This window comes from Priestia koreensis, from assembly GCF_001274935.1.
GTDB lineage: Bacteria > Bacillota > Bacilli > Bacillales > Bacillaceae_H > Bacillus_AG > Bacillus_AG koreensis.
In genome coordinates this window covers 1-53,706 of record NZ_LILC01000035.1, presented here as the reverse complement: position 1 = coordinate 53,706, position 53,706 = coordinate 1, and the positions used below count along the sequence as shown (strand labels likewise).

The window sequence follows — 53,706 nt, the reverse complement described above, 5'->3', positions numbered from 1 at the left end:
CCCGTTGGTCAAGCGGTTAAGACACCGCCCTTTCACGGCGGTAACACGGGTTCGAATCCCGTACGGGTCACCATTTACATTATACATAGTTATTACGGAGGATTAGCTCAGCTGGGAGAGCACCTGCCTTACAAGCAGGGGGTCGGCGGTTCGATCCCGTCATCCTCCACCATTTTAGATTAGCCATCTAAACAGAGCCGGTGTAGCTCAACTGGTAGAGCAACTGACTTGTAATCAGTAGGTTGGGGGTTCAAGTCCTCTTGCCGGCACCACTTATATTGTGGAGGGGTAGCGAAGTGGCTAAACGCGGCGGACTGTAAATCCGCTCCCTCCGGGTTCGGCGGTTCGAATCCGTCCCCCTCCACCATTTATTTTATTCATAATGATTGGGCTATAGCCAAGCGGTAAGGCAACGGACTTTGACTCCGTCATTCGTTGGTTCGAATCCAGCTAGCCCAGCCATTAGAGCCATTAGCTCAGTTGGTAGAGCATCTGACTTTTAATCAGAGGGTCGAAGGTTCGAATCCTTCATGGCTCATTTTGCGGAAGTAGTTCAGTGGTAGAACACCACCTTGCCAAGGTGGGGGTCGCGGGTTCGAATCCCGTCTTCCGCTCCAATTTTATATGGGGCCTTAGCTCAGCTGGGAGAGCGCCTGCCTTGCACGCAGGAGGTCAGCGGTTCGATCCCGCTAGGCTCCACCATCAATCATACATATTACCTTAAGTCTGACTAGACTTAAGGTTTTTTTATATCCCTTTTTACGATCTATAAAATATGTATATTTTAAGTGGGAGATGCTGTAGTTTTCTAGTTTGAATTGCATATATATTCAAAAAAATGTCGAGTTGAGTTACTCCATATAAAATAGGTACAATACCATTATAGGAGATAGAGGAGGAACTCACATGATAAAGAACATTTCCGTAATTGGGGTACCTATGGACTTAGGACAAACACGAAGAGGCGTCGATATGGGGCCGAGTGCAATTCGCTATGCTGGAATTGTCGAACGCATTGAACGATTAGGTATTGCCGTACAAGATGAAGGCAATATTCAAATAGGTTTAGGTGAGCGTTATCATACAGATCCGGAAACAAACTTGAAAAATTTAAAAGCGGTTGCAAAAGGAAATGAATCCTTGGCTGCAAAGGTAGATGAAGTGATTGAAAATGGCAGGTTTCCTCTTGTTCTAGGTGGAGATCATAGTATTGCCATTGGAACTCTTGCAGGTGTCGCAAAGCATTATCAGAATCTTGGGGTAATTTGGTATGATGCACATGGTGACTTAAATACAGCAGATACTTCTCCATCGGGCAATATCCACGGAATGCCTTTAGCAGCTAGTTTGGGCCTTGGTCATGAAGTATTGACCTCTATTGGAGGATATTCACCTAAAATTAAGCCTGAAAACATCGTCATTATTGGTGCTAGATCATTAGACGAAGGTGAAAGAGAGCTTATTAAAGAAAAAGGGATCAAAGTGTATACGATGCATGAAATTGATCGTTTGGGAATGACGAAAGTAATGGAAGAGACAATTGAGTACTTAAAAAGTAAAACGGACGGTATTCATTTATCGCTTGACCTCGATGGTTTAGATCCTCATGATGCCCCAGGGGTTGGTACACCTGTAATTGGGGGAATTAGTTATAGAGAAAGTCATTTAGCGATGGAAATGCTCGCCGAGGCAGAAGTCATTACATCAGCTGAATTTGTAGAAGTCAATCCAATTTTAGATGAAAAAAATAAAACGGCTACCGTTGCGGTTGCTTTGATCGGATCTTTACTAGGAGACAAGCTCCTTTAAATAAAAAGAGAGGGCTTTGAGAAAATCTCAATAGCCCTCTTTTATATGACGGTCATATTGGTTCAATAGATGATCCAGCTGTGAACTAAGTGCTACTACGTTGTCAGCTGAAAAGGAAGTTGCAGCTGCTGATTGAATCATAGCCACTCGACATTTTTCAATTTCTGCTAAAAGCTTTTCCCCGATACCCATATTTCCCCACGCTCCTAAAGTAAGTTAGTAATGTAATATCCAAATTTAGGATTTTTAAACATCTTTTTTTATTTTTTGATAAAATAAAAATAAAGAATCATGAAACTTTATTGAAGCTGTTACGTAAAAACGCATATACCCGCAATGGGCGGAGGTAAAAAATTAATGGAGTTAGTCATAAAGAGAAAAATAAAACAAGTTAAAAAAGGGGATCAAGACGCGTTTGCTGACATAGTGGAATATTATAAAGATAAGATATTTCAACTATGTTATCGCATGCTCGGAAATCGGCACGAGGCGGAGGATTCTGCTCAGGAGGCTTTTATTAGGGCCTACATCAATATCCATAGTTATGATACATCAAAGAAGTTTTCGACGTGGTTATATCGTATTGCAACAAATCTGTGCATTGATCGCATCCGAAAAAAGAAGCCAGATTACTATTTAGATGCTGAAGTACCAGGAACAGAAGGTCTAGATATGTATTCACAATTGGCGGCAGATCAGGCTCTTCCAGAAGAAGAGGTTGAGAATCATGAATTGAACGAAAAGATTGACCAAGAAATTCTGAATCTACCCGAGAAATATCGATCTGCTATTGTATTGAAATATATTGAGGAACTATCGCTAAAAGAAATTAGTGATGTATTAGACTTGCCGATAGGTACTGTAAAGACGAGAATACACAGAGGACGAGAAGCGTTGAGAAATCGACTTCGTGATTTATAAGAGGTGAATAAATAATGAAAAATTGCTCAGGCAATTACACTGAAATGATGCACGATTATCTAGATGGTGACATCACAAAAGAAAATGAGCAGATATTACGAGAACATCTCAAAAGCTGTGAAGAGTGTCAATTGCATATGAAGGAATTAAAACGGACGATTGCTTTTGTACAAAGTGCTTCTCATGTAGCAGCACCAAGTGATTTCACGCTAAATGTGATGAACAGCCTTCCAAAGCAAACGCAAAAAGCAAAGGTAAACAAGTGGTTTAGATCACACCCACTCCTTACAGCATCGTCACTTTTTGTGATGCTCATGGTAGGAAGTCTTTTTTCTACGTGGAAAAATGATCATGATTTTTCAGTTTCCAAGCAGCCTAACCTGGTCATTAATGGGCAAACGGTTACGGTACCAAAGGGTGAGACGATTAAAGGAAATGTCATTGTGAGAAACGGTGATATAAAAATAGAAGGAAAAGTAGACGGTGACGTTACGGTAGTGAATGGACATCGCTATATGGCATCTGCCGGTGAAGTAACAGGGAAAATTACCGTGCTAGATGAGCTCTTTGAATGGGTTTGGTATAACCTAAAATCCAACGTCCATAGCGCAGTTAAGCTAGTGGAAAGTAAATAAGAAATAGGGGTATCTCTTGCAAATAAATGACTAAGAGATATCCTTTTTGTTTATAACAATAAAGAGATTGTAGTGGTCACTTAGAGTCTAAGGGCTAGTTCTTCTGTGGCAAATTAGTGCTTATGTCTTAAGGGGAAGTATTACCGCATCTACCAAGGTTTTGTGCTATAATAAAACAGTTATCTTTATTGCTTTATGTAGTTATTACATACAAAGAGGAAGTGAGAGAATGCCATCGTTTGGAGAGCTACCAATCCTTAGTTATCTAGGAAAAGTAGTTGATATTCTCCTTGTTTGGTTTGTTATATATAAGCTGATTATGGTTATACGTGGTACCAAGGCTGTACAGCTTTTAAAAGGTATCGTTGTAATCGTAGTGGTTCGATTCCTCAGTAGTTTCTTAGGATTACAAACCCTAGGATGGCTTATGGACAAAGCGTTAACATGGGGATTTTTAGCCGTAATTATTATTTTCCAGCCGGAACTTCGTCGTGCTCTAGAACAGTTAGGGCGAGGACGCTTGTTTTCACGAGGTAATGGAAGTGAAGAGGATGAAAGTACGAGAACCGTCGAGGCCATTGTGAAAGCGACAGATTATATGGCTAAGAGGCGTATAGGAGCCCTTATTTCTATTGAGCGGGAGACAGGTATGGAAGATTATATTGAGACTGGTATCCCGATGAATGCAAACATAACGTCTGAGCTATTAATTAATATATTCATTCCAAATACACCTCTTCATGATGGAGCTGTTATTTTACAACGAAATCAAGTCGCGGCGGCAGCCTGTTATCTGCCTCTTTCAGAGAGTCCTTTTATTTCAAAGGAACTGGGAACGAGACATCGTGCCGCAGTTGGTATTAGTGAGGTAACAGATAGTATTACAGTTGTTGTATCTGAGGAAACAGGCAATATTTCAGTTACAAAGAATGGTGATCTCCATCGAGAATTAAGTGTCGATAAGTTAAGAGACTTATTAACGAGCGAGTGGCTAAAATCAACCCGTGTTTCTTCCTCAACTCGTTGGCAGTGGAGGGGGAAAAAAGATGGATAAATTCATGAATAGTCCTTGGGTTATGAAGATTGTTGCTCTTTTACTCGCCTTACTACTATATATGTCTGTAAATTTGGAAGAGCCAGATAAGCCAAGTGCTAGTCAAACTGAATCGAACATTAACTACCAAACCGAAACAATCACCAATGTTCCGGTGAGAGCTTATTATAATGACAAAAACAAGATTGTGACAGGAGTTCCTGAATACGCTACGTTAACGATACAGGGTCCTGTAGGAGACGTGACGTCGACTAAATTTAAAAAAGATTATGAAGTCTATGTGGACTTAAATAAATACGTAGGTGGAACTCACAAGGTTGAAATGCAGTATAAAAATATTCCAAACACTGTGAGTGTTCAAATTAAACCGAAATATGCGAACGTTACGATTGAAGAAAAAGTAACGAAGAAGTTTTCTGTAGAAGCGAGCTTTGATACATCGAAATTTAAGGAACGCTACGTACCAAGCCAGGCTATTGTAGAGCCTCGTAGAGTACAAATTTCAGGTGCGCAAAGTCAAATTAACCGTATTGCTTATGTAAAAGCTGTTGTAGAGCTAGATGATTCTGATGATACGTCTGAAACAATTGAGAAGAAAGCACAGGTTATTGCATTAGATCGAAATTTAAATAAGGTTAACGTGCAAATTAATCCGTCCAATGTGGATGTTACGATACCAGTATCTACTCACAGCAAAGAAGTTCCTGTTAAAATTCAAACGACGGGAAATCTACCTGATGGAGTAGTGTTAGAGGATTTAAAAGTCACTCCTGGTACGGTTAAACTTTATGGATCGGAAGAAGCGCTCTCGAAAATTGATTTTATTGATGACATAGAAGTAGACATAAGTGAGCTGCAAAAATCAAAAACGTTTGTTGTTGATGTGCCTCTTCCTGAAGGGGTAACAAGCATAGCACCTTCTAAAGTCACGATAAAAGCAGAAGTTAAGAAAAAAGAAGAAACAGCAACAGATGAACAAGCTGATAAAACAGAACAGGATAATCAGAAGAAAGATGATGAGCCATCCTCAGAGTCACCAAGTGATGATGAACAGGGCGATCAAACAGAACAGTCAACACCTTCTCCTGATAAACCAACGACCGGTTCAGAGGAACCAAAAGATAAAACAATCACAAAGACGTTAAAAGGTGTAAGTGTGTCGTTAGCTAATACATCTTCTGATTTTAATTACGATCTGTTGACACCTTCTGATGGAAAAGTAGATGTGGAAGTGACAGGGAGCGAAAAAATAATTAACGCACTGCAGGCTGGAGATATTCAGCTCTCTATTGATATGGGTGGTGTCCAGAGCGGTGAAACGACCGTTCCGATCTCAGTCAAGGTCCCTGATGGTGTAAAAGCAACGCCAACACCTCAGCAAGCAAAGGTGAAAGTTACGGAGCCTGACACACCAACAACTACGCCTCCAGCTGGAGGAGATAAGGGCGATAAGCCAAGTGATTCTAATTCGGTAAAACCTGATGAGTCCACTTCAGATCAGCAAGAAAAACAATAATTGTTACACATGGTGACAAAGGAGCGAATAATAGATGGGTAAGTATTTTGGAACAGATGGTGTTCGCGGTATAGCGAATAGCGAATTAACACCGGAATTAGCATTTAAGGTTGGCCGTTACGGAGGGTACGTTTTAACGAAGGATGCGGACAGACCAAAAGTATTAATTGGTCGTGATACACGCGTATCTGGTCATATGTTAGAAGGAGCTCTTGTAGCAGGACTACTATCAACAGGGGCGGAAGTTATGCGATTAGGCGTTATCTCAACGCCAGGTGTTTCTTACTTAACAAAAGTAATGGACGCGCAAGCAGGTGTAATGATTTCAGCTTCTCATAACCCTGTACAAGACAATGGAATTAAATTCTTTGGTCCAGACGGGTTTAAGCTATCTGATGATCAGGAGCTTGAAATCGAAGCATTATTGGATGCAGAGACGGATACCTTACCAAGACCGGTCGGAAAAGATCTTGGACAAGTAAATGACTATTTTGAAGGTGGTCAAAAATACCTTCAATTCCTAAAACAAACGGTTGATGAGGATTTCTCAGGGATCCACGTTGCACTAGATTGCGCACACGGTGCCACATCATCACTAGCAGCACACTTATTTGCCGATCTAGAAGCGGATATTTCAACAATGGGTGCTTCACCAAACGGACTGAATATTAACGATGGTGTGGGTTCTACTCATCCAGAAACGCTAGCTGCATTTTTGAAAGAAAAGGGAGCAGACGTAGGTCTTGCGTTTGACGGCGACGGCGACCGTTTAATTGCAGTGGATGAGAACGGAGAGATCGTAGACGGTGATCAAATTATGTTCATCTGTGCGAAGTACTTAAGCGAAAATGGTCGTCTGAAGCACAATACGATCGTTTCAACGGTTATGAGTAACTTAGGGTTCTACAAAGCGATCGAGAAAAATAAAATCGACAGCGCTCAAACAGCTGTTGGAGACCGTTATGTTGTAGAAGAAATGAAGGCAAAAGGATATAACTTAGGCGGCGAACAGTCTGGTCATATCATTTTCCTTGATTACAACACAACAGGTGACGGAATGTTAACAGCAATTCAGCTTGTAAACATCATGAAAGTAACGAAAAAATCTCTTTCTGAGTTAGCAAAAGAGATGCAAAAATATCCTCAGCTTTTAATTAACGTAAAAGTAACGGATAAGCATCACGTAACGGAAAATGAGAAGGTGAAAGCAGTAATTGAAGAAGTAGAAGCTGAAATGGCTGGAAATGGCCGTGTGCTTGTACGTCCTTCAGGAACAGAACCTCTTGTGCGCGTTATGGTGGAAGCACCTTCAGATGAAGACTGCAAGAACTATGTGGACCGAATTGTAGAGGTAGTAAAAGCAGAAATGGGCTTAGAATAAGCACAATTTCATACGTCCGATTATAAAAATGATCGGTAATAACCATGCATAAGCAGGAACAAACTTTTCTGCTTATGCATATTTTTATATTATTGGAACATTCTATGGCTACCTTGTCTCTTTTATTCGCACTTTAGATGCAAAAAGAAGGGATTTATTAACATCCTTAGTATGTGTCCAGCAACTGCGCTTAAGAAAATATTTGACGTTTTCTTATGTGCTATTGTAATATAAAAAATGTTCGTCTCTTACTTTTTCCAAAGGAGAGAAGAGAACAACCTGTATATAACTTTAAAAGCGCCTGAACTAAGCTGGAGCGACCATGAGCTTAGTTGACGAGGAGGAGGTTTATCGAAGTATCGGCGGATGCCTCCCGGTTGAACCAACCACAACCGTAACGTTCTGTAAAAAGCAAAGGGGTGACCCTTTGTACAAATGCAGTTCGATGGTTAACAAAAACAGATAACGAAAATGAATGGAAAGGGGCAAGGAAGCCCGCTTTCTTAGCCCCCTGGTCCCTTCAAGGAGGATTTAACTATGTGCGGAATTGTAGGTTACATTGGAACGAAGGATTCAAAAGAAATCTTATTACGTGGATTAGAAAAATTAGAGTACCGCGGATACGATTCAGCTGGTATTGCAGTAGTGAACGATGAAGGATTACACCTATTCAAAGAAAAGGGTCGCATTGCTGATCTACGTGCAATCGTAGACGAATCTGTTGTTGCACCTACTGGTATTGGACATACTCGTTGGGCAACTCACGGTGTACCAAGCAAAGAGAACGCTCATCCACACCAAAGTACATCTGGTCGTTTTACACTTGTTCATAACGGTGTTATTGAAAACTACTCCATCTTAAAGCGTGAGTACCTTCAAGACGTAACGTTTGTAAGTGAAACGGATACAGAAGTAATCGTTCAATTAGTTGATAAATTTTCACAAGAAGGCCTAGCAACAGAAGAGGCTTTTAGTAAAACAGTTGCTTTATTAAAAGGTTCTTATGCGCTTGCTTTATTAGATAACGAAGATAAAGAAACAATTTATGTTGCAAAAAACAAAAGTCCACTTTTAGTAGGTCTAGGAGATGACTTCAACGTAGTAGCAAGTGATGCGATGGCAATGCTACAAGTAACAGATCAATACGTTGAGTTAATGGATAAAGAACTTGTAATTGTAACAAAAGAAGCGGTAACAATTAAAAAGCTAAACGGTGAAGTAGTAGAACGTGCTCCTTACACAGCTGAGCTAGATGCTAGCGATATTGAAAAAGGAACATACCCTCACTACATGCTGAAAGAAATTGATGAGCAGCCATTAGTAATGCGTAAAATTATTCAGCAATACCAAAATGAAAACAACGAGCTTCACATCGATGAAAGCATTTCACAAGCGATGACTGAAGCAGACCGTATCTATATCGTAGCATGCGGAACAAGCTATCACGCGGGTCTTGTAGGGAAACAGTTCATTGAAAAATGGGCGAAAGTACCTGTAGAAGTTCATGTAGCAAGTGAGTTCTCTTACAACATGCCACTTCTATCTGAGAAGCCACTATTTGTCTTCATTTCACAAAGTGGTGAAACAGCAGATAGCCGTGCAGTACTTGTTCAAGTAAAAGAGCTTGGCTACAAAGCATTAACAATCACAAACGTACCAGGATCTACACTTTCTCGTGAAGCAGATTACACGCTTCTTTTACATGCTGGTCCTGAAATTGCGGTTGCTTCAACAAAAGCTTACACAGCTCAAATCGCTGTTTTATCAATCCTAGCGGCTGTAACAGCTAAAACGCGTGGCGTAGAGCTATCGTTTGATCTTGTTCAAGAGCTAGCGATCGTAGGTAGCGCAATGGAAGCACTTTGTGATGACAAAGAAACAATGGAGGCAATTGCTCGTGAGTATCTATCTACAACTCGCAATGCATTCTTCATTGGTCGTGCAGTAGACTTCTACGTTGGATTAGAAGGAGCGCTTAAATTAAAAGAGATCTCTTACATCCAAGCAGAAGGATTTGCAGGCGGAGAGTTAAAGCATGGAACAATTGCTTTAATCGAAAACAACACACCAGTTATCGCACTTGCTACACAAGAGCATGTTAACTTAGGTATTCGTGGGAACGTAAAAGAGGTAGCAGCACGTGGAGCAAATCCATGTATTATCTCAATGAAAGGTCTTGAAACAGAAGAAGACCGCTATGTATTACCACCAGTACATGAGGATCTATCTCCGTTAGTAGCGGTAATTCCATTACAATTAATTTCTTACTATGCAGCATTACACCGCGACTGTGACGTAGATAAGCCACGTAACTTAGCGAAGTCTGTAACAGTTGAATAATAGGTAATTAATGGTTATAAAGTAATTGCGAAGTCAACCCCCTTTAGATATGATGATCTAAAGGGGGTTTTTGTCATTTTAAAGAGCTCTGTTATAAGTTTTTATGAGTTAGAGGGGATTTACGAATGACAGTAAATAAAAAAGCATATTTAAATATAGAAGAGATCGTTTCCATACCTTCTCTATCAGGAATAACTATAAGTGACGATGGGAAAAGCATCGCATTTGTCAGAAGAACAGCTAATTGGGAAGAAAATCTGTATGATCATAATATTTGGATCTATGAAAAAGAAAACAGGAAGAGCTATCAGCTGCCAGCTGGTGGGACAAGCTGTACGGCTCCTAGTTGGTCACCAGATTCCAAATCCATCGCCTATCTTAGAGGGGATGACGACAAGAACAATCAGATCTTTGTTCAGTTCATCGAGGATAATCGCGAAGTACAAATAACGAATGAAGTCGAAGGGGTAAATGAGTTTAAATGGGATGCCGTTGGAAAAGGTTTTTATTACCTTGCACAGGCCAAAGAACCTGTAAAACGGGAGGCCTTATATGAACACTTCTATGAGGTCGCGAAGGAATATCGAAACAATTGTTTATGCTATACGACAATTGATCAGAAACCCCAACCAAATCAACTAACTGACGGTCAGGATTTTCATATTCACGAATTCGCGCTTTCAAATGATGGAAGTAAGGCCGTATTAATCGCTGCTCCAACCTCCAAGATGGAAGATTACATAAACAGAGAGTTGTACCTACTTCATTTAGAAGAGAGGAAAGTAGAAAAACTTCCTATAGATAAAATGCTTGGTGAGGGTATTTGTTTTTCTCCTGAGGGTCATAAAATCTGTTACTCGGCAAGCGAGAGAAGAAAGGATTATTACCAAAACCACATACAGGATAGTACATTAGAGATTTACGATTTCCATAACGGAGAGGTAACTCGACCCCTATCCACTCTTGATGCTATGCCCGTACCACTGGACTGGACCTCTAAAGGTATCTTAATACGCTGGCAACATAGAACGAATTATTGCATTGGGCTGTTGTCTAAAGACGGAGGGGTTGATACGTTAAGTGAAGAAGGGTTTGTACTAGAGGCCTCTGGTACAAGAGATGGTGAACATCTCGCTTACAATAAGGCGGTTGAAGGTGAATTATTCGAAATCTATTGGAATGATCAAAAAATAACGAACGAAAATAGCTTGTTCGATGGAAAATTCAAAAGTCATCGAGAGATCATTTCATGGAAAACGAGCGACGACGTTGAAATTGAGGGTGTATTATCAACGCCAATAGCATTTGACCGAAATAAAGCGTACCCTTTATTGCTGATCATTCATGGTGGTCCAAACTGGGCATCGTTCCCTCTATTCTCTGACTGCTTTAACGGAAAGTATTCGATTGAGTCTTTTACTGAAAAGGGTTTTATCGTACTAGAGCCAAACTATAGAGGCAGCTCAGGATATGGAAATACGTTTTTAAAAGCAAACTACCGAACGCTTGGAATGGCTAACTATGATGATGTGATATCAGGAGTGGACGCCCTCATTGAAAAAGGAATCGTAGATAAAGCGCGAGTAGGTGTGATGGGGTGGAGTAACGGTGGGTATATATCAGCCTTCTGCTCTACGTTTAGCAATCGTTTTAAAGCTATTTCGGTAGGTGGAGGTATCACAAACTGGTGTACAAATTACGTACATACAGACCTCCCTTACTTTACAAGTATGTATTTAGGTGATAACCCCTGGAATGATCCAGAGATTTATGCCCAGACATCACCCATGACCTATATTAAATCAGCATCCACACCTACTTTAATTCAGCACGGTGAGAAGGATGCTAGAGTCCCAATAGCAAATGCTTATGAGCTATACAAAGGCCTGAGAGAGATGGGTGTAGAAACCGAATTGATCGTATTTAAAGACATGGCATATAGCTCTGACCATCCGGGCGTCAACGCCACGATTATGAAGCAAAATTTGTCTTGGTTTTCACACTATATTCTTGGTGAAAACTTGTGATGAATAATTGAATGATCGTGTAGCCATGAAAAAGAGAATGAGTGCTCAATCCAGTTCAGGATTGAGCCTTTTTCAATGATAACTATTTTTCTATTCAACGATTACGTATTGAAATGAAAAGATTTTATGAGCGCTATGCAACTAATTGAGTTGATTTGGTCTCTAATAAGTTGAAAGGCAAACAGCGTTGTCTAAAAAATATTGGCGGATGAGGAGGGATCGAAATGGCAAAATTAACGACTTTAGTGAAAAGAGCTAAAAAAGGTGATAGCGAAGCATTTATTGCGCTCATTCAACAGTATGAAGATGTACTGTATAAAGTGGCGAGCAGGCTTTTGACTAAAGATGAGGATGTAGCAGACGCAATGCAAGATGCAATACTTGCGGCTTACGAGAAGTTAGAAAGCTTACAAAATGATGCGTATTTCAATACATGGATTTGTAAAATATTAATTAACAAATGTCACCGTATTTTAAATAGAAATAAAGCCGTTTTTGATGTAGTCGAAATTGAAAATTTGCAGGATGGAGTACATGATTCAACCTTAAAGATGGAGTTAGAGGATGAACTAAATGTCCTCAATAATGACTATAAAACAGCAATTGTTCTATATTATATCGTTGGGATGAACACGAAGGAAATAAGCGAGTTTTTAAAAGAGCCTGAAGGGACGATTAAATCGAGGTTATCTCGAGCGAAGTCCATATTAAGAAGCAATCATCATAAAAGTGAGGATGTGATCGGATATGTTTAATCATTTGGAAAAAGAATTAAAACACATGTTGAACGAGAAAAAAGAAATGCCGCTTATGGTAAGACAGTCCCTTGATCAAACATATGATGTCATTCGTAAAAAGTCGATAAAGAAGAAGCGCACATTTAATCCACAGGTGATTATAGCGATCGCAGCTAGCGCCTGTTTAGTAGTAGGGCTTGGTTTATCAAATGATCACGTAATGGCTAGTATTAATAAATGGCTTGGTTTCGACGATAAGGGTGTTGAGCAGGCAGTTAACAATGGAATGTTACAAGAGGATCACCATTCCGTTACGGATCAAGGTGTTAAAATAGCGATCAATGACCATTTTTCAGATGAAAATAAATTAGGGTTAAGTTTTCAATTAGCATTCGATCATCCTTCTATGTTAAAACATGTGGAAAACGTATCACTGGATTATCGATTAAAAAATGGTGATGGTCAATACATTGAAGAATTCATTCCAGATACAAAGCCGTTAAAGGGCAAAAACAGATACACATCATTTTTCGATTATCAAAACCCGTTGATAGATGAAAAATCAGGCATGGTTCAATTTAATACATTATCTGATTCAAGTGAAGGTACGATTCCAAAGTTAAAGGATGCTGTTATAGAAATAGAAAGCATTAATATTTTCGACAATACAGGAAAACTAAAAAAAATAAATGGTCATTGGAATCTATCGTTAAGCAATAATAAAAAAGCAGAGGAAATGATTCAGTATAAAATACAAAATGTATCATCCGCTATTCAAGTATTAAAAGCGCGCTCAACTCCAACAGCATTAAATATCGTTTTGTCACTGAAAGGAATAGATAAAGAGAGAGATGAAAAACTTCCTTCAGATATGGTCATCGTGGACGAAGCAGGTCATGAATATAGAATTAAAGGTCTTCGTTCAGTTAGTAAAAATAATGAAACCATCATTTCAGCTAATTTTCCAATTAGCTCGTATAACCAACATAAAAAATTAGAGCTAATGATTAAAGGTATTGAGAAAATTCACTTAATAAAGCAATAAATAAAAGAGGGAATGAGCTGTCCATTCCCTCTTTTATTTTTGTGTGGTAAAATTTGAATATTCTAAAAGTAGAGGTGGCGTATGGATAAATTAGAATATGAATGGGTCAAGCAGACAAGAGCTATTTTACTGGATCAGTGCGGAGAGCTAGGGGAGGACGAGTTCACGAAAGAGCTTAACATTGGTTTCCAAAGTATACGAAATACGTTATGTCATACAGCTGGGTGCTATCATGCTTGGTTAGGATCTTACGTATTAGAAGCGACGAAGACACCCCTCTATTCAAAAGAAAAAATAAATCAGATGAAGTTAGAAGATGTAAGGCGCTATTTTCAACAAGCAGATGTATATATGGAGAAAGTTCTTGAACAGTCAGATGAATTTTTAAATGCGGCAATGGAAAAGAAAATTCCTTGGAGAGAGGAAAGCGAGGTCATAAAGATAACACCCCGTCAGCTCCTTGCCCATGCCATCACACATGAATTTCATCATAAGGGTCAAGTGGTATCAATGATCCGAATGTTAGGTTATATACCTCAGAATACGGACGTATTGGGTTTGGATTAACTAAAAGAAATGATTTGATGGGGGAGAATAGATGTTCATGCAGTAAATTCTTTTCTACTATTTAAAGATTAGCTAGTAGCGTTAAACTTTACACCGAACTGTCAATTTTTGTGTAAAATATCATCTTATTTAAATGTAAGATTATGGTATGATGAATGAGCGTTAGAAAATGAATTTAAAGAGAAGAGGTGGGCGTATGAAGGCGTGGCGAAATCCTTTCCTTTTACTATCGGGAATCGGTGTTTCTTATCTAGGGAACTGGATTTATTTAATTGCGCTAAACCTCTCTATTTTAAAATTAACAGGATCAGCAGCAGCCGTAGCAGGTCTTTATGTTATTCGGCCCATTGCCATTTTAATCACAAATACCTGGTCAGGAAGTGTCATTGACCGTATAAATAAGCGAAGGTTAATGGTCTTTATTGATGTTGTACGAGGAGTTCTAGTAGCTGTCATTCCTTTCATCAGTTCTTTGTGGGTTATCTATGTGCTTCTTTTACTTATTAATATGGCCGGTGCTTTCTTTGGTCCGAGTGCTTCCGTGTATATTACGAAGCTCATTCCGCCTGAGAATCGCAAACGATTTAACTCGATTATGAGTATGACAAGCTCAGGTGCATTTCTTCTGGGCCCTGCAGTAGCAGGGGTTCTTATTATGAAGGTTGGAACAGATTTGTGCATCATTATTAACGCCATCAGTTTTTTAGTTTGTGCTTTCTTTATCTATCTTCTTCCCAATGTGGATGAGAGCAGTCAGGAGGCTCGCGACCGGATTACTTGGAAGATGCTGATGAGTGATTGGAGAATCGTTCGAGATTTTTCCAAAAAAGCAAAAGCGTTTATATCGATTTACATACTGTTTCAAACGGCCATGCTAATTGGTTTTGCACTAGATTCTCAAGAAGTAACGTTTATCAAACAGCACCTTCAATTGTCTGATGGGGATTATGGCCTTATTACAAGTCTAACGGGTGCAGGCACATTGTTAGGAGGATTTGTAGCAATATTCGGTGCTAAAAGGATATCGTTACGATTTTACTTGGGCGTAGGGATGTTATTTACATCCGTAGGCTATGCTGCTTTCTATGCTTCATCAACATTTTTAATTGCTACACTATCTTTTATGTTTCTCGGATTTTTTATGTCATTTGCCAACTCAGGGTACGCAACGTTCTTTCAAAATAATGTGCCCGTAGAAATCATGGGACGCTTTGGGAGCGTAGCCGAAATGCTGCAGGCTGTTATTCAAATTGGATTTACGCTTCTTCTCGGTGCTCTTATAGAGGGCATCTCACTCCAGATGGTTTGTTTTCTTTTTGCAGGAATAGGCGTAATCATTTCAATCGTACTATTGATTTCGATCTTTATGCCAGCAAAGCTTTCTTCTTTTCAGGAAACGTCACGGATGAGTAACAGTTAAATGAAGAATGGCCAAGGGAATTGGAAACTCTGCTTTTATCTTTTTCAGCTACCATTACGGGTGTTGCCATGGAGCACATTGAGCGAGTACTGAGAATTCCTGTTTATGACTTCTTTCATTATGATAGAGTAATCAGTTAGTTAGTACGGAGATAAAGTTAAACGTGAAAGAGGGAAATTTAATGCTTAAACAGAAAGACGAAGTAACCAATGATTTGTTTGTAGAGGCTGTTACTCGTAATTTGGCCGTTATTCGCTTTAGTTTAGATCGAACCGTTTTATTTGTAAATGATTTGTTTGCTGCAACAATGGGATATCAACCTGAGGAAATGTTAGGCATGCATCATCGGCAATTTTGCTTCCCTTCGTTTGCAAATAGTCGTGAATATGAAGCTTTTTGGGGACGATTACTTTCAGGAAAAAGCTTTCAAGATAAAATTGAGCGAAAAGATGCAAAGGGGTCTCCAATTTGGCTAGAGGCTACTTACATGCCGATTTTTGATGAGAGTGGGCGCAGGGTCATTAGTATCGCAAAAATCGCAACGAATGTTACGTCCCGTCAAAGCATGATTAACATAGTGACGTCTGACTTGCAGGACATGGCGGAAGAGCTTAGTGAGCGGGCGTCAAGCGGAATTAAGCATGGAACAGCCGTCATGGAATTAATCAATCAAGTGACCTCTGTATCAGAAGGTAACTCCGAAATTTTACTGGGACTACAAAAACAGGCATCAGAAGTACATAGCATTGTAAAAACGATTAGAGAAATTGCCATGCAAACAAACTTATTAGCTATTAACGCATCTATTGAAGCGGCACGAGTCGGTGAGCATGGACGAGGATTTGAGGTAGTGGCGAAAGAAGTTCGAAAGCTTTCAATCAGTGTAGAAAAGTCAATTGGTGAAATTCGTGATAATGTTGAGAAGATGACGGCGGAAGTAGGTAAAATTACATCGGGTACAGAGCGTGTACAACACGATATTAAAACGAGCCAGCAGCGTATTAAAACGACTGTTGAAGAATTTAAAGAACTATCAAGTGCATCGAAAAAATTAGAGGAGCATGCTCAGCGCTTTAAGACAATGATTTAACCGTGACTGCATAGATTTTCGGCAGCTGTACGATGTGGCTAAATTCAAATAATAAATGGGGAATAAGAGGCTGCATTAACGTATAAATCATTAAATCCTCGTATACACCTGTCCGTCATTCCATTTGCAGGACATCTTGTTCATCGTGAGCAGCCTAACCTTTACTCGGAAACCCTTGCTCGATTTTTTGAACGATCACACGAAGCGCAAACAGTAACATTGGCATAACTGACAAAAGCCCCGCTTATAGCGAGGCTTTTGTCAGTTATAAGAAAGCTTCTCTCCATCATTCGGAATGGTGATTCGATCAGTTGCCTCATTCGTCGATAAAAACTCAGAAAGTTCGTCTCGCTTTAGGAGACAGTGGTTTAGGGATTCCATGTGACAGACAACAATCTGAGCATTTGGAGCCGCTTTGTATACTTCGTAAATGTCTTCCTTTGTCATCGTAATAGGATCGCCAACTAGATATTGAGCAGCCCCTCCGTTTAGAACAATGATGTCAGGGTGATGAGTTTGGATAGCTTCTTCAACGTCTGGACACCAGATCGTATCACCGGCGACGTATAGCGCCTTTTCGTCAGGGTGTGTGAAAACTACACCAGATACAATTCCTGTTTTCTTAAGAATGTCTCCTGTTCCGTGCTTTCCGTTCGTACGCTTTATGGTAACATCGCCCACTTGTGGTGAGTCTTCAAGAGAATGTACATTTGTAAATCCAGCCTCTTGAATGACTTGGCAATCCTGCTCGTTTTGCGCATATAAAAGAATGTCTTTTGGTAAACGTTTCTTTGCCATTTCATCAAAATGATCAGGATGAAGGTGAGTGACAATTACTGCATCAGCATCTAACAGTGAATCAATAGCAAAGGGAAGACCAACTGTAGGATTATTCTGATCCTGATTTGGTGTGTTTTGAAATGGGGGCATGGAGCCTTTATCAGCAAAAAACGGGTCCACGATGATCTTTTTATCCCCATAACGTAGAACGAGTGTTGCATTGCGAATTAATTGAATATCCATTTTTATTCCTCCTTCATTTCCCTAGTATAAAATAGAAGAGGCGCTCATATACATGGATGAGCTCATCACAATGTTCTGCTTTACTTCTTTTTCTTCTATGATATAGTGAAAAGGAGAAAAAATTAAATAATAGCAAAATTCACTAGGGGGGCCAATTGGCTGAGATGAAACACTTGTTTCGAACCCTTTGAACCTGATCTGGATCATACCAGCGGAGGGAAGTGAGGGGCTTAGTTGACGTCAATGTACATATATTCGATCGTTGTCTTTAAACCACTCGTTTCCTACCGAAACGAGTGGTTTTTTTGTTGTACTTCTAGTGAATAAAGAGGGAGGAGTTTACGCATGAAATTTACGGATCGATTATTTGAAGCAGTTCATCCGATTTGGGAGCAAACACATATGCATCCGTTTGTTACAGGTATCGGAGATGGGACGTTACCGAAGGAATCTTTTATTTGCTATATGAAGCAGGATTACGTCTTTTTAATTGATTATGCGAAGCTATTTGCGATGGGTACAGTCAAGGCGAAAAGCTTGGAGACAATGACCGCTTTTGCTGGAATTCTTCATGAAACGCTCCATCATGAAATGGAGCTACATCGTCAGTATGCGGAACGATTTCAGATTACAAGAGAAGAACTAGAGAATACGAAAGCAACGCCAACAAATCTTGCTTATACACGTTACATGCTGAGCGCGGCACATAGCGGTTCGCTAGAAGAACTGATCTCAGCGTTATTGCCTTGCATGTGGAGCTATTGGGAAATTGGAAAGCACTTGAAGCACCGATACCCAAACAGTGAGATACACCCATTTTACGGAGAATGGATTCGCATGTATTCATCCGAAGAGTTTGGTTCGTTAACGAAATGGCTTTTGGATTTGCTTGATGACTTAACAGAGGGGAAAAGTGAGCGAGAGCTTCGTATTCTAGAGGATCATTTTCTCACCACCTCTCGTTTTGAGTATATGTTTTGGGACATGGTGTACGCAGGAGAAGAATGGAAAGTTTAATATGAAAGGTAGAAGAATATGAAAAAATGGATGATCTATTTTTTAGCGACTACGTTACTGCTTAGTGGCTGTGCTAGTGAGAAGAAAGATTCAAGCGTGAAGTTACAGAAGGTTAGTATCATGCTTGATTGGTATCCAAATGCCGTGCATTCGTTTTTATATACTGCACAGAAAAAAGGATACTTTAAGGAACAAGGTCTTGATGTAGAGATTAAAATGCCTGCCAATACAAATGATCCGCTAAAATTAGTAGCAGCAAATCAAGTAGATATGGCGATTAGCTATGAGCCACAAATTTTGCTTGCACGTGGTGAAAATATTCCGGTTAAATCGTTTGGAGCGATTGTAAGGCATCCTTTAGACTATTTAATGGTGAATAAAGACAGTAATGTTCAATCACCAAAGGATTTAGAAGGAAAAACAGTAGGTTTTTCATCCATTCCACTTGAAGAGGCGATGATCGATACGATTGTCTCCAAAGACGGTGGAGATGCGAAAAAAGTAAAAATGATTGATGTCGGTTTTAATCTTATTCCTGCTGTAGCAACGAATAAGACGGATGGAATCATCGGTGGATACATCAATCATGAGAAGCTGCTTCTTGAAAAGGAAGGACATCATGTAAGAGTATTTAATCCTGCTGACTACGGAGTACCTGACTATTATGAGTTAGTGTTTGCTGCGAGTGATCAGTCGCTTAAGAAGAATAAGAGGATGTATGAAAAATTTATGAAAGCTGCCACAAAAGGACAGAAGTACGTTCAACAACATCCAAAAGAAGGGCTGAAGATTCTTCTTGATCATGAAGATCAGTCGTCACCCCTTGATAAAACGATTGAGAAAAAGAGTTTAGCTATTTTACTTCCTATGATGACAGATAAAACGAAGCCGTTCGGCTATCAGGATCAGGAAATATGGGAGAAAACGTCTAAATGGCTCCTGCAGCAGGGGATGTTAAAGCAAAATGTATCTCCTGACGACGCATTTGTGAATTTAATAGAGAAAGAGGAGAAGAAATGATGATTGAAAAGGTTCGTCAAAAAAATCCGCTTGTACACAATATTACGAATATGGTCGTAACTAATTTTACAGCTAATGGTCTACTTGCTCTTGGTGCTTCACCCGTAATGGCTTATGCTCATGAGGAAGTGGCCGATATGGCTAAAATTGCAGATGCGCTCGTATTAAATATGGGAACGCTAACTGAAGAAGTGGTTGAGGCAATGATTATTGCCGGGAAATCGGCCAATGAGCATGGTGTTCCTGTTGTTTTTGATCCTGTTGGGGTGGGGGCAACGCCATATCGTACAGAGTCAGCAAGAAGGATTTTACAGCATGTAAATCTTTCAGTACTTCGGGGCAACGCGGCGGAGGTTGCTCATTTAGTTGGAGAAGAATGGGCGATTAAAGGTGTGGATGCAGGTGAAGGGACAGGCGACGTACAGAAGTTAGCGCAAAAAGCAGCGTTGGATTTAAGCTGCGTAGTTGTGATTACAGGGAAGGAAGATATCACAACAGACGGTGATATCATCTATAGAGGATTAAATGGAGACGTTGCATTAACGAAAGTGACGGGTACAGGTTGTCTATTAAGCTCTGTCATTGGTGCTTTTCTTGGAACGGGTGCTGCTTCTATTGAAGCTGCCAAAGAGGCCGCTACCTTTTACGGAGTAGCAGCTGAATTAGCGGCTGAAAAGACAAAAGATCAGGGTCCTGGGAGCTTCCAAGTAGAATTTTTAAATCAGCTTGCGCTCGTTTCAAGTGAACAAATCGAGTTGCGTAAGTCCATCTATATGATGAATTAAGAAAGGGGGTATAAGACATGGTTTATGCAGGTGAGAAGGAAGTTCGTGAACTATTAGGCGTATATTTTATTATGGGAAGTGCGAATTGCTTAAAGAATCCTATTGAAGTATTAGAGGATGCGATTAAAGGAGGAATTACCCTTTTTCAATTTCGTGAAAAAGGGGCGGAAGCATTACACGGAGACGAAAAGAAAGAGCTAGCTAAATCACTCCAAGACATATGTAGGAAGCATCACATTCCATTCATTGTAAACGATGATATTGAACTTGCGATTGAACTTGATGCAGATGGTGTTCATATTGGGCAGGATGACGAGAGCGCATCAAAAGTTCGCAGACGACTAGGTTCAAATAAGCTTATTGGAGTTTCCGCTCATAATGTTGCACAGGCCAAACAGGCGATTATAGACGGAGCGGATTACATAGGGGTAGGACCAATTTATCCAACTGTAACGAAGCTTGATACCGAGCCGGTACAGGGATCAACGGTTATCCAATCTATTCTCCGAGAAAATATCCACATTCCGATCGTTGGAATTGGGGGAATTACCGAAAAGAATGCTGGTGATGTAATTCGATTTGGAGCAGACGGAGTGTCGGTTATTACAGCTATATCTCATGCTCCATTCCCTGAGAAAGCAGCCAAGAAGTTGGCTTCTGCGGTCAAGATAGGTCACTGATATTCCTTTTTATTACTTTAGTGGTAATTTAATGAGTGGTGATTTTTGTTACTTTAGACTGTTTATTTTTGGTTTTTTAATAAAGAGGTAATGAATGGGTATAAAGTTTTATTATGTATTTTACGAGGAGAGGCCTACCAATTAGAAGGCCTCTTTTTTTATTGAAATTACTGTTTTAAAGAGTGAAGTATTACTTCCTATCACCTTCTATATTAGGGTTTAAAAGGAACTTTAAATAAAAAATCCCTTTTTATATAAAAAGATAAAACACACCGAATGGTACTTTTTTATGTAAGTTAAAAACATGTTTTGAAAAATATGTAAAAGTGTAAATAGAGAGTAAGTGCTATGAAAAAAATGAATAGATATGCTTACGGTTTTGACCTTGACCCATATAGATTGTTTACATATTATGGGAAGGTGGATGGAGAGAACGGGATACATTTATATACATAATGAAGTGAACGATGCTTGAAATAGACTTCAAGCTACCCATATATGAACATAAAGGAGATAGAAAATATGATTAAAAAAGTAAGTTTAGTAGCTTTGTTAGGTGCTTCCATGCTCACTTTGGCGGCATGTGGTGACTCTGAGACATCATCTGGATCAGAAGGTGGGAAGAAAAAAGGAGAGACAGCAAGTGCTAAAAGTGAAATTGCAGATGTGAAGATTGATGACGTTAAGTACATATTAACAGGAAATGAAGAATCAGTTGATGAGGAATCAGCATTGCTTCAAGTAAAACTTAAAGTTAAAAACACGTCAAAAAAAGATATATCGTTGTCTAGCTACGATGGCATCAAGCTTTATAGCGGGGAAGATCAAATTGAGCCTTATTCTGATTCGATTAGTTCTGATCTCGAAGAGTCTGCTCCTTCACGAGGAGATATTCGTCCCGGAAGAGCTACCATCGTACCTGTACTATTTGAAGTGGAAAAAGGCAAGAAGTATGAGCTTAGCGTAGAACCGACTTCGAGTGACTATAATCAAAAGAGTAAAGAGATGACGTTCAAAGTCGATACGAAGAAGTACGAAGATAGCTACGATAAGCTACAAGAACCTTCAAAAGCACTACAAGCTTACGTTGAAACCGTTTATTTTGACAAAGACAACGCGGACTATGAGAAGTATGTATCAGCAGACAAAGAGGCTGTAAAGGCGGAAGCGCAGAAGGAATTTAATAATTTAATAAAAGACACGATGTATAAAGTAAGACCAACTGAGGCTGACTTTGCGAAATATTACAATAGCTATAAGCAAATTTTGGCACAGAAGGGCAAAGTGGAGGCACAAACGGTTGGAAACGTTGGAGATAAGGCTATTGTTACCTTAAAGTATACGTCGGTTCCGCTTCGTTTAGACTTTATAAACGGGCTGAATAACTATCAGACGGAATATCGTCGCAATGTAGATGCTTACAACTCTGAGAAAGCGGAAGCTTATGCCCTCTCTAAATTTGATACGGTTTTAGAAAGTATTGAGCCAATAGAGGCAAGAGATACGCTGAAAGTGCTATTAGTGAAGAAGGATGGAAAGTGGACCGTAGAAAAATCAAAATATGGTAGAAACCTTTCCGAAATTTTCGCTCACGGTTCCGTTTATTAAGGGGTGACAATCTATGAGAAAAGTATGGATTTTAATTCCTGTACTCGTTGTTATCGCTGCTGCGGTTGGTATCTTTATGGTTATCTCCAATCAAAATAGTAAACCGAAAGATATGGTCACTCAATTTGAATCAGCTGTTGATAAAGGGGATACAAAAAAACTAACAGCCATGATTGAACCTGATAATAAAGCTGCTTCAGTGAACAAGACAACGGTAAATGCTTTTATTGCTTATTTAAAGAAAAATAGCAACAGTATGGATGTCATCAAGGATAGCTTGAAAACTCAAGTAGAGGAAAAAGACTTTACAACTACAAGTCAGGCTGTTAGCTTGGTTGAGACAGATAACAAATGGGGAATTTTCAAGACATACAAATTCAAAGTCAAAACGGTCACGATGAAGGTGAACGGTCAAAATGAATCTGACAAGGTGAACCTTACAGTGGGCAAAGAGAAAATGGACCTAAAGGAAAAAGAAGAAAATGTATATGGTCCTCTTTTGCCTGGTTTATACAAACTGAATGCGTCGATTAGTAATGACTTAGGGACTTTTATCCAAACGAAGAACAAAGATCTGTGGGGAAATGCTCAAATAACTCATATTATCGATACAAATAACGTTGTTGAGGAAGATAAAAAGGTCCAAGATAACATTACGAAAAGTGTTGAGACGTTTAACAGCGACCTTTCTGTCTACGAAACGTCAGAGTTTGATGCTACAAAGTTGACTACTGTAACGGATGCAGTGAAAAAAGGCGTAAATCAACGTGAAAAGTTTGATAGCATTAAAATGCATATTCAAGAGGTACAGTCTCAATACCTTGGATCTATTATTAACTATGATGCTTTTGATGTATCTAACTTCAATAAGGAATGGAAAGCCGAGCTTCAAGCGCTTGTAAATTATAACGGATCACTTCGCTACAAAGACGTTCCAGAATCCGAAGACTTATCCTATACAGCTATTCGTACGTATAAACTTAAGTATGATAAAGGAAAAAAAGAATGGCTTATCTACGAAATGGATGAGAAAGAAGCCGATGGGACAGAAAGTGACTACTGGACAGACAAGAAAAACATGAAAGTGAAAAATCCACCTGTTATGAAATGGACTAATTCAGGAGATAAAAGTTTCTATTAAAAGTTGAAAAGAGCATTGCCTATGTGCAATGTTCTTTTTTGTGCACTTTACATGTTTCATTTTATATAAACGGGAAAACAGTAGAGAAAACCTTTCTTTTTTAGGAAGAGATTCTTTGAAGATATAGACACACCACTGGAAAAAAAGTTAAAAGTAGGTCGACGTGATTAATCAAGGACGCATCGTATTTTGATGAAAAGAACTTGGAAATACAAACGTTGATCTTGAACCACAATAATGAGGATGTCCGACATTTTCGTATGATTTTTAGGACTTTTTTCTTAAAAATTACGTTTGTGAAACTATTTGATTGTCAAATTAAATCAAGAAGAGTAAAGTATCTCATTGTTTAAAGACTGAATCGGAAGGATGATTGGAATGTTAAAAGAAGGATATGTAAATGTGAACGGAGTGAACCTTCATTACGTAACAGAAGGAGAAGGTGAACTCATGTTGTTTCTACATGGATTCCCATACTTCTGGTACAACTGGCATCATCAATTAGAAGAATTTTCGAAAGACCATCGCGTCGTAGCGGTTGATATGAGAGGGTACAATTTATCAGATAAACCAGAAAATGTTTCTGACTACAGCATGCCAACTTTAGTGGAAGACGTAAAACAGCTCATTGAGGCATTCGGTGAAAAAGAATGTATCCTAGTGGCTCATGACTGGGGCGGAGGAATTGCATGGGCATTCGCTTATACGTATCCTGAGTACGTGAAAAAGCTCATCATGTTTGATGCACCACATCCGTACACATTTAGAAGAGAGCTAGCAGAAAATCCGAAGCAACGTGAGGCAAGTAATTACATGGAATTCTTCCAAAAGTCTGATTCTCACGAGTATTTCTTAGCAAATAACGCTGAAAAAATGAAGGCGATGTTGACAGATCCGGGACTTAAAAAAGGCTATCTAACAAAAGAGGACGAAGAGAAGTACGTGGAAGCTTGGACGCAGCCTAACGCAATGAAATCAATGCTTCATTACTATCGTGCACTTTCACTTCATCCATTCGATGAAAATAGCCAAATCGCACCGAATCTGCCACATACAATGTTTAATAAACCAACCCTTATTCTCTGGGGAGACGCAGATCCATCATTTGAAACGAGTAATTTAGATGACATCGAGGAATATGTGAGTGACGTAACCATTCATCACTTTGACGATGTTGGACATGCTCCTCAGCATGAAAAGCCTGAAGAGGTTAATCGATACATCCGCGAGTTTTTAAATCATAAATAAGTTTGTGAACAAGCTGTTCTTCATGACGAAGGACAGCTTTTTTTGCGCGAAGATGGTTCGCCAGAGAAAGGTGTATTTTAATCGAGAACTACCATACTGAGTTAGCAAGATAATTTCCATTTTTTATTCGTGGTTTTCTCCTGATTTTTTATTGAAGTTTCATCAAAATGCTGTATAATAAAAACTTGTTAAAAATAAACTTTAAGTTTTGTTATACTAAACTTTCTTTACTTGAAGTTTACTTAATTTAAACAAATGAATTAGAGGTTAAAACATGCAAATCGGGAAAAAAATCAAACGATTACGTCTTACGAAAGGTTTAACGCAGGAAGAACTGGGTGAACGAACCGATCTTAGCAAAGGCTACATTTCACAATTAGAGCGAGATTTAAGCTCTCCATCTCTTGAAACCTTCTTTTCCATCCTAGAAGTATTAGGATGTACCCCGACAGAATTTTTCCAATCAGAAGAACGTCTTCAGAAAGTTGTTTATCGAGAGGAAGATCAAACTGTCTATCTTGATGAGGAGCGCGGTTACCATATTCAATGGCTTGTTCCTGAATCAAACGATAAAGAAATGGAGCCCATCGTTTTAACATTTAGTGAAAAGGGTGAATTTAAACGTTTTGAACCGTCGTTATCGGAGACGTTTGCTTACGTCTTAGCGGGGTCTGTCATGATTCGTCTTGGTCAGCATACATATGAAGCACTTGCTGGAGAGGCTATTTACTTTCACGCGTCCGATGACCATCAGATCGTTAACACTCATCACGGCTTATCAAAGATTATTCTCGTCGCCACTAATTCGTATTTATAAAAGCGTTACTATTGAGGGAGGTCGCTATGGAAGAGAGCACAATTATTCGTTTTGAACATGTAACGAAACAATATGACCAGGATACACCAGTATTAGATCATGTAAGTTTTGAAATCGAGAAGGGGAAATTTTATACGCTACTTGGCCCTTCGGGTTGTGGGAAAACAACTATTTTACGTCTTATCGCAGGGTTTATTGAGCCGTCTAAAGGCAATATCCTTTTCAATGGAAAAGTAATTAATGACGTTCCGGCTAATAAACGACAAGTGAATACGGTTTTCCAAGATTACGCCTTATTCCCTCATTTAAATGTATTTGAGAATGTTGCATTTGGTCTTCGAATCAAAAAAATGAAATCAGCTGACATTACAGCAAAGGTAAAAGAAGCGCTGCGTTTTGTTAACTTAGAAGGATACGAAACAAGAGAAATTAGCGAAATGTCAGGCGGTCAGCGTCAGCGTGTTGCGATTGCTCGCGCGATTGTAAATGAACCAGAAGTGATTTTGCTTGATGAACCTTTGTCCGCGTTAGATCTGAAGCTACGTACAGAAATGCAGTATGAACTAAGAGAGCTTCAGCGCCGTCTTGGGATTACGTTTATCTTTGTTACGCACGATCAGGAAGAAGCACTTGCGATGTCAGATGAGATTTTCGTCTTGAACAAAGGAAAGATCCAACAAAGCGGTACACCTACTGATATTTATGACGAACCTATTAACCGCTTCGTAGCCGACTTTATCGGAGAATCAAACATTGTAGCTGGAAAAATGGTTCAAGACTTTGAGGTAGAGTTTACCGGTCAGCGCTTTGAGTGTGTGGACCAAGGGTTAGATGCGAATGAACCAGTAGAGATTGTCATTCGCCCAGAGGATTTGGAAATCACAACTGCAGAGCAAGGTAAGCTTCAAGTGCGTGTGGATTCACAGTTATTTAGAGGCGTTCACTATGAGATTTGTTGCTATGATGAAGCAGGAAACGAATGGCTTGTTCATTCAACGAAGAGAGCAACGGTAGGGGCAGAAATTGGTCTTTATTTTGAACCAGAGGCTATTCACGTTATGAGATTAGGTGAAACAGAAGAAGAGTTTGACAAACGCTTAGAAGCTTACGATGAGGTTTCACATGCGGAATAAGGCAAGAAATATTTATCTTATTCCATACGCCCTGTGGATTTTACTCTTTGTTGTAGCACCCATTGTTCTTGTTGTGTATTACTCTTTGTTTAATCTAGACGGAGACCTTTCGCTCGAAAATTACCGTAAATTTTTAACACCTGTGTATTTAAAAATGACGTTAAGTTCGTTTTGGTATGCGTTTCTCATTACCTTATTTACGCTACTTATTTCATATCCAACGGCTTATCTGTTAACGAAGACAAAGCACAAGCAGCTGTGGCTTCTGCTTATTATTTTACCGACATGGATTAATTTACTGTTAAAAGCGTATGCGTTTCTTGGGATTTTCGGAACATACGGAACAGCAAATTCATTTTTAAAGTTAATTGGAATTGGAACGAAGCAAATTCTGTTTACGGATTTTAGTTTCATCTTTGTTTCCGTTTATATCTTTATTCCATTTATGATTTTACCGATCTTCAATGCGCTTGAAGAGGTGAGCCCATCCCTGTTTTACGCTTCGCGAGATCTTGGGGCGTCGGCTTGGACAACGTTCCGACGCGTTATTTTCCCGTTGACGATTGAAGGAGTAAAATCAGGATGTCAGGCTGTTTTTATTCCTGCTTTATCACTGTTCATGATTACACGTCTCATTGCAGGGAACCGCGTTATTACGCTCGGTACAGCAATTGAGCAGCACTTTCTTGTCACACAGGACTGGGGAATGGGCTCGACAATTGCAGTGTTTTTAATTATCGCAATGGTTATTATTATGGTACTAAGCGGTACTAGAAAGCGAGGTGCATAAGTTGAAACGAAAAGGCAGAATCGGAAATTTATATTTAGTTTTAGTGTTCGTCATTCTATATGCACCGATCTTTTATTTGACGTTTTATTCATTTAATAGTGGGGGAACGATGCGTCATTTTGAGGGCTTTACACTAGAGTGGTATAAAGAAGTCTTTCATGATACGCGCTTACTTATTATCGTATTGAATACGTTAGTCATCGCCCTGCTTTCAGCAGCCATTTCAACGATTTTAGGCGTGTTTGGTGCTTTAGCGATTGTGTACGTGAAAAGTCGCCAAATGAAGAATATGCTCCTGAGTTTAAATAGTGTTCTTATCGTCAGTCCAGACGTTATTATTGGGGCTTCATTCTTAATTTTGTTTACGATCATTGGCATTAAGCTTGGCTTTACGTCAGTATTACTGTCGCATATCGCCTTTAGCGTACCGATTGTGGTCATTATGGTGCTCCCGAAGTTACAGGAGATGAGCCCAACATTGCTTGATGCAGCACGAGATTTAGGTGCAAGTCGTTGGGAAGTTCTTTCAAAGGTTGTCTTTCCATTTATTACACCGGGGATTTTTGCTGGCTTTTTCATGGCATTAACGTACTCGTTAGATGATTTTGCGGTAACGTTTTTTGTGACGGGGAATGGGTTCTCGACGCTATCCGTTGAAATTTATTCACGTGCAAGACAAGGGATCTCCTTAACGATTAATGCATTGTCTACCCTTATCTTTTTATTCACGATTGTGCTTGTAGTTGGTTATTACTTTATCAATCAGCGCAATCGAGCGAAGGGGGCGGCGGTGAGAAAATGAAAAAATTAACACAGATTTTCATCGTCATTTTGGTTGTTTGTTTCGGCTTGATGTACTGGGTTTCTCAGCTTAATAAAAGCGAAGGTTATTCAGGTGATCATACGCTTACGATTTATAACTGGGGAGACTATATTGATCCACAGCTGATTAAAAAGTTTGAAAAACAAACAGGGATCAAAGTGATCTACCAAACATTTGATTCAAATGAAGCGATGATGACAAAAATTGAACAAGGTGGTACAACGTTTGATGTAGCTGTACCATCCGAATATGCGATTAGTAAAATGAAGGATGAGCATTTGCTGCTTCCGTTAGATAAGAAAAAACTACCGAATCTAAAAAACATTAATCCAGAGTTTTTAGATTTATCATTTGATGAAAAGAATCGCTACTCCATTCCTTATTTTTGGGGTACCGTAGGAATTGTGTATAACCCAAGTATGCTAGACGGGAAAAAGATTACGAGCTGGAATGACCTTTGGAGCAAAGACCTTCGTAATCAAATTCTACTCGCTGATGGAGCAAGGGAAGTAATGGGCATGGGCTTGAATAGTCTTCACTACTCACTTAATGACCGCAACAAATCTCACCTTCAAGAAGCGAAGCGAAAGCTTAGTACGCTAACACCGAATGTAAAAGCAATCGTTGGTGACGAGATTAAGATGCTCCTAGCGAACGAAGAAGCAGCGGTAGGTGTTGTATGGTCAGGTGATGCATCTGAGATCATGAGCGAAAATGATAAGCTAGACTATGTAATTCCAGAAGAGGGCTCAAATCTGTGGTTCGACAATATGGTTATGCCTAAAACAGCGAAAAACGTAGAGGGCGCCCATAAGTTTATGAACTTTATGCTTGATCCAAAAAATGCTGCTCAAAACGCCGAGTATGTAGGGTATTCTACGCCAAATGAAAAGGCATTGAACTACTTGCCTAAAGATATTTCAGGAGACAAACGTTTCTATCCAGACTTGAACAAGACGGAAAACCTTGAAGTTTACGATAACTTAGGGAAGAGAATGCTTGCTTATTATAATGAGCTATTTCTCGAATTTAAAATGCATAAAAAGTAAGATCAAGGGAGCAATACTTTTAAAAAAGTTTTGCTCCCTTTTTTATTTTAGAAGGGTTATCGGATTTTAAGGGAATTTTAAATATAAGGTTGTATGATGCGAGGTACATATTGATTTAACGATCAGTGAAAGCGGGTGAGAGAAATGCGTTTATTAGTAGTAGAAGATGATCAAGCACTTTTGAGTGTTATTGTGACCGTTTTAAAAGAGGAAGGCTACGAGGTGGACAAGGCAGACGACGGCGAGGAAGGGTTTTTGCTTGCCAAACAAGAGATTTATGACGCGCTTGTTCTAGATATTATGCTTCCTGGAATGACGGGATTAGAGATGGTAAGAAAGCTTAGAAAAAATCAAAGCAATGTGAAGGTAATTTTTTTAACAGCTAAGGATAGCGTAGAGGATCGGGTAAATGGTCTTGATGCAGGAGCAAACGATTATTTAGTAAAGCCGTTTGCCATGCCGGAATTATTAGCAAGACTTCGCGTTATTTTACGTGATCATGAAGCAAATATAAGTGGCTTTATTTCCTATGGGAATTTAAAAGTAGATCCGACTCGTCACCTTGCTTGGGCGAATGGTGAGCCATTAAATCTGACGGTAAAAGAATTTCAGCTACTCGAGTACTTTATACGAAACAAAGAACAAATCTTAATACGTGATCAAATCTTTAATCGGGTATGGGGATTTGCATCAGACGTTGGTGTAGGGGTAGTAGATGTATATGTTCATCATCTCCGAAAGAAGTTAGGACCATACGGATGTGATCAGTGCATCAAAACAGTTCGAGGAATTGGTTTTATGCTAAAGGATGAAACGAATAATGTTTCGTAAAACGAGAATTAGACTCAGTATAATGAATGCCGTTGTGTTTTTCATTATCTTAACCGTACTATCTGTCGTGCTATATGTGTACATGCAGCATCTCATCTTTCGGACCGTGGATGAGAAGCTGAACAACGCAATGGACAAAGTTCGAGAAGGTGAATTCCATGAATTGATGGAACGGCACGAACGAGAGCCTGAGACGGAGCGCAAAATTGCCTATATCTTTTGGAACGAAAGCGGCGAAGTAGCGAATGTTCTACCAAAGTCTATAGAGAACGAGAAAGAAATGAAGTATTTTAAGCCGTCTAAAGGCAATCGTGTTGAGACCCAAGAGATTTTAGGTCATTCTTATCGGGTTGTAACGGTTCCAAGCATTGCATTTTCAGACCAATCACAAGTAAAGAAAGTCGGGCTAGTGCTGAACATTGATTCGGAAAAGCTGATCTTGCATCATTTATTGCTTCTGATGGTTGGCGGAATCATAACAGGCATTATTTTGTCATTAGTAGCAGGATTGTTTTTAGCAAACCGAGCGCTTATCCCCATTCAGCGATCGTGGGATAAGCAAACGCGTTTTGTCGCTGATGCGTCTCATGAGCTTCGAACACCTCTTGCGGTTATTCAAGCACATTTAGAGCTGTTATTTCGTCATCCAACTCACACGATTGAAGAAGAGAGTGAAGCCGTCTATAAAAGTTTGCATGAAGTAACCCGGATTAATAAGCTCGTTTCTGACTTGTTAACGCTCGCACGAGTAGACTCTGATCAGCTGTTACTAGAGCGTACAGAATTTCCGCCTGGTAAAATACTTGAATTTGTCTCCGATCAATTCACACCTGTCGCTGAAATGAAGGGGATACGATTTCAAAAAACGTTGGACACACATAATTTATATAAGGGAGACCAAGCACGTATTCAACAGCTGTTTATGATTTTATTAGACAATGCGTTAAAGTACAGTCCTGCTGATACAACGATTCATCTCCTCTGTGAAAAGGAAGGAGAAGCATTCATTGTTCAAGTATCAGATGAGGGCGTAGGCATTAAAGAAGAAGATATTCCGTTTGTATTTGATCGCTTTTACCGAGGAGACAAAGCGCGCAACCGATCTCAAGGTGGGACAGGACTCGGTCTGTCTATTGCGAAATGGATTGTCGAAGCACACGGGGGAGATATAAAAGTAAAGAGTAGTGAAAACAAAGGGTCCACCTTCACTATTCGATTACCAAAAAAACAGACGCTTACAAAGTCGTAAGCGTCTGTTTCCTTATGCACGTCTTCGTTCTGTGCGCGTATTTTTACTCTGTGTATGAGGGGATTTAGACGTTTTCTTTATCTTCCAAGCCTTCCAAGCCTTCCAAGCCTTCCAAGCCTTCCAAGCCTTCCAAGCCTTCCAAGCCTTCCAAGCCTTCCAAGCGTTTGCTGCAAGTAACCCAATTAATAAGAAGATTAATCCTCCAAACACCAAATAATACACGGAGCTAATAACGCCAACGATGAGCCCAAACGTTACTTGATCCTTATACTTAGCAGGTGACGTTGGAGGGTCTGTCATCATAAAGAACGCTAAAAACAAGGCAGAGTTGAGAAACGGATTTCGTAGTGCATCTGTTACATCTCCTACTCCTAGTAAAGCCGCTGCCACTAGGATAATAAAATAGCTTCCCAGAAAAGCAAAAACAAGTGGGAATTTATTTACTTTCTTCGTGATAAAGTACCCAGCTATTATGAGAAGCGGTGCAAACCAATCTGGCATTAGCGTTAGAGCTCCCCACCAGCTTTGGCCACTTGAAAAAAAAGCAACGGATACGAGAAATCCAAGTGCAGCTGGATTGAAAATTGGCTTTTTCCGGAATCTAACCACGTATTTTGAAGCAACAGAACCAGCTGATGCTACGATTACAACGTACCAAGGAGTAAAGGAACTTAGGACAAGACCGACAATTAATCCTGTCAGAATAGCTCCATCAGGCAACTGCTTTTTTACTTTTTTAGCGGTTACTGAAAGTCCAATCCCTTCTACTAATATAGCGGTGAGAATGGATAAAAAAATGTGAAACCATCCTACAAAAAAGGAAGAGTTAAGACTTCCAATTAAACCTAATGCCAGTAACAAGACGATTAACGATTGTTTTGGCGTTTTAAATAGTTGTTGGAGCAATGTTGGTTCGGGTTTTGTTCGTTCATCTACAATAATATAGCCCTTTGGCGTATGAATATATTTAACAGAGGGATCTCTTCTATAGTTTGTATTCATCTACGTAAGCCTCCATTCGGTCCGTCTTGTATATATGAAGGGAAGGAGTGATAAATAGGCCTTCCACTTGAAGTTCTTGTAATAATTTCTTTGCTTTTTTATAGCCTAGAAGAAAAGAAGCGGTCGATAACGAATCAGCCATCATTCCAAACGGAGCGACAACCGTACAGCTTATGAGTTCGTTTGGTGATGAACCCTTTGGGAATTGAATGTGGTGAAACGATGTATCATGTGCCGATTTTCGCTCATAGCTACCAGATGTACAGATCGCTACATCCGTTACGTTTAAAACGGCTAGTGGGCGGTCTTTTTCAATAGGATGCTTAATGCCTACCTTCCACAGTTCACGACGTTCATTTCGTCCTCTCACAAATACGTCTCCGCCTGCATCAATCATGACCCCTTCATAGAAAGAGAGAGCTTTTACAGCGACATCAACGGCAAATCCTTTTGCGATGGAACCGAAATCTAAAATTAGTGGCTTTTGAAGTTGAATCGCACCAAGTTCTGGATATAGAATTACGTCTTTATACGTAGTAGGTGATGTGCTCAAAGCTGTCTGCTGAATTCGATTGGTTAAGTAATGGCGGTTAAAGCCCGACTTCTCCATCTGGTTTCCGATAGTCGGATCATAGACACCATCAGTTGCCTCTGCAATTTGAAGGGCAAATCGTGTCATTTCAAACAGAAAAGGGCTTACTCGTGCAGGTTTCCCATTCTTTTCTAAAAGGGACATAACTTCACTATCTGGTGAAAATCGACTAGCGATGCTCTCAACCTGTCTGAAAATAGTCGAAACTTTTTCCAGATCGTTGTGTACGTTTTTTTCGCTATTAGGAGAAGCAATCACTTTAATAGAGATAATGGTCCCCATGCAGAGCATTGACTTCGTATAGGCCTGTAACTTTGACATTTGGATCTCTCCTTAACTATTCATAGCTTGTTGCAGCGCATTGTCGACAGCAGTTTGGAAGTCCTCTGTGCTTAATGTAGCTCCGCTTACAACATCCACATCACTGCTTTGAGATGCTACGACTTGATTGGGAAGGTCATCAATATAGGACTGTGAATAATGAGTATCGCAGTTTGTAATATCGACGGCTGTAATTTTGTCACCTTTGATGGTGACGGCTACTTGAACACTTCCAATTCGATTCATTCCCTCACCGTAATAGGTTCCGTCTTTGTAAGTGCTGCTTGTTGTTTGTTGAGGAGCAGAAGGGGTAGCTTCCTCATTGATTGTAGAACTAGGCTGTTGAATTTGAATTCGTTCTCTATGTGACTGAGTAGCTGTACTTTGAGCCTCTGTTGGCAGCGTTGCGACGTAGCCTGTTGCATAGACGGCACCAATAGCTGCCGTGCAGAGTGCAATCATCGTATTACTCATTTTTGCCATCATTCATTCCTCCTGATTTCTTCATACTAGAAGTAAGTAGTGTGTGAATTAGTATCTACTTTACAAACCAATTTTTAAAAAATCTTTAAAACGATCAAATTCTTTTTAAACTTTTGTTTTTATGTTCAGAGATTTGGGGGTAGTGATAGAAATAAGTAGGTGATAACAAATAGGAGGTGAGTCCATGTTCGAAAAATTTAAAGAAAATTTCAGTCGTCCAAAAGGGCTGATGGGATCTGTAGCAGGAAAAATCATGGCTTTTGAAAATCAGGAAATTAACAAGTGGACCATTGAGCATTTGCAGGTGCACCCAAACGATCACGTATTAGAGGTTGGATATGGGCCAGGATATAGCATTGAATGCTTAACGAAAGAGTATTCTCATATCCAGGTAGATGGTATCGACCCTTCACAGCAAATGAAAGAACAAGCCGAGCATCGACTAAAAGATGAGGTAGAGGAGGGAAGAGTTCGTTTTTTCGTAGGTCCTATAGAGACTGCTGAGCTAAAAGCAAACTCTTATCAAAAGGTATTGTCCGTAAACAATTACACCATTTGGGATGATCCGTTAAAGGGGTTAACTAATTTGTATCAGTCAATGGCTCCAGGAGGAAAAATTGCGATTACGATGCAACCTCGCGAGGAAGATGCTTGTGCAGATAAGACGCGGATGTTTGGAAGGAAAATTGAAGAAGACTTACGTCAGTGTGATTTTCAAGATATTGAAACAAGATTCCGTAAGGTTCGCCCTGAGCTTACGGTTTGTGTGACCGCTGTGAAGCCGTTAACATATTAATGATTAGTAAAGTGTGCAAAGGCAGGGGAAAAGAAATACCCTAATGTGCTCACCTGCCTAGCCCTTTTTACATAGGTAATAACAAGAAATAATTCATCTTACTATCTTGATAATATACATGGTAAAATAGACAAGATGATTATTGATTAGGAGGAACACCCATGAAAATCAAACTTGGACTTTTATATGGTGGAAAGTCTGCTGAACATAAAGTATCGTTACAAACAGCGCTAGCGGTAATTAATGCGCTCAATCATGATAAATATGAAGTACATCCTATCTTTATTGCCGAAACAGGTGAATGGATTCGTGGTGAAAAATTGACAGGAAAAGTGGACTCGGTAGCACAGTTGCAAATTCAACAATCCGGAGAGGCTATTTCTCCTGCAGCACTAAATAATAGCCTTTTTGCTGTGCCTACGGAAGAAACGTCTAGCATTGATGTAGTATTCCCACTTCTTCATGGACCAAACGGAGAAGATGGCACCGTTCAAGGGATGCTTGAACTATTAAATATTCCGTATGTAGGAAATGGTGTATTAGCTTCAGCTGGAGGAATGGATAAAGTAATTATGAAAAATCTGTTTGCTCAAGCTGGTTTAGAGCAACCTAACTTTGTATCCTTCATTCGCAGTGAATGGGAAAAGAACGACGAGGTAGCATATGGAAAAGTGGAAGACGAACTTGGCTATCCATGCTTTGTAAAACCAGCAAACCTTGGTTCAAGCGTTGGAATCAGCAAGTGTCGTAACCGCGAAGAGTTAGTAGCAGGGTTCAAAGAGGCGTTTACATTTGATCGTAAAGTCATTGTTGAGGAAGGAATTATCGGACGTGAGGTAGAAGTAGGCGTTCTAGGTAATGACGATCCTGCATGTTCTGTTATTGGTGAGATTGTTCCAAAAACCGATTTCTATGACTACCAAGCAAAATACGAAGACGGTAATACAGGTCTTATGATTCCTGCGGAAATGAGCGAAGATCAAGTAAAAGAAATGCAGCAATTAGCAATTAAAGCATTTAAAGCAATTGATGGTTCTGGACTTGTTCGCGCCGATTTCTTCTTAACAAACGACGGGAAGTTCTTAATTAACGAAGTGAACACAATGCCAGGGTTTACCCCGTTCAGCATGTTCCCGCTTTTATGGAAGCATACAGATCTTCCATACAGTGACTTAATTGAGAAACTTGTTGATCTAGCAATTGAACGTCACGAAGAAAAGCAAAAAATCCGTTATACAATGTAAATATATTTAAGAGACACTATTCGTTTTGAATAGTGTTTCTCACTTTCACATGATATGTAATGTTCCTTAAACAGGAAGGAGAATAAGCATGATTGTACGTAGTATGGAAGAGATTCAACAAATGATTCCAGGCAGTGAGCTTGTGAATGGTGCCGATATTACCATTTCTGGTGTTTCTACAGATACAAGAAAAATTGAGAAAAACAACTTATTTGTGCCGCTAGTGGGGGATAACTTTAATGGTCACCGCTTTGTAAATACGGCTCTAGAAAACGGTGCCGGAGCCTTATTATGGGCGAGAAGCGAAGGGGAATACCCAGCGGACACAGCTGTTCTTTTAGTAGATAATACGTTAGAGGCAATGCAGCAGCTAGCGAAAAGCTATCTTCAACAACTTTCTGTAAAAGTCGTGGGGGTAACAGGAAGTAACGGAAAGACAACGACAAAAGATATGATTGAAGCAATTTTATCGACGACATATAAAGTTCTAAAAACAGAAGGGAATTTCAACAATCATATTGGTTTACCGCTGACGGTCTTTCGTCTAGAAGGAGATACGGATATTGCCATTTTAGAAATGGGTATGAGTGCTCGTGGGGAAATTGAGCTTTTATCTAAAATTGGAACACCAGAAGTGGCAGTAATCACAAATATCGGGGAGTCGCATTTATTAGATTTAGGAAGTCGCGATGGGATCGCCGAAGCAAAGCTCGAAATTGTGAAGGGTCTTCAACAAGACGGTGTGCTAATTTATAACGGAGATGAGCCACTTTTAACGTCTAGAGTACCAGCGATGAACCTAAAAACGGTGACGGTTGGAGAAGGAAAAGAGCTCGATTATTATCCGGTTTCGATTGAACAAAATTCAAGCGAAACAAAATTCGTTATTTCAAAGGATGACGATTTAATTTTTACAATGCCTGTTTTAGGAAAGCATAATGTCCATAATGCGTTAACGGCTATTGCTGTAGGGGAACAGTTCAATATCCCATTTGAAACGATCGCAAAAGGACTCAAAAATCTTCATCTGACAAATATGCGTATGGAAATGGTCAAAGGAAAAGACGGTCTTTCCATTATTAACGATGCGTACAATGCAAGTCCGACTTCTATGAAGGCAGCAATTCAACTTGTTCAGGATTTAGACGGATTTAAACAAAAGGTTGTTGTGCTCGGTGACATGCTAGAGCTAGGAGAAGACGAAAATCAATTTCACTATGAAGTAGGTGCCTCGTTAGATCCAAATAAGATTGATTATGTGTTTGTTTATGGACCTTTAAGTCAATACTTAGCTCAAGGAGCAAAACAAGTCTTTCCAGAGAACCGAGTGCTTTATTTCGATGATAAAGAGTTGTTAGCCGAAAAATTAGCATCTGTTGTCCATCCAGAAGATCTTGTACTAATTAAAGCATCACGTGGAATGAAGTTAGAGGAAATCATTTCAAATTTAATGAAATGATTGGATGAATTTTTTCTTTTTTGAATGGTAAAAGGCTTGCTGTACCTCTGTTTAAAACGTTTTACAAGTGTATACTAGCCTTGCACATATCGGTTTATTATATTGCAAATAGCTATGCTAAGTGGTAAGATAGAATCTAAGTGTTTTTAACACCCATAGCCCGTTTTTCAAAGAATGTATGTATCCAGGGGCGTTCCATTTGTTGAAGGGAATGCTCTTTTTTATAAGAGTACGAAAATAGAAGGAAAGTTTTAAAATAGAAGGAGTTTGAAATAATTGACATTATTTAATGAGTTAGGAATTAGTAGTGAAACGAAAAAAGCAATTAGTGCAATGGGATTTGAAGAGGCTACACCGATCCAAGCAGAAACAATCCCATTAGCGCTAGAAGGCCATGATGTGATTGGTCAAGCACAAACAGGAACTGGTAAAACAGCAGCATTTGGTATTCCATTAGTTGATCGTATTGATACAAACCAAGATAAAATTCAAGGTTTAATTATTGCTCCAACTCGTGAGTTAGCAATTCAAGTATCAGAAGAGCTTTATAAAGTAGGGAAATTCAAACGCGCGCGCGTTTTATCTGTATACGGTGGCCAAGATATCGGACGTCAAATTCGTTCATTAAAGAAAAAACCACATATCATTGTGGGTACACCAGGTCGTATTCTAGACCACATTAATCGTAAAACTCTACGTTTACAAGACATCCAAACAATCATCTTAGATGAAGCGGATGAAATGCTAAACATGGGATTCATTCAAGATATCGAAAAAATTCTTGAAAACTTACCAGAACAACGTCAAACATTATTGTTCTCTGCTACAATGCCTCCACAAATTCAACGCATTGCTGAACGTTTCATGCATGAGCCTAAAATTGTGAAGATCAAAGCAAAGGAAATGACTGTTCCACATATTCAACAGTACTATTTAGAAGTACACGAAAAACGCAAGTTTGACGTGCTTACTCGCCTATTAGATATCCAGTCTCCAGAATTGGCAATCATATTCGGCCGTACAAAACGTCGTGTCGATGAGCTTTCTGAAGCATTAAACCTTCGTGGATATGCAGCAGAAGGGATTCACGGTGACTTAAGTCAGGCAAAACGTATTTCTGTATTGCGTAAGTTTAAAGAAGGAAACATTGATATCCTTGTAGCAACAGACGTAGCAGCACGTGGATTAGATATTTCTGGTGTTACACACGTATACAACTTTGATATTCCTCAAGATCCTGAGAGCTATGTTCACCGTATTGGACGTACAGGTCGTGCGGGTAAAAAAGGTCTTGCGATGACATTCGTAACACCACGTGAAACAGGTCAACTGAAAAACGTTGAAACAACAACAAAACGTAAAATGGACCGTATGGAGATCCCTTCAGTAGATCAAGCTTTAGAAGGTCAACAACGTCTAGTACTTGATAAGATCAAAACAATTATCGAGAACGAAAACCTTACGTACTATAAACAAATTGCAGATGAGCTTCTTGAAGATCATGATTCTGTATCAGCTGTAGCTGCTGTAATCAAAATGCTTACAAAAGAACCTGATACAACACCGGTTAACTTAACTTCAGAGCCTCCAGTAGTTTCTAAGAGAGAGAAGCGTAACCAAAAAGGTTCTGGTTCTTACAAAACTTCTGTTCGCAACAACAGAAAAGACCGCGCTCCACAAGGTAAGCGTCGTAGCTCAAACCAAAAAGACCGCAGTAAATCTTACCGTGGTAACAGCAACAACAGCAATAGCAACAGTAACTACAACAAAAACAACTAATAGTTGAACAGAAGAGCCAGGGCGGTGTCGCCTTGGCTCCTTTTTCGTGATGATAGGAAAGTTCGAAACGCACGTCGTTAAAAGTAGTTCTTCAGGGCACAATAGAAGAAGTGTAAAAAACGAGGTGCTAATAATGACAATTGTGAAATTAGGGTATGTAGCCATGAGTATGAATGTTCAAAACAGCTCGCCGTCTCAGACGATGACGGTGGCTCAATTTCAACGAATTCAAGATCGTGAGGCAGCTATTCATAAACTCGAGCGCATTGCTCTTTCGAATTTGGATAACTGCTTAAGATTACTGAAATACAATAAATTTAACGATATTGAGTTTTTTCGTTTCAGCTCTCGTCTTATTCCGTTGGCCAACCATGAAGAAGTAGGGGATTGGAATTACATACTACCTTTAAAAGAAAAGCTGAAAGAAATACGTCGTTTTTTAGATAAGAATCCGTCACGAGTTGACTTTCATCCAGATCATTTTGTAGTGCTTAATTCAACAGATCCAAATGTGCTGAAACGATCCTTGCATACACTTCAGATGCATCAACGATTGTTGAAAGGGATGGGAATCCCACCTCAGCACCGATGTGTACTACACGTTGGGGGAGGATATGGCGATAAAGAAAAGGCGCTTGAGCAATTTATTCATAATTTTGGCTTCGTTCCTACAAGAATACAAGAAATGATCATGCTCGAAAATGATGATACCGTTTTTAATGTGAAAGAGACTCTTTACTTGTGTGAAAAGCTTTCGATTCCTTTAGTATTTGACCTTCACCATCACATGGCTAACCATGAAACGGAAGATTGGCAAGAGGACTGGGAGCGAATCGTAAATACATGGTCAAATTCTTCTTTACCAATTAAAATGCATATATCGAGCCCGAGAAATGAGAAAGAGTTTCGAGCTCATGCTGACTATATTGATGTGGAGATGTTCATGGGTTTTTTATCTGCTATTAAGAATAGCGTTCCTGAAATTCATTGTATGATTGAAGCGAAAGGAAAAGACAATGCACTCTTAAAGCTAATGGAAGATTTAAAAGCATATCCGGAGATTAAAATGATCAATAACGGGAGCTTTTCAATTCAGTAAGACCAAAATGTTTCTCGTGGAACATTTTGAGGGGAGGATAAAATGATAGTTGGAACAGGAATTGATATGGCGGAACTCAAACGAATCGAAGCCGTACTTACAAGACATAAAGCATTTAGTCAACGAATTTTAACGGAAAATGAGCTGAGTAAATACAATTCTCTTTCACCCAAGCGAAAAATCGAATATTTGGCTGGACGTTTTGCAGCAAAAGAGGCGTTCTCGAAAGCAAAAGGAACAGGGATTGGGAAAGAGCTTAGCTTTCAAGATATCGAGACGGGTTATGATTCACTTGGAAAGCCGATTATTCTAAAGCCTAGGGATTTTAATCAAAAAATTCACCTGTCGATTTCTCATACGAAGGAATACGCATTAGCACAAGTAATTATTGAACGCTTGTCAAGCTAGTCTGCATATTCGCTTTCTTTTCCTCATATATTCATAGTGCAGAAGAAGAGACAAGGCATAGGAAGAATGCTCTTCACTAACACGTGAACGAATTGGGGTAAAGGGGTGGAAGAAATTGCGAAAGTTATTTATCGGTCTGGTATTTGCTATTCTGCTTATTGCGTTAGCAGGATGTGGAGAAAAGTCTAAAAAAGATGTGGTTGATTCCCTAGATGCAAAAGTAGAGCAAATGTCAGGGTACAAGGCCAATGCAAAAATGACGTTGAGTACAGGGAAAGGGACACAAGAATACAGCGTAGAGATTTGGCATAATAAACCTTCTTATTACAGAGTGAATTTGCAAAATGCGACGAAAGATCAAAATCAAATGATTCTGCGCAATGATGAAGGCGTATATGTGTTAACACCTGCGTTAAACAAAAGCTTCCGTTTCCAAAGCGATTGGCCACAAAACAGCAGTCAGGCTTACCTATATGAATCATTAGTACAAGATATTAAGAAAGATAAAAACGCCGAGTTTAAATCAACAAAAGACAATTACGTCTTTACAACCAAGACAAACTATCAAAACAGCGCGGTTCTTCCAAAACAGACGATTACGATTAGCAAAAAGGATTTAACGCCAAAGTCGGTTAAAATTATGGATACCGATGCGAATGTGTTAGTTAAAGTTACCTTTTCAAAAGTTGTAATGGATGCCAAGTTTGACAAAGGTGCTTTTGATACGAAACGTAATATGACAGGGGCAAAAATGGAAGTGCCGACAATGGCTCAGCAGTCTAAGAAGCCATTAGAAGTTAAATACCCACTTCAAACGTCTGGTGCGACGCTTGTAAATGAGAAAAAGTTAAAAACAGACAAAGGCGATCGTGTTATTCTATCCTATGGAGGCAAGAAAAAATTCACCATTATTCAAGAAAGAGCAGAGGTTGCACAAGTATCTTCTTCTACGTTTGTAGCAGGAATGCCTGTAGATCTGGGCTTTGCGGTTGGAGCATTGACGGATCATTCCTTAAGCTGGTCTTATGAAGGTGTAGACTACATGATTGCTTCAAAAGATTTATCTAAGAATGAGCTTCAAAATGTCGCTCGCTCTGTACAAGGACAGATGGTTAAATAGAGGTTGAAAATAACAGGCTCATTTTTTAAACGAGCCTGTTATTTTTCTTTGTATGTATTATACTGAAAGAATAGCATATTCTTTATAGTGGCTTGGAAAGAAGGAAGTGGATGTAACTATGGATGCATTTTATCGTGAAACTTGGGCAGAAATTAACTTAGATCATATTTTTTGTAACGTTTCTACTATTAAAGAAACACTGCCTCCGACAAAACAATTAATCGCAGTAGTAAAAGCCAACGCGTATGGACACGGAGATGTTCAAGTGGCAAGAACAGCTTTAGAAGCAGGAGCTTCTATGCTTGCTGTGGCAACGCTTGATGAAGCCATTTCATTACGTAAGAGAGACATTGAAGCACCGATTATTATTTTGGGTGCGGTACCGCCTCAATTTGTTTACTTAGCGATCAAATATAATATTATTCTTACTGTTTATAGCAGTGAGTGGTTACGTACTGCACAAAAAGTGGTTCCTAGAACCGAAGCTGTTCAATTTCATTTGAAGCTCGATACGGGAATGGGTAGACTAGGACTGCGAACAGAAGAAGAAATAGAGGAGTTTTTCACGCTGCTTCAAGAAACTCCGCATTTTAAACTTACCGGTGTGTTTACTCATTTTGCGACAGCAGATGAGCTTGATCAAGGATATTATGAACAACAATATCATCGTTTTCAAAAGCTTATCGGCTATATAAAAGAAAAAGGGATTGAACCTGGACTTGTTCATTGCGGAAACAGCGCGTCTCTTTTACGATTTCCGAATGACGAATTTGACGCTGTTCGCTTAGGGATTTCCATGTATGGTTTAACACCGTCTACAGAGATGAAATCACTCATTCCTATTCAACTTAAGCCTGCTTATTCACTACACACGAAAATCGTGCACGTCAAAAAGATCGAAAAAGGTACGTCTGTTAGTTACGGAGCTACTTATACGTCAGAGCAGGAAGAATGGATTGCTACACTGCCAATCGGCTATGCAGACGGATGGATGCGCCGTATGCAAAATTTCTACGTTCTTGTAGATGGACAGAAGTCACCAATTGTAGGGAGAGTTTGTATGGATCAGTGTATGATCAAAATTCCTTACGAGCTTCCGATAGGGACACAAGTAACTTTAATTGGTAAGCAAGAGGCAGAGGAAATTACAATGGAGCAAGTAGCGGATCATTCAAACACGATCAACTATGAAATTCCATGTGTAATTACCAATCGCATGCCAAAAGTATTTATTCGGAATGGTGAGCAAGTCGAAGTTTACAATGGCCTTAGTCACCTCGAATAAGTAGGTAACCATTAGAGGAATATAAACTTAATTCGCGAAAAATTTTCCTCGAAAATGCATAAAAACAATGACTCAATGACGATAATAGTTGAAGAATTGGCAGAATTCACTTTGCATCAGACCGCAACGATGGTATGATGAAGAAAGATAAAATAATGGTGTGTGTATTGATGGTGGAGGTGTATGTTTGTGTCTGAAGTTAGTGCAACTACAGAAATTTTAGTTCGTTTACCTCAAAGCTTAGTATCTGAATTAGATGTGCTTGTAAAGCAAGAGAACGGTAACCGAAGTGATTTTATTTATCAAGCAACGAAAATGTACCTTCGTGAGAGAAAGAAGCGTCATATCCGTGAAACCATGAAGCGTGGATATATGGAAATGGCAAAAATCAACTTAAATATTGCATGTGAAGCTTTCTTAGCTGAGTACGAAGCAGATCATACTGTAGAACGCTTAGTTAGCGGAGGGTAATTGAGTTGGTAGTCAAACGTGGTGACGTCTATTTTGCTGATTTGTCTCCTGTAGTCGGGTCTGAACAAGGAGGCGTACGCCCAGTACTTATCATTCAAAACGACATTGGTAATCGGTTTAGCCCTACAGTAATTGTCGCTGCAATTACTGCTCAGATCCAGAAGGCGAAACTTCCTACACATGTGGAAATTGATGCGAAACGGTACGGCTTTGAAAGAGACTCAGTGATTTTGTTAGAACAAATTCGTACAATTGACAAACAGCGCTTGACCGATAAAATCACTCATTTAGATGAGGAAATGATGGATCGTGTTGATAAGGCGTTGCAAGTCAGTTTGGGACTTATTGATTTTTAGAATTATAGTGATTCCATGGGAAAGTTGCTCAATTAGGGGCAACTTTTTTAATTTGACTGATAAAGAGTATTAACATTATATTGAAGATATGAACAAAAAATATTGGGAAATGCCTTTGTCTATATATTTGATAGTGAATATGAGATAATGAAAAGATACGATTAGATAGAAGGCTTATATTACGATCGTGACTCCAGCTAAGCCTAATTGTTTAATCGGCGAAGGAGGAAAACATGGGTTCATCATTAACGGACTTTATTGAGGATAATAGAGCTGCCATCTTTGAACAGTGGGTTGACGAAATGAAAGATGTGCAATCAGATCGAGCCGATAAAGTCATTGCAGACAATGTTTACAATAATATAAGTGCAGAATTTATTGAATTAATTTTATCTAACACGTTCCAAATGAACGCGAGCTTTGTAGCAAAGTTAGAAGATGTCATCGATCGAATTGTACGTTTAGGATGGCCTCTTACTTACTTAATAAGTGGTATAAATAAATTAGAGAGAATTATTTTTGATAAATATGTCGCTCAAGATAATGAAACATCCTATTTGAAAAAAGATTTATTTTATGAATTTGATGAATGGTTAACCCCTGTTAGTCATGAGATTATCGAGATTTACTCGCGATCATTGGAGAGTACCATTGGGCTTCAGAAAATGGCTCTTCAAGAATTATCAGCTCCGTTAATTCCCGTATTCGATAAAATTACGGTGATGCCGTTAATTGGTACAATTGATACAGAACGCGCAAAACAAATTATGGAAAACCTTTTGCAAGGTGTTGTGAAACACCGATCTGAGGTCGTTTTAATAGATATTACAGGTGTACCTGTTGTTGATACAATGGTTGCTCATCACATCATTCAAGCATCTGAAGCTGTTCGTTTAGTCGGTACGAAGTGCCTTCTTGTAGGCATTCGTCCGGAAATTGCACAAACAATCGTGAACTTAGGTATTAACTTAAATCAGCTTGTTACGAAAAACTCGCTGAAAAAAGGGATTGAAACAGCCCTTGAAATGACGAATCGCCAAATTATCGAAGTGGAGGAATTACAGTGAGAATCCCGATTTTAAAACTCCATGAATACTTATTAGTGTCTATTCAGTGGGAGTTAGATGATCAAACCGCTATTCAATTCCAAGAGGATTTGCTCAGCAAAATTCACCAGACGGGCGCCAAAGGTGTAGTTATTGATTTAACGTCTATTGATATGATTGACTCATTTATTGCTAAAGTATTAGGTGATGTAGTCAGCATGTCTAACTTAATGGGAGCTAAGGTTGTTCTAACAGGGATACAGCCGGCTGTTGCCATCACACTTGTTGAATTAGGAATTGGATTAAATGATGTTCTCACTGCGCTGGATTTGGAAAAAGGTCTAGAAAAACTCCAATCGGAACTGGGGGAATAGTAAATGGAATTCCAATCCTGCGTAAAAATTGTGACAGAATGGGACATCGTAGCAGCACGCCAACTAGGACGAAACGTGTCCAAAGAGCTAGGATTCGGTACAGTAGACCAGGCCCGTATTACAACAGCCATTTCCGAATTAGCCCGAAATATTTACTTATACGCTGGAAGAGGGCAAATTTGTATTGAGAAGCTCAACCAAGGAGGCAAAAAGGGCTTACTAGTGCTTGCTACTGATGAAGGTCCCGGTATTACAGACCTTCGGAAAGTGATGGAGGACGGTTATTCAACATCTGGAGGACTCGGAGCAGGTCTTCCCGGAGTAAGACGTCTTATGGATGAATTTGATATTCAATCTACCATTGGAGAGGGTACGAATATTAAATCGGTGAAGTGGCTCCGTTAGGAGGAACAATAGAATGGGTTCATATGAAGAAATGAAAGAGCTATATAAGGACATACTAGCAAATTACATCCAAACCCCAAACGAACAAATTTTATATCAAGGTCAAAAGCTTAGTCGGAAATCACTTGAGAACGAGATTTCCCCTGAAGATATTGTGAGTATGCACAAAGAGGTGATCGAAGACATCTATCCAGACGTTCCGGATCGTCTTCTCCATTCTCTTGATTTTTTACTCGAAGTCATGATTAGTTATGGACTAGCTCATCGTGAACATCAAACGCTTAAAAATAAGCAGCGCGAATTGCACTCGGAAATTGAAGTGGCAGCGAACGTTCAACAAACATTGCTTGGTACGACAATTCCTGAGATTCCGTCTATTGAAATTGGTGCAGTTAGTGTCCCAGCTAAGCAGATGAGCGGAGATTACTATCACTTTGTGAAAGATGAAAATAATCATTTGAACATCGCTTTGGCTGACGTGATCGGTAAAGGAATTCCAGCAGCTATGTGTATGTCAATGATTAAGTACGCAATGGAAAGTTTGCCTGACTCTAGAAAAAACCCTAGCTATGTGCTTCAAAACCTCAATACAGTCGTTGAGCAGAATGTAGACCCGAGCATGTTTATTACCATGTTTTATGGGGATTATAACATTGAATCAAATACGCTTACGTTTGCCTCTGCAGGTCATGAGCCAGGCTTCTACTATGATGAAAAGGAAGATACTTTTCATGACTTAGAAGCGAAAGGACTTGTACTTGGAGTAGAAAGAAGTATCACGTATCAGCAATACATTCGTGAAGTGAATGTAGGCGACATGATCATTCTTCTTACAGACGGAGTAACGGAGTGCCGTAACGAAGAAGGCTTCATTGAACGTGAAGACATTATTGAACTTATTCGTAAATACATGCATTTGCCAACCCAAAAACTCGTTGATTCAATCTATAGAGAACTAGAACGACTGCAAAACTTCCAATTAAGGGATGATTTTACACTAATTGTTTTAAAACGTTTAGTTTAAAGAGTAAAAAAATGGGGTAAGTAGGTCGTAGCACAATATCCGAGGGGGATTACAAGAGATGAACTTGACTATTGATATTAAAGAACATGCTAATGAGTATGATGTAACATTAGCAGGTGAAATTGATGCATATACAGCTCCAGAATTGAAAAAGCGCTTTATGGGTATTACTGAAAACAAAAATCCAAACATTACAGTAGACTTCACGCATGTTTCCTATATGGACAGTACAGGACTAGGTGTGTTTATCGCATTGCTAAAAGCAGTTAAGGCTAATGATGGGTCGCTTCAATTTGTGGGAGTATCTGACCGTTTAAAACGATTGTTTGACATCACAGGCTTAACGGAAATTTTAAACCTAAATTCCCAAGTAGAAGGTGGCGTAAAATGAAACAACCGTATGACTTTGTAGAGATGAAGATACCTGCAAAACCTGATTATGTAGCGATCGTTCGTTTAACTCTTTCAGGGGTCGCTAATCGTATGGATTTTTCTTACGATGAGATTGAGGACATGAAAATTGCAATCAGTGAAGCCTGTACAAATGCTGTTCAGCATGCATATAAAAACGCTGAATCTGGAGACATTCGAGTAGGCTTTGGTCTGTTTGAGGATCGTCTAGAGATTATGGTAGTAGATAGCGGCGAAAGTTTCGACTACGAAGAGTTAAAGAAAGAAATCGGACCGTACGAAGTGTCACAAGAAGTTGAATTTCTTCCTGAAGGTGGTTTAGGTCTTTATTTAATCAATACGTTAATGGATGAAGTAAAAATGTCTAATCATAATGGTGTTACCCTCATTATGACTAAGTATTTGCAAAGAGAGCAGGTGGAGAGTGATGAAAACCCAGTCTCAACCTTCGAAGCTAAATAAAGAGGAAGTTTTAGACCTCATCGAACGTTTCCAACAGACCCAAGATGAAGAGGCGCAGAATTTACTCGTTCTGAACTATCGAAATCTTGTGGAATCCTTAGCGAAACGATACTCAAAAGGAAGAGACCTTCATGAAGACATTGTTCAGGTGGGGATGCTTGGTTTATTAGGAGCCATTCGCCGTTATGACCCATCATTTGAGCGAAACTTTGAATCGTTTGCGATTCCAACCGTTATTGGTGAAATTAAGCGCTTTTTACGTGACAAGACTTGGAGCGTACACGTTCCTCGACGAATTAAAGAGCTCGGTCCGAAAATTAAGGCTGCAGTTGAAGAGCTGACAACATCTTTGCAACGATCACCTAAAGTGAAGGAAATTGCAATGCACCTAGATGTATCGGAAGAGGAAGTATTAGAAACAATGGAGATGGGTCAAAGTTATCAGGCCTTATCAGTAGATCACTCCATTGAGGCAGATTCAGATGGAAGCACCGTTACCATCTTGGATTTAGTTGGCCGCACTGATGATGGATACGAAAAAGCGAATCAGCGAATGGTTCTAGAAAAGATCCTTCATGTGCTAAATGAGCGGGAGAAAGAAATTATCCAATATACGTTTATTGAAAACCTGAGTCAAAAAGAGGCGGGAGATAAATTGGGAATTTCGCAGATGCACGTATCTCGTCTACAGAGAAGAGCACTTGAAAAGCTCCGAAACGCAGCTCGAACAGATTCGGAAAGCATGGAGTTCACAAAGTGATGTCACAGGCAAAGTCGTCAGGAGTAGAAATTCAAACGTATCAAGCGGCCAAAAAAGGAAATATTCATTGTGGAGATAGTTTTTATGTCACGGAAACGGATGACTATTTGCTTTGTGTAATGGCAGACGGACTTGGAAGCGGTGAGCACGCAATGAAAGCCTCACAAGCCGTAACCGATGTTGCTCGTCTCCATTCGGACGATGATGTAGAAGAGTTAATGCATAAATGTAACCAAGCGGTGTTGAATACTAGAGGAGCGGTCGTAGCTGTTCTTAAATTTTACAAACAAACAAAGCAATTTGTGTATAGCAATGTAGGTAATATCAAATTTTACTTATATTCACCAGAAGGAGCTTTGGTTTATCCTCTTCCCGTTAAAGGCTTTTTATCTGGGAGAGCACAGAAGTTTCAAGTTCAGCGGTTCCGCTACGAAGAAGGTTCTAGGTTCCTAATGCACACAGACGGTTTAGAGTTAAAAGAAGTGAAATCTCTTTTTACTAGAACGTATCTAATTGCAGGCATCTCTCAGCATCTTCAAAGTATGCTTCAAGATGGGAAAGATGATGTTAGCTATATTCTTGGTTCATTAATTGCTTAATTCTTCATCTTCACAAATAAATATAAAATCCTTTATGAACTCATATGCGTTTGCATATGAGTTTTTGTTACAATAAGGGAAAATGCAAGTGATTAGGAGAGATTAGTATGTCTTCAATAGATAAAGAAAAGTTACTAAAGCTCGTATCGAGTACGATCAATATTCCATTGCATCAAGTGAAAAATGTCATTGAACTCACAGAGGAAGGAAACACGGTTCCGTTTATCGCTCGTTATCGGAAGGAACAAACGGGTGCTCTAGATGAAGTTCAAATTCGAGATATTACGGAAAGCTGGAATTACTTAAACAATCTAGAAGCACGTAAAGAAGAAGTAATGCGTCTGATTGAGGAGCAAGGTAAATTAACACCGGAATTAAAAAAGCAAATTCAAGCTGCGTTAAAGCTTCAGCAAGTAGAAGATTTGTATCGTCCTTACAAGCAAAAGCGCCGCACGAAAGCGACTGTTGCGAAGGAGAAAGGATTAGAGCCATTCGCACAGTGGATTATGTCTTTCCCAAGAGAGTCTATACATAAAAAAGCCGCTCAATTCATTTCTGCTGATAAAGAAGTAGCGACAGAAGACGATGCGATTGAAGGAGCATTAGATATAGTAGCTGAACAAATTTCGGACGAGCCCTCCTACCGTCAGTGGATTCGCGATCGCTCATTCCGTAAAAGCATCATCTCCTCTTCTGTAAAAGATGCGGAGAAGGATGAGAAAAATGTCTTTGAAATGTACTATGCATACGAAGAGCCTATTAGCAAAATCGTTCCTCATCGTATTTTAGCCATGAATCGTGGAGAAAAAGAAGGTGTCCTAAAGGTTTCTGTAAAGGCACCTGTTGAAGAAATTGTTGATTATCTGTCAAAACGAATAATCAAATATAAAAACTCGGAAGTAGCGCCGTATCTTCAAAAAACGATTGAGGATGCTTACAAACGTTTAATTGATCCTTCAGTTGAACGAGAGATACGCAAGGAACTAACGGAGAAGGCAGAAGAGAGAGCGATTCATATCTTTTCAGAGAATCTGCGCAATTTACTTCTGCAGCCACCTTTAAAAGGAAAAATGGTACTGGGCGTTGATCCCGCTTATCGTACGGGCTGTAAGCTTGCTGTAGTTGATGAAACGGGTAAAATGTTACACATTGATGTCATTTATCCGCATACGGCGCCAAATAAATTGCCAGAAGCAAAGGAAAAGTTCCGCATGATCATTGCGAAGTACCATATTGAGATGGTGGTCATTGGGAATGGAACGGCTTCAAGAGAGACAGAACAATTTGTTGTGGATATGTTAAAAACGATTGAACGAGAAGTGTTTTATTTAATTACGAATGAAGCAGGGGCTAGCGTGTATTCCGCATCTGACCTAGCACGTGAGGAATTCCCTGAGCTGCAGGTAGAGGAACGCAGCGCAGTATCAATTGCAAGACGTATACAGGACCCACTAGCTGAATTAGTAAAAATTGATCCAAAATCCGTTGGGGTAGGTCAGTATCAGCACGACGTATCACAAAAACAGTTAAATGAATCATTAGGATTTGTTGTTGAAACAGTTGTAAACCAAGTAGGCGTGAATGTGAATACGGCTTCTGTCTCACTTCTGCAGCATGTAGCAGGACTAAACAAGACAGTGGCGCAAAATGTAGTCAAATATCGTGAAGAGCACGGAAAGTTTTCAAGTCGGAAAGAACTAAAATCAATTCCGCGTCTAGGTGCTAAAACATATGAACAGTGTATTGGTTTTTTACGCGTGTTGGACGGGGAAGAACCGCTAGATCGTACTGGTATTCATCCTGAAAACTATGCAGACGTGAATAAACTTCTAACGAAATTAGATAAAGGTAAAGAAACGTTGGGGAAAGAAGAGCTTGCTCAAGCTTTAAATACCGTTAACGTGGATGAATTATCTGAGGAACTGCACATAGGGGAGCTAACGTTACGGGATATTTTAACTGATTTAGTGAAACCAGCACGAGATCCTCGTGATGAGCTTCCGCAACCTATTCTCAAAAAAGATATTCTTAAGCTAGAAGATTTAACAACTGGATTAGAATTACAAGGAACAGTGCGAAATGTAGTGGACTTTGGGGTATTTGTTGATGTTGGGGTGAAGCAAGACGGGCTTGTTCATATTTCAAAATTGACCAATCGTTTTGTGAAGCATCCTCTGGATGTTGTTTCAGTGGGAGATTTAGTCCAAGTATGGGTCGAGGATGTAGATGTGAAAAAAGGAAGAGTAGCCTTAACGATGCTTCCTCCAAAATAAATGATGACAAAGAAAGAAGCACTTTTTTTAGGAAAGGTGCTTCTTTCTATAAAAGTACCAGCATTGATTAAGTAGCTTGATTTGGTAACGATCTTTTTGATAATAAGCTCTCTGCAGTTGATTCATTAACCAGTTCGGCATATAATGACCTCCTCTAAAACTTTTTTATGAAAGTGAGGGAAGGGGATAGTATCAATTTTATGCGCAGAAAGCTAGTCATGTTCACAAGGAAATTTAATGTTAGATAGGAGATCGAGTAAGAGTGGATAATAAAGACTTACAGTCACTCACAGAGGAAATTTCAATAAAAGACTTTCATAAACCATTTGTTCATCAAGCATTTTTTAACAAACGCTTAAAAACAACAGGTGGGAGATATGATTTACAAACGCATAACATTGAAATTAATGAGAAGCACTTTCAAATGTATGGAATCAGTGAAGTTGAAGGAATTATTAAGCATGAACTTTGCCATTATCACCTTCACATAGAAGGGAAGGGGTATAAACATCGAGATCAAGACTTTAGGGAACTGCTTAAGGAAGTAAAAGCGCCAAGGTTCTGTAGATCAGTGAAAGCAAAAAGTTCAGTTCAATTAGTTCATGAGTATAGATGTTCAGCATGCCAACAAACTTATATGAGAAGAAGAAGAATGAATACAGATAAATATGTGTGTGGAAAATGTAGAGGAAAATTAATCAAAATAGATTCTTGACTAGGTAGTCAACTTATGATAAATTAATAAAGCCGTCGTTGATGGCACAAATGCTTTTTAAAAATATCTTGACAATTATATTGGGAAGATATAAAATAAAAAAAGTCTCATCAAGAATATTATTCCACAGTAGCTCAGTGGTAGAGCTATCGGCTGTTAACCGATCGGTCGCAGGTTCGAGTCCTGCCTGTGGAGCCATACGGGGAAGTACTCAAGAGGCTGAAGAGGCGCCCCTGCTAAGGGTGTAGGTCGCGTAAGCGGCGCGAGGGTTCAAATCCCTCCTTCTCCGCCATTTTTAAAATGGCCCGTTGGTCAAGCGGTTAAGACACCGCCCTTTCACGGCGGTAACACGGGTTCGAATCCCGTACGGGTCACCATTTATTTCATACATACTTATTACGGAGGATTAGCTCAGCTGGGAGAGCACCTGCCTTACAAGCAGGGGGTCGGCGGTTCGATCCCGTCATCCTCCACCATTTATTATTAGGTCCCGTGGTGTAGCGGTTAACATGCCTGCCTGTCACGCAGGAGATCGCCGGTTCGATCCCGGTCGGGACCGCCATGCATATTTTATCTCGGATAGGATATCTTAAATATTATTGGGCTATAGCCAAGCGGTAAGGCAACGGACTTTGACTCCGTCATTCGTTGGTTCGAATCCAGCTAGCCCAGCCATTGTGAGCCATTAGCTCAGTTGGTAGAGCATCTGACTTTTAATCAGAGGGTCGAAGGTTCGAATCCTTCATGGCTCATCATTTTCATTTCACACGCGGGTGTGGCGGAATTGGCAGACGCGCTAGACTTAGGATCTAGTGTCTTTACGACGTGGGGGTTCAAGTCCCTTCACCCGCATCTCATTTTATTCGCGGTCGTGGCGGAATGGCAGACGCGCTAGGTTGAGGGCCTAGTGGGTGAATAACCCGTGGAGGTTCAAGTCCTCTCGGCCGCATTTAAAAAAACTTTTAAAGTTTTTTAGAAAAAGTGTTGACACGAAATGATGGAAATGGTAAGATAATTAAGTCGCCAAAACAAGACGACAACAACAAAATAAAACATGCGCCCGTAGCTCAATTGGATAGAGCGTTTGACTACGGATCAAAAGGTTAGGGGTTCGACTCCTCTCGGGCGCGCCATATTAATTTTAAAAACGTCATATATTTTGATGTATGACGGGAAGTAGCTCAGCTTGGTAGAGCACTTGGTTTGGGACCAAGGGGTCGCAGGTTCGAATCCTGTCTTCCCGACCATTTAAAATAATATGCGGGTGTAGTTTAATGGTAAAACCTCAGCCTTCCAAGCTGATGTCGTGGGTTCGATTCCCATCACCCGCTCCAATTAATATATGAACCTTGAAAACTGAACAAAACAAGCAAAAACGTCAACGTTTTGAAAGTAAGACAACAAATGAGCAAGTCAAACATTTCTTCGGAGAGTTTGATCCTGGCTCAGGACGAACGCTGGCGGCG

The 53,706-nt window shown here is 39.6% G+C and carries 53 protein-coding genes, 19 tRNA genes and 1 riboswitch; of the genes, 66 read left to right on the top strand and 6 right to left on the bottom strand.

Annotation, left to right across the window (positions count from 1 at the left end):
• Positions 1–96 precede the first annotated feature (96 nt).
• The 8 genes from AMD01_RS21305 (at position 97) to rocF (ending at position 1,809) form a co-directional block, all read left to right on the top strand.
• Positions 97–172, top strand: a tRNA-Val gene (locus tag AMD01_RS21305).
• A gap of 24 nt (positions 173–196) precedes the next feature.
• Positions 197–272: transfer RNA gene (locus tag AMD01_RS21300), tRNA-Thr, on the top strand.
• 10 nt (positions 273–282) lie between these two features.
• Positions 283–367 (top strand) — tRNA-Tyr (locus AMD01_RS21295).
• Between the two features lie 20 nt (positions 368–387).
• A tRNA-Gln gene (locus tag AMD01_RS21290) sits at positions 388–462 on the top strand.
• Positions 463–465: 3 nt separating this feature from the next.
• Positions 466–538 (top strand) — tRNA-Lys (locus AMD01_RS21285).
• Between the two features lie 4 nt (positions 539–542).
• Positions 543–617: transfer RNA gene (locus AMD01_RS21280), tRNA-Gly, on the top strand.
• Between the two features lie 9 nt (positions 618–626).
• Positions 627–702 (top strand) — tRNA-Ala (locus tag AMD01_RS21275).
• Between the two features lie 207 nt (positions 703–909).
• Positions 910–1,809, top strand: a complete 900-nt coding sequence (gene rocF / locus AMD01_RS21270) for an arginase (RefSeq protein WP_157052814.1) — start codon at positions 910–912, stop codon at positions 1,807–1,809.
• A 27-nt stretch (positions 1,810–1,836) separates the two neighbouring features.
• On the opposite strand, the gene AMD01_RS23770 is transcribed toward rocF, so the two are convergent.
• Positions 1,837–2,001, bottom strand: coding sequence for an aspartyl-phosphate phosphatase Spo0E family protein (locus AMD01_RS23770; RefSeq protein ID WP_083446659.1), 165 nt, complete (start codon positions 1,999–2,001; stop codon positions 1,837–1,839).
• A gap of 165 nt (positions 2,002–2,166) precedes the next feature.
• Between AMD01_RS23770 and sigW the strand changes: the two genes are divergently transcribed.
• The 12 genes from sigW to AMD01_RS21210 all read left to right on the top strand — a co-directional run bounded on the left by sigW (position 2,167) and on the right by AMD01_RS21210 (position 16,542).
• Complete coding sequence (gene sigW / locus AMD01_RS21265; protein WP_053403465.1) at positions 2,167–2,730, top strand: RNA polymerase sigma factor SigW; 564 nt, start codon at positions 2,167–2,169, stop codon at positions 2,728–2,730.
• Between the two features lie 14 nt (positions 2,731–2,744).
• Entirely contained in the window at positions 2,745–3,365 is a 621-nt protein-coding gene (locus tag AMD01_RS21260) for an anti-sigma factor family protein (RefSeq protein ID WP_053403464.1), read from the top strand.
• 229 nt (positions 3,366–3,594) lie between these two features.
• Complete coding sequence (gene cdaA / locus AMD01_RS21255) at positions 3,595–4,419, top strand: diadenylate cyclase CdaA (RefSeq protein ID WP_053403463.1); 825 nt, start codon at positions 3,595–3,597, stop codon at positions 4,417–4,419.
• Positions 4,412–5,935, top strand: a complete 1,524-nt coding sequence (locus AMD01_RS21250) for a CdaR family protein (RefSeq protein WP_053403462.1) — start codon at positions 4,412–4,414, stop codon at positions 5,933–5,935. Before cdaA ends, AMD01_RS21250 begins: the two co-directional genes overlap by 8 nt.
• Positions 5,936–5,969: 34 nt before the next feature.
• Positions 5,970–7,316 carry a phosphoglucosamine mutase gene (glmM, locus tag AMD01_RS21245; RefSeq protein WP_053403461.1) on the top strand — a complete coding sequence of 449 codons (1,347 nt, stop codon included), beginning with the start codon at positions 5,970–5,972 and terminating at the stop codon, positions 7,314–7,316.
• 537 nt (positions 7,317–7,853) lie between these two features.
• Positions 7,854–9,656, top strand: coding sequence for a glutamine--fructose-6-phosphate transaminase (isomerizing) (gene glmS, locus AMD01_RS21240; protein WP_053403460.1), 1,803 nt, complete (start codon positions 7,854–7,856; stop codon positions 9,654–9,656).
• Positions 9,657–9,781: 125 nt separating this feature from the next.
• The gene (locus tag AMD01_RS21235) at positions 9,782–11,683 is read left to right on the top strand and encodes a S9 family peptidase (RefSeq protein WP_053403459.1); all 1,902 of its coding nucleotides are present in this window, start codon (positions 9,782–9,784) and stop codon (positions 11,681–11,683) included.
• Positions 11,684–11,907: 224 nt separating this feature from the next.
• Positions 11,908–12,438: an RNA polymerase sigma factor gene (locus AMD01_RS21230; protein WP_053403458.1), complete on the top strand. Its 531-nt coding sequence runs from the start codon at positions 11,908–11,910 to the stop codon at positions 12,436–12,438.
• Positions 12,431–13,465, top strand: a complete 1,035-nt coding sequence (locus AMD01_RS21225; protein ID WP_053403457.1) for a DUF4179 domain-containing protein — start codon at positions 12,431–12,433, stop codon at positions 13,463–13,465. Before AMD01_RS21230 ends, AMD01_RS21225 begins: the two co-directional genes overlap by 8 nt.
• 81 nt (positions 13,466–13,546) lie before the next feature.
• Complete coding sequence (locus tag AMD01_RS21220; protein WP_053403456.1) at positions 13,547–14,032, top strand: DinB family protein; 486 nt, start codon at positions 13,547–13,549, stop codon at positions 14,030–14,032.
• A gap of 196 nt (positions 14,033–14,228) precedes the next feature.
• Complete coding sequence (locus AMD01_RS21215) at positions 14,229–15,452, top strand: MFS transporter (protein ID WP_053403455.1); 1,224 nt, start codon at positions 14,229–14,231, stop codon at positions 15,450–15,452.
• A gap of 181 nt (positions 15,453–15,633) precedes the next feature.
• The gene (locus tag AMD01_RS21210; RefSeq protein WP_053403454.1) at positions 15,634–16,542 is read left to right on the top strand and encodes a methyl-accepting chemotaxis protein; all 909 of its coding nucleotides are present in this window, start codon (positions 15,634–15,636) and stop codon (positions 16,540–16,542) included.
• A gap of 261 nt (positions 16,543–16,803) precedes the next feature.
• Here AMD01_RS21210 and AMD01_RS21205 read toward each other — a convergent pair whose 3' ends face one another.
• On the bottom strand, positions 16,804–17,565 hold the full coding sequence (locus tag AMD01_RS21205; RefSeq protein ID WP_053403453.1) for an MBL fold metallo-hydrolase: 762 nt from the start codon (positions 17,563–17,565) through the stop codon (positions 16,804–16,806).
• 134 nt (positions 17,566–17,699) lie between these two features.
• Positions 17,700–17,802, top strand: a riboswitch (TPP riboswitch).
• 108 nt (positions 17,803–17,910) lie between these two features.
• Here AMD01_RS21205 and tenA point away from each other — a divergent pair.
• From tenA to AMD01_RS21135, 14 genes are all read left to right on the top strand, one after another.
• The gene (gene tenA, locus AMD01_RS21200) at positions 17,911–18,582 is read left to right on the top strand and encodes a thiaminase II (protein WP_053403452.1); all 672 of its coding nucleotides are present in this window, start codon (positions 17,911–17,913) and stop codon (positions 18,580–18,582) included.
• An 18-nt stretch (positions 18,583–18,600) separates the two neighbouring features.
• On the top strand, positions 18,601–19,602 hold the full coding sequence (locus AMD01_RS21195) for an ABC transporter substrate-binding protein (RefSeq protein WP_053403451.1): 1,002 nt from the start codon (positions 18,601–18,603) through the stop codon (positions 19,600–19,602).
• On the top strand, positions 19,599–20,387 hold the full coding sequence (gene thiM / locus AMD01_RS21190; protein WP_053403450.1) for a hydroxyethylthiazole kinase: 789 nt from the start codon (positions 19,599–19,601) through the stop codon (positions 20,385–20,387). Before AMD01_RS21195 ends, thiM begins: the two co-directional genes overlap by 4 nt.
• Before the next feature lie 17 nt (positions 20,388–20,404).
• Positions 20,405–21,067 (top strand): thiamine phosphate synthase, encoded by a 663-nt coding sequence (thiE, locus tag AMD01_RS21185; protein WP_053403449.1) that lies wholly within the window; start codon positions 20,405–20,407, stop codon positions 21,065–21,067.
• 522 nt (positions 21,068–21,589) lie between these two features.
• Entirely contained in the window at positions 21,590–22,675 is a 1,086-nt protein-coding gene (locus AMD01_RS21180; RefSeq protein WP_053403448.1) for a DUF5105 domain-containing protein, read from the top strand.
• A gap of 13 nt (positions 22,676–22,688) precedes the next feature.
• The gene (locus tag AMD01_RS21175) at positions 22,689–23,816 is read left to right on the top strand and encodes a TcaA second domain-containing protein (protein ID WP_053403447.1); all 1,128 of its coding nucleotides are present in this window, start codon (positions 22,689–22,691) and stop codon (positions 23,814–23,816) included.
• A gap of 378 nt (positions 23,817–24,194) precedes the next feature.
• Positions 24,195–25,064: an alpha/beta fold hydrolase gene (locus tag AMD01_RS21170; RefSeq protein WP_245638994.1), complete on the top strand. Its 870-nt coding sequence runs from the start codon at positions 24,195–24,197 to the stop codon at positions 25,062–25,064.
• A gap of 274 nt (positions 25,065–25,338) precedes the next feature.
• The gene (locus tag AMD01_RS21165; RefSeq protein ID WP_053403445.1) at positions 25,339–25,881 is read left to right on the top strand and encodes a helix-turn-helix domain-containing protein; all 543 of its coding nucleotides are present in this window, start codon (positions 25,339–25,341) and stop codon (positions 25,879–25,881) included.
• Positions 25,882–25,907: 26 nt separating this feature from the next.
• On the top strand, positions 25,908–27,014 hold the full coding sequence (locus tag AMD01_RS21160; protein ID WP_053403444.1) for an ABC transporter ATP-binding protein: 1,107 nt from the start codon (positions 25,908–25,910) through the stop codon (positions 27,012–27,014).
• A complete protein-coding gene (locus AMD01_RS21155; RefSeq protein WP_053403443.1) occupies positions 27,004–27,804 on the top strand; it encodes an ABC transporter permease in 801 nt (266 codons plus the stop codon). The genes AMD01_RS21160 and AMD01_RS21155 overlap by 11 nt, the downstream gene beginning before the upstream one ends.
• A gap of 1 nt (position 27,805) precedes the next feature.
• Entirely contained in the window at positions 27,806–28,606 is an 801-nt protein-coding gene (locus tag AMD01_RS21150; protein WP_053403442.1) for an ABC transporter permease, read from the top strand.
• Positions 28,603–29,676, top strand: a complete 1,074-nt coding sequence (locus AMD01_RS21145; RefSeq protein ID WP_053403441.1) for an ABC transporter substrate-binding protein — start codon at positions 28,603–28,605, stop codon at positions 29,674–29,676. The genes AMD01_RS21150 and AMD01_RS21145 overlap by 4 nt, the downstream gene beginning before the upstream one ends.
• A 144-nt stretch (positions 29,677–29,820) precedes the next feature.
• Positions 29,821–30,507 carry a response regulator transcription factor gene (locus tag AMD01_RS21140; RefSeq protein ID WP_053403440.1) on the top strand — a complete coding sequence of 229 codons (687 nt, stop codon included), beginning with the start codon at positions 29,821–29,823 and terminating at the stop codon, positions 30,505–30,507.
• On the top strand, positions 30,497–31,756 hold the full coding sequence (locus AMD01_RS21135; protein WP_053403439.1) for a sensor histidine kinase: 1,260 nt from the start codon (positions 30,497–30,499) through the stop codon (positions 31,754–31,756). The genes AMD01_RS21140 and AMD01_RS21135 overlap by 11 nt, the downstream gene beginning before the upstream one ends.
• 12 nt (positions 31,757–31,768) lie before the next feature.
• On the opposite strand, the gene AMD01_RS21130 is transcribed toward AMD01_RS21135, so the two are convergent.
• The 3 genes from AMD01_RS21130 to AMD01_RS21120 are packed head-to-tail and all read right to left on the bottom strand — an operon-like array spanning position 31,769 to position 34,154.
• On the bottom strand, positions 31,769–32,758 hold the full coding sequence (locus AMD01_RS21130) for an RnfABCDGE type electron transport complex subunit D (RefSeq protein ID WP_083446656.1): 990 nt from the start codon (positions 32,756–32,758) through the stop codon (positions 31,769–31,771).
• Positions 32,742–33,671, bottom strand: coding sequence for an FAD:protein FMN transferase (locus AMD01_RS21125; protein ID WP_053403438.1), 930 nt, complete (start codon positions 33,669–33,671; stop codon positions 32,742–32,744). Before AMD01_RS21125 ends, AMD01_RS21130 begins: the two co-directional genes overlap by 17 nt.
• A gap of 12 nt (positions 33,672–33,683) precedes the next feature.
• Positions 33,684–34,154, bottom strand: a complete 471-nt coding sequence (locus AMD01_RS21120) for an FMN-binding protein (RefSeq protein ID WP_053403437.1) — start codon at positions 34,152–34,154, stop codon at positions 33,684–33,686.
• Between the two features lie 184 nt (positions 34,155–34,338).
• Between AMD01_RS21120 and AMD01_RS21115 the strand changes: the two genes are divergently transcribed.
• The 19 genes from AMD01_RS21115 to AMD01_RS21025 all read left to right on the top strand — a co-directional run bounded on the left by AMD01_RS21115 (position 34,339) and on the right by AMD01_RS21025 (position 51,525).
• A complete protein-coding gene (locus AMD01_RS21115) occupies positions 34,339–34,950 on the top strand; it encodes a class I SAM-dependent methyltransferase (RefSeq protein WP_053403436.1) in 612 nt (203 codons plus the stop codon).
• A 161-nt stretch (positions 34,951–35,111) separates the two neighbouring features.
• On the top strand, positions 35,112–36,194 hold the full coding sequence (locus AMD01_RS21110) for a D-alanine--D-alanine ligase (protein WP_053403435.1): 1,083 nt from the start codon (positions 35,112–35,114) through the stop codon (positions 36,192–36,194).
• A gap of 88 nt (positions 36,195–36,282) precedes the next feature.
• The gene (locus AMD01_RS21105) at positions 36,283–37,653 is read left to right on the top strand and encodes a UDP-N-acetylmuramoyl-tripeptide--D-alanyl-D-alanine ligase (protein ID WP_053403434.1); all 1,371 of its coding nucleotides are present in this window, start codon (positions 36,283–36,285) and stop codon (positions 37,651–37,653) included.
• A gap of 276 nt (positions 37,654–37,929) precedes the next feature.
• Entirely contained in the window at positions 37,930–39,432 is a 1,503-nt protein-coding gene (cshA, locus tag AMD01_RS21100; RefSeq protein ID WP_053403433.1) for a degradosome RNA helicase CshA, read from the top strand.
• A 133-nt stretch (positions 39,433–39,565) separates the two neighbouring features.
• Complete coding sequence (uvsE, locus tag AMD01_RS21095) at positions 39,566–40,531, top strand: UV DNA damage repair endonuclease UvsE (RefSeq protein WP_053403432.1); 966 nt, start codon at positions 39,566–39,568, stop codon at positions 40,529–40,531.
• A gap of 42 nt (positions 40,532–40,573) precedes the next feature.
• Positions 40,574–40,939 (top strand): holo-ACP synthase, encoded by a 366-nt coding sequence (acpS, locus tag AMD01_RS21090; RefSeq protein WP_053403431.1) that lies wholly within the window; start codon positions 40,574–40,576, stop codon positions 40,937–40,939.
• Between the two features lie 115 nt (positions 40,940–41,054).
• Complete coding sequence (locus AMD01_RS21085; RefSeq protein WP_053403430.1) at positions 41,055–42,059, top strand: LolA family protein; 1,005 nt, start codon at positions 41,055–41,057, stop codon at positions 42,057–42,059.
• A gap of 118 nt (positions 42,060–42,177) precedes the next feature.
• Positions 42,178–43,344 carry an alanine racemase gene (gene alr, locus AMD01_RS21080; RefSeq protein WP_053403429.1) on the top strand — a complete coding sequence of 389 codons (1,167 nt, stop codon included), beginning with the start codon at positions 42,178–42,180 and terminating at the stop codon, positions 43,342–43,344.
• A gap of 189 nt (positions 43,345–43,533) precedes the next feature.
• A complete protein-coding gene (locus AMD01_RS21075) occupies positions 43,534–43,815 on the top strand; it encodes a CopG family ribbon-helix-helix protein (RefSeq protein ID WP_053403467.1) in 282 nt (93 codons plus the stop codon).
• A 5-nt stretch (positions 43,816–43,820) separates the two neighbouring features.
• Positions 43,821–44,171, top strand: a complete 351-nt coding sequence (locus AMD01_RS21070) for a type II toxin-antitoxin system PemK/MazF family toxin (protein ID WP_053403428.1) — start codon at positions 43,821–43,823, stop codon at positions 44,169–44,171.
• Positions 44,172–44,404: 233 nt separating this feature from the next.
• The gene (locus tag AMD01_RS21065; protein ID WP_053403427.1) at positions 44,405–45,238 is read left to right on the top strand and encodes an STAS domain-containing protein; all 834 of its coding nucleotides are present in this window, start codon (positions 44,405–44,407) and stop codon (positions 45,236–45,238) included.
• A complete protein-coding gene (locus AMD01_RS21060; protein ID WP_053403426.1) occupies positions 45,235–45,591 on the top strand; it encodes an STAS domain-containing protein in 357 nt (118 codons plus the stop codon). Before AMD01_RS21065 ends, AMD01_RS21060 begins: the two co-directional genes overlap by 4 nt.
• A gap of 3 nt (positions 45,592–45,594) precedes the next feature.
• Positions 45,595–45,996, top strand: a complete 402-nt coding sequence (locus tag AMD01_RS21055) for an anti-sigma regulatory factor (RefSeq protein ID WP_053403425.1) — start codon at positions 45,595–45,597, stop codon at positions 45,994–45,996.
• 13 nt (positions 45,997–46,009) lie between these two features.
• Positions 46,010–47,020, top strand: a complete 1,011-nt coding sequence (locus tag AMD01_RS21050; RefSeq protein WP_053403424.1) for a PP2C family protein-serine/threonine phosphatase — start codon at positions 46,010–46,012, stop codon at positions 47,018–47,020.
• 58 nt (positions 47,021–47,078) lie between these two features.
• Positions 47,079–47,411, top strand: coding sequence for an STAS domain-containing protein (locus tag AMD01_RS21045; RefSeq protein ID WP_053403423.1), 333 nt, complete (start codon positions 47,079–47,081; stop codon positions 47,409–47,411).
• Positions 47,408–47,893: an anti-sigma B factor RsbW gene (gene rsbW, locus AMD01_RS21040; protein WP_053403422.1), complete on the top strand. Its 486-nt coding sequence runs from the start codon at positions 47,408–47,410 to the stop codon at positions 47,891–47,893. Before AMD01_RS21045 ends, rsbW begins: the two co-directional genes overlap by 4 nt.
• The gene (gene sigB, locus AMD01_RS21035) at positions 47,859–48,653 is read left to right on the top strand and encodes an RNA polymerase sigma factor SigB (protein WP_053403421.1); all 795 of its coding nucleotides are present in this window, start codon (positions 47,859–47,861) and stop codon (positions 48,651–48,653) included. The genes rsbW and sigB overlap by 35 nt, the downstream gene beginning before the upstream one ends.
• Positions 48,653–49,252: a PP2C family serine/threonine-protein phosphatase gene (locus tag AMD01_RS21030; protein WP_053403420.1), complete on the top strand. Its 600-nt coding sequence runs from the start codon at positions 48,653–48,655 to the stop codon at positions 49,250–49,252. The genes sigB and AMD01_RS21030 overlap by 1 nt, the downstream gene beginning before the upstream one ends.
• 107 nt (positions 49,253–49,359) lie before the next feature.
• A complete protein-coding gene (locus AMD01_RS21025) occupies positions 49,360–51,525 on the top strand; it encodes a Tex family protein (protein ID WP_053403419.1) in 2,166 nt (721 codons plus the stop codon).
• Positions 51,526–51,552: 27 nt separating this feature from the next.
• Here the strand turns inward: AMD01_RS21025 and cmpA are convergent, their stop codons facing one another.
• Complete coding sequence (gene cmpA / locus AMD01_RS24320) at positions 51,553–51,666, bottom strand: cortex morphogenetic protein CmpA (RefSeq protein WP_157052811.1); 114 nt, start codon at positions 51,664–51,666, stop codon at positions 51,553–51,555.
• A 121-nt stretch (positions 51,667–51,787) separates the two neighbouring features.
• Here cmpA and AMD01_RS21020 point away from each other — a divergent pair, with 121 nt between their 5' ends.
• The 13 genes from AMD01_RS21020 (at position 51,788) to AMD01_RS20960 (ending at position 53,574) form a co-directional block, all read left to right on the top strand.
• The gene (locus AMD01_RS21020; RefSeq protein ID WP_053403418.1) at positions 51,788–52,240 is read left to right on the top strand and encodes a SprT family protein; all 453 of its coding nucleotides are present in this window, start codon (positions 51,788–51,790) and stop codon (positions 52,238–52,240) included.
• A gap of 123 nt (positions 52,241–52,363) precedes the next feature.
• Positions 52,364–52,438: transfer RNA gene (locus tag AMD01_RS21015), tRNA-Asn, on the top strand.
• Between the two features lie 3 nt (positions 52,439–52,441).
• Positions 52,442–52,532: transfer RNA gene (locus AMD01_RS21010), tRNA-Ser, on the top strand.
• Positions 52,533–52,542: 10 nt separating this feature from the next.
• Positions 52,543–52,617 (top strand) — tRNA-Glu (locus AMD01_RS21005).
• Positions 52,618–52,640: 23 nt separating this feature from the next.
• Positions 52,641–52,716, top strand: a tRNA-Val gene (locus tag AMD01_RS21000).
• Positions 52,717–52,726: 10 nt separating this feature from the next.
• Positions 52,727–52,802: transfer RNA gene (locus AMD01_RS20995), tRNA-Asp, on the top strand.
• A gap of 38 nt (positions 52,803–52,840) precedes the next feature.
• Positions 52,841–52,915 (top strand) — tRNA-Gln (locus AMD01_RS20990).
• 4 nt (positions 52,916–52,919) lie between these two features.
• A tRNA-Lys gene (locus AMD01_RS20985) sits at positions 52,920–52,992 on the top strand.
• A 17-nt stretch (positions 52,993–53,009) separates the two neighbouring features.
• A tRNA-Leu gene (locus AMD01_RS20980) sits at positions 53,010–53,092 on the top strand.
• A gap of 13 nt (positions 53,093–53,105) precedes the next feature.
• Positions 53,106–53,189: transfer RNA gene (locus AMD01_RS20975), tRNA-Leu, on the top strand.
• A 107-nt stretch (positions 53,190–53,296) separates the two neighbouring features.
• Positions 53,297–53,373, top strand: a tRNA-Arg gene (locus tag AMD01_RS20970).
• Between the two features lie 37 nt (positions 53,374–53,410).
• A tRNA-Pro gene (locus AMD01_RS20965) sits at positions 53,411–53,487 on the top strand.
• 13 nt (positions 53,488–53,500) lie between these two features.
• Positions 53,501–53,574: transfer RNA gene (locus AMD01_RS20960), tRNA-Gly, on the top strand.
• Positions 53,575–53,706 lie beyond the last annotated feature (132 nt).

What these genes read in the sequence shown, in the direction of transcription:
- AMD01_RS23770 (WP_083446659.1), bottom strand. Translation starts at nt 2,001, where the DNA reads ATGGGTATCGGGGAAAAGCTTTTAGCAGAAATTGAAAAATGTCGAGTG.
- sigW (WP_053403465.1), top strand. Translation starts at nt 2,167, where the DNA reads ATGGAGTTAGTCATAAAGAGAAAAATAAAACAAGTTAAAAAAGGGGAT.
- AMD01_RS21260 (WP_053403464.1), top strand. Translation starts at nt 2,745, where the DNA reads ATGAAAAATTGCTCAGGCAATTACACTGAAATGATGCACGATTATCTA.
- cdaA (WP_053403463.1), top strand. Translation starts at nt 3,595, where the DNA reads ATGCCATCGTTTGGAGAGCTACCAATCCTTAGTTATCTAGGAAAAGTA.
- AMD01_RS21250 (WP_053403462.1), top strand. Translation starts at nt 4,412, where the DNA reads ATGGATAAATTCATGAATAGTCCTTGGGTTATGAAGATTGTTGCTCTT.
- glmM (WP_053403461.1), top strand. Translation starts at nt 5,970, where the DNA reads ATGGGTAAGTATTTTGGAACAGATGGTGTTCGCGGTATAGCGAATAGC.
- glmS (WP_053403460.1), top strand. Translation starts at nt 7,854, where the DNA reads ATGTGCGGAATTGTAGGTTACATTGGAACGAAGGATTCAAAAGAAATC.
- AMD01_RS21235 (WP_053403459.1), top strand. Translation starts at nt 9,782, where the DNA reads ATGACAGTAAATAAAAAAGCATATTTAAATATAGAAGAGATCGTTTCC.
- AMD01_RS21230 (WP_053403458.1), top strand. Translation starts at nt 11,908, where the DNA reads ATGGCAAAATTAACGACTTTAGTGAAAAGAGCTAAAAAAGGTGATAGC.
- AMD01_RS21225 (WP_053403457.1), top strand. Translation starts at nt 12,431, where the DNA reads ATGTTTAATCATTTGGAAAAAGAATTAAAACACATGTTGAACGAGAAA.
- AMD01_RS21220 (WP_053403456.1), top strand. Translation starts at nt 13,547, where the DNA reads ATGGATAAATTAGAATATGAATGGGTCAAGCAGACAAGAGCTATTTTA.
- AMD01_RS21215 (WP_053403455.1), top strand. Translation starts at nt 14,229, where the DNA reads ATGAAGGCGTGGCGAAATCCTTTCCTTTTACTATCGGGAATCGGTGTT.
- AMD01_RS21210 (WP_053403454.1), top strand. Translation starts at nt 15,634, where the DNA reads ATGCTTAAACAGAAAGACGAAGTAACCAATGATTTGTTTGTAGAGGCT.
- AMD01_RS21205 (WP_053403453.1), bottom strand. Translation starts at nt 17,565, where the DNA reads ATGGATATTCAATTAATTCGCAATGCAACACTCGTTCTACGTTATGGG.
- tenA (WP_053403452.1), top strand. Translation starts at nt 17,911, where the DNA reads ATGAAATTTACGGATCGATTATTTGAAGCAGTTCATCCGATTTGGGAG.
- AMD01_RS21195 (WP_053403451.1), top strand. Translation starts at nt 18,601, where the DNA reads ATGAAAAAATGGATGATCTATTTTTTAGCGACTACGTTACTGCTTAGT.
- thiM (WP_053403450.1), top strand. Translation starts at nt 19,599, where the DNA reads ATGATGATTGAAAAGGTTCGTCAAAAAAATCCGCTTGTACACAATATT.
- thiE (WP_053403449.1), top strand. Translation starts at nt 20,405, where the DNA reads ATGGTTTATGCAGGTGAGAAGGAAGTTCGTGAACTATTAGGCGTATAT.
- AMD01_RS21180 (WP_053403448.1), top strand. Translation starts at nt 21,590, where the DNA reads ATGATTAAAAAAGTAAGTTTAGTAGCTTTGTTAGGTGCTTCCATGCTC.
- AMD01_RS21175 (WP_053403447.1), top strand. Translation starts at nt 22,689, where the DNA reads ATGAGAAAAGTATGGATTTTAATTCCTGTACTCGTTGTTATCGCTGCT.
- AMD01_RS21170 (WP_245638994.1), top strand. Translation starts at nt 24,195, where the DNA reads ATGTTAAAAGAAGGATATGTAAATGTGAACGGAGTGAACCTTCATTAC.
- AMD01_RS21165 (WP_053403445.1), top strand. Translation starts at nt 25,339, where the DNA reads ATGCAAATCGGGAAAAAAATCAAACGATTACGTCTTACGAAAGGTTTA.
- AMD01_RS21160 (WP_053403444.1), top strand. Translation starts at nt 25,908, where the DNA reads ATGGAAGAGAGCACAATTATTCGTTTTGAACATGTAACGAAACAATAT.
- AMD01_RS21155 (WP_053403443.1), top strand. Translation starts at nt 27,004, where the DNA reads ATGCGGAATAAGGCAAGAAATATTTATCTTATTCCATACGCCCTGTGG.
- AMD01_RS21145 (WP_053403441.1), top strand. Translation starts at nt 28,603, where the DNA reads ATGAAAAAATTAACACAGATTTTCATCGTCATTTTGGTTGTTTGTTTC.
- AMD01_RS21140 (WP_053403440.1), top strand. Translation starts at nt 29,821, where the DNA reads ATGCGTTTATTAGTAGTAGAAGATGATCAAGCACTTTTGAGTGTTATT.
- AMD01_RS21135 (WP_053403439.1), top strand. Translation starts at nt 30,497, where the DNA reads ATGTTTCGTAAAACGAGAATTAGACTCAGTATAATGAATGCCGTTGTG.
- AMD01_RS21130 (WP_083446656.1), bottom strand. Translation starts at nt 32,758, where the DNA reads ATGAATACAAACTATAGAAGAGATCCCTCTGTTAAATATATTCATACG.
- AMD01_RS21125 (WP_053403438.1), bottom strand. Translation starts at nt 33,671, where the DNA reads ATGTCAAAGTTACAGGCCTATACGAAGTCAATGCTCTGCATGGGGACC.
- AMD01_RS21120 (WP_053403437.1), bottom strand. Translation starts at nt 34,154, where the DNA reads ATGGCAAAAATGAGTAATACGATGATTGCACTCTGCACGGCAGCTATT.
- AMD01_RS21115 (WP_053403436.1), top strand. Translation starts at nt 34,339, where the DNA reads ATGTTCGAAAAATTTAAAGAAAATTTCAGTCGTCCAAAAGGGCTGATG.
- AMD01_RS21110 (WP_053403435.1), top strand. Translation starts at nt 35,112, where the DNA reads ATGAAAATCAAACTTGGACTTTTATATGGTGGAAAGTCTGCTGAACAT.
- AMD01_RS21105 (WP_053403434.1), top strand. Translation starts at nt 36,283, where the DNA reads ATGATTGTACGTAGTATGGAAGAGATTCAACAAATGATTCCAGGCAGT.
- uvsE (WP_053403432.1), top strand. Translation starts at nt 39,566, where the DNA reads ATGACAATTGTGAAATTAGGGTATGTAGCCATGAGTATGAATGTTCAA.
- acpS (WP_053403431.1), top strand. Translation starts at nt 40,574, where the DNA reads ATGATAGTTGGAACAGGAATTGATATGGCGGAACTCAAACGAATCGAA.
- alr (WP_053403429.1), top strand. Translation starts at nt 42,178, where the DNA reads ATGGATGCATTTTATCGTGAAACTTGGGCAGAAATTAACTTAGATCAT.
- AMD01_RS21065 (WP_053403427.1), top strand. Translation starts at nt 44,405, where the DNA reads ATGGGTTCATCATTAACGGACTTTATTGAGGATAATAGAGCTGCCATC.
- AMD01_RS21055 (WP_053403425.1), top strand. Translation starts at nt 45,595, where the DNA reads ATGGAATTCCAATCCTGCGTAAAAATTGTGACAGAATGGGACATCGTA.
- AMD01_RS21050 (WP_053403424.1), top strand. Translation starts at nt 46,010, where the DNA reads ATGGGTTCATATGAAGAAATGAAAGAGCTATATAAGGACATACTAGCA.
- AMD01_RS21045 (WP_053403423.1), top strand. Translation starts at nt 47,079, where the DNA reads ATGAACTTGACTATTGATATTAAAGAACATGCTAATGAGTATGATGTA.
- rsbW (WP_053403422.1), top strand. Translation starts at nt 47,408, where the DNA reads ATGAAACAACCGTATGACTTTGTAGAGATGAAGATACCTGCAAAACCT.
- sigB (WP_053403421.1), top strand. Translation starts at nt 47,859, where the DNA reads ATGAAAACCCAGTCTCAACCTTCGAAGCTAAATAAAGAGGAAGTTTTA.
- AMD01_RS21030 (WP_053403420.1), top strand. Translation starts at nt 48,653, where the DNA reads ATGTCACAGGCAAAGTCGTCAGGAGTAGAAATTCAAACGTATCAAGCG.
- AMD01_RS21025 (WP_053403419.1), top strand. Translation starts at nt 49,360, where the DNA reads ATGTCTTCAATAGATAAAGAAAAGTTACTAAAGCTCGTATCGAGTACG.
- cmpA (WP_157052811.1), bottom strand. Translation starts at nt 51,666, where the DNA reads ATGCCGAACTGGTTAATGAATCAACTGCAGAGAGCTTATTATCAAAAA.